We start from the raw sequence: 57671 nt of genomic DNA, 5'->3' as shown, positions 1-57671 counted from the left end.
GCAAATGAAGAGTGCTGGAGAAATGAAACGGCGTGCCCTCTCCCATTAAAGGAAAGGGCACGCGTCGATCAGCCAGCCCGGCGTAGCAGCCAGAGCCCGGCGATAGCGCAGATGCTCGCTGGGATCAGCACGGCCAGCAGCGGCGAGAAGCCGAATACCTGGCTCGACGGCCCCAGCAGATCCTGGGCGATGCGGAACACGAAGCCCACCAGCACACCAGTGAACACGCGCTGGCCGAGGGTGACCGAACGCAGCGGGCCGAAGATGAAGGAAATCGCCATCAGCACCAGTGCGGCAGTGACCAGCGGCTGCAACACCTTGGTCCAGAACGCCAGCCAATAATTGCTGTTGTTCAGCCCCTGCTCCTTCAGATAGTGGATATAGCTCCACAAACCGGTGATCGACAGTGCCTCGGGCTCCAGCACCACGGTGCCGAGCAGCTGCGGACTGAGCTGGATATCCCAGCGCTCGGTCGGCGCCTTGACGACCTCGGTGCGACGATCATGGAACAGCGTGGTCGTCACATCCTCCAGTTCCCAATAGCTGCCTCCGTAGGTGGCCCGACGCGCGAAGCTGGAGGCTTCTAGACGGCGCTCGTCATCGAAGCGATAACGGGTGACCCCGAACAGCACACCGCTTGGCTGCACGGCATTGATATGCACGAACTCCTGGCCCTGGCGGTGCCACATACCCCGCTTGGCGGTCTGCGCCTCGCCACCACCCTGAGCCATTGCACGGCTGGCCTGGGCCTGGTTTTCGGTCCAGGGCGCCACGTACTCGCCGATCAGAATGCCGACCAGCATCAGTGCCAGCATCGGCTTCATCACGCCCCAGACGATGCGGCCGATGGACACACCGGCCGCGCGCATGATGGTCAGCTCGCTGTTGCTGGCCAGGGTACCCAGACCGATCAGGCAGCCCACCAGAGCCGCCATCGGCAGCATGTCGTAGATCCGCCGCGGCGCGGTCAGGAATACGTACCACAGCGCATCACCGATACCATAGTTGCCTTCGATATCGCCCAGTTCGTCGATAAGCGCGAACAGCAGAGCCAGGCCGACGATGATGCCGAGCACAGCCAGAATGGCGAACAGCACCTGCACGCCAATGTAACGATCCAGCTTAGACACGCGCATTCTCCCGACGGCTAACCAACTTCAGACGCAGCGGCTCCCAATAAAGCAACGCCAGGCCAACCAGCAGGAACAGCAGGTGCACGCCCCACAGCCCGATGTAGGGCGAAATACGCCCCTTATCCAAGGCGCTGCGCGCGGCCACCAGCAGCCCAAGGTAAGTCATGTACAAGAGAATCGCCGGCAACAGCTTGAGGAAGCGACCCTGGCGCGGATTGACCCGCGACAGCGGCACGGCCATCAGGGTGACGATGAACACCAGCAGCGGAATGGACAGACGCCATTGCAGCTCGGACTGCATGCGCGGCTCGTCGCTGCCGAACAGCTGCGAGGTCGGAATCGCCTCACGCTCGCTGATGTCTGCCGCCACCGACGGTTTGGGCAGCAGCACGCCGTAGGTGTCGTACTGGATCACCCGATAATCGGCCTGGCCCGGATTGCCGTCATAACGGTAACCGTTCTCCAGAATCAGGTAGCGACTGCCATCGGGCTGCACTTCCTGGCGGCCACTCTCGGCGACCAGCACGCTGATGCCGCGATCCTTGTCGCCTTCGCGGGACACGCGCTTGTCGGAAATGAAGATACCGCCCAGCTCGGTGCGATCGTCCGACAGCTCACGGGTGTAGGTGACCCGTGAGCCATTGCGCATGGACTGGAAGCGCCCGGGCACCAGGGTATCGAACTCGGTCAAAGCGTCCTGCTGATTGAGGATCCTCGCCACCTGGGTCACGCCTTGAGGCGCCAGGCCCATGCTCAGCCATGCCACCAGCAGCGCCACCACGGTGGCCGGCGCCAGGCTGTAGAGAAACAGCCGCTGCTGGCTCATACCGGTGGCCGAAAGCACGGTCATCTCGCTGTCCAGGTACAGCCGTCCATACGCCAGCAAAAAGCCCAGAAACAGGCCCAGCGGCAGGATCAGCTGCAGGAAACCGGGCAAGCGAAAGCCCATGATCAGAAACAGCACGCTCGGATCGAGTACACCTTGGGCCGCCTGGGCCAGGTACTTGATGAAGCGGCCACTCATGATGATTACCAGCAGTACGGCGCTCACCGCACTCAGGGTAACCAGAACCTCTCGGGACAAATATCGGAAGACGATCAAACAGACACTCCAGGGTTGTCAGGCTCAGGCGGCTGTGCTCAAACTAGCCGAACTGCATGCTGGCGCGCACTTTCGAGCGAACCGGCCGAAAAATTTGTCGTCATTATCCTGAATTCGCGACTCGTTGTCTTGGGGACACCACGCATGGAATTTCTCGTCAAAAGCGCTCGCCCGGAAACACTGAAAACCGCCACTCTGATCATCCCTGTTGGTGAAGGCGGCAAACTCGCCGCTACCGCCAAGGCCGTGGACGCAGCCAGCGGCGGCGCTATTGCTGCCCTGCTCAAGCGCGGCGACCTGGCCGGCAAGCCTGGCCAGACCCTGCTGGTTCACGGTGTAGCCAACCTCAAGGCCGAGCGCGTACTGCTGGTCGGCACCGGTAAAGACGCCGAACTGTCTGACCGCCAACTGCGCAAATTGATCGCCTCTGTTTATGGCGTGCTGAAAACCCTGGGCGGCAGCGATGCGCTGCTGGCCCTGCAGGATGTGCAGGTAAAGGGTCGCGACGCTTACGGCAAAGCCCGCCTCATCGTCGAGAGCCTGGTCGATGCCGGCTATCAGTTCGACCGTTTCAAGAGCCAGAAGGCCACGCCCGGCGCTCTGAAGAAGATCACCCTGATCAACGACAAGGCCGACACCGCCGCCGTCGAGCGCGCCACCCGCGAAGCGCGTGCCATCGCCATCGGCATGGCGCTTACCAAGGATCTGGGCAACCTGCCGCCGAACATCTGCCACCCCAGCTACCTCGCCGAGCAGGCCAAGGAACTGGGCAAGGCGCACAAGAACCTCAAGGTCGAAATCCTCGACGAGAAGAAGCTGCAAACTCTCGGCGCTGGCGCCTTCCTGGCCGTGGGCCAGGGCAGCGAGCAGCCGCCGCGCATGATCGTCATGCAATACAACGGCGGCAAGAAAGGCGAGAAGCCCCACGCCCTCGTCGGTAAAGGCATCACCTTCGACACCGGCGGCATCAGCATCAAGCCGGCCGCCGGCATGGATGAAATGAAGTACGACATGGGCGGCGCTGCCAGCGTGTTCGGCACCCTGCGTGCCGTGCTCGAACTGCAACTGCCGATCAACTTGGTATGCCTGCTGGCCTGCGCCGAGAACATGCCAAGCGGCGGCGCCACCCGCCCGGGCGACATCGTCACCACCATGAGCGGCCAGACCGTGGAAATCCTCAACACCGACGCCGAAGGCCGCCTGGTGCTGTGCGACACCCTGACCTACGCCGAGCGCTTCAAGCCGCAATCGGTGATCGACATCGCCACTCTCACAGGCGCCTGCATCGTCGCCCTGGGCAGCAACGTCTCGGGCCTGATGGGCAACGACGACGAACTGATCAACCAGATCCTCGCCGCCGGCCGCCAGGCCGACGACCGCGCCTGGCAACTGCCGCTGTACGATGAATACCAGGAGCAACTGGACAGCCCGTTCGCCGACATCGCCAACATAGGCGGGCCGAAAGCCGGCACCATCACCGCCGGCTGCTTCCTGTCGCGCTTCACTAAGTCCTACAAGTGGGCGCACCTGGATATCGCCGGCACCGCCTGGATCAGCGGCGGCAAGGACAAGGGCGCCACTGGCCGCCCGGTGCCATTGCTGACTCAGTACCTGCTCGACCGCGTACAGGCCTGACCGGCAATGATGTGAGGGTGGCCGCCCTGGCTACCCTCACCGCCGAACACATGACGATGCTGCCCACCGCGCTTTTCGCTTGAAGCTTGCCGCTTGAAGCCCGACACTTGCCGCCATGCCCCGAATCGAATTCTACGTACTGTCGTCGGCCACTGCTGCCGAGCGCCTGCGCGCTGCCTGCCAACTGGCGGGTAAAGCCTGGCGAGCCGGCCTGCCGGTGTTTCTGCGCGGTCGCGACAGCGCGCAATGCCACGAACTCGACGAGCTGCTCTGGCGAGCCCGCCAGGAGAGCTTCATCCCCCACGGCCTGCATCAGGATGATCCGCACGGGCCGGTGGTAATCGGCCTGGACGAAGAGCCAGCGGCGCAGCAGGCGGTGCTGATCAACCTCAGCAGCACGCTCAGCCCGCACATCGACCGTTTCAGCCGGGTGATCGAGATCGTCAACCAGGAACCCGACCTGCTGACCGCCTGCCGGGAGAATTTCCGCAGCTACCGGCAGCGCGGCTATGATCCCAAACGTGTCGAACTGTAGACCCCTGCCATGGACAACCTGAACCCTCCCCACAAGCCTGCCGCTCTGCTCAGCGACCTCGAATCGATTCGCGAACTGCTCGACGACGACTTCGACCCGCCGCTGCTCACCGACACCTTCGACCCGGCCGACATCCCGGTGCTCTCCGACGTAGTGCGCGCCCCCGAACCGGTGCTCGCCGCGCAACCAGCCCTTGCGGTCAGCGCCGCCGGCATTGCTTCCGAGGACGAGCTGCGCCAGACCGTGCAGCGCGCCATCGGCCGCGACAACGAGATCAACCGCCTGGACACCGAGCTGCGCGCTGCAGCGCAACTGCTACTACAGGACGTGATCGACGATTTCGTGCCGCAGATCGAGGCCGAACTCAAGCGCCGCCTGCAGGCGCGCCTCAACCGCCTGCTGCCGCCACGTCGCTGACCCTCCCCCTGCCCTGACAGCGTTTTCCTCGCTCGACCGATAGCCGCGAGAGCGGAAGAAAACTGCGCGGCGGTTGGTTATACTGCTCGGCTTTTCCGATCAGACGCCAGAAGGGTCCCGCCGCGCATGGACAAGACCTACCAGCCCCACGCCATCGAAACCGCCCTGTACGAAAACTGGGAGGCGAAAGGCTACTTCGCTCCGCAGGGTTCGGGTGAGCCCTACACCATCATGATCCCGCCGCCGAACGTCACCGGCAGCCTGCACATGGGCCACGGCTTCAACAACGCGATCATGGATGCGCTGATCCGTTTCCGCCGCATGCAGGGCCGCAACACCCTGTGGCAGCCGGGTACCGACCACGCCGGTATCGCCACCCAGATGGTGGTGGAGCGTCAACTGGCCGCTCAAGGCATCGACCGCCACGATCTGGGCCGCGAGAAGTTCTTAGGCAAGGTCTGGGAATGGAAGAACGAGTCCGGTGGCACCATCACCCGGCAGATCCGCCGCCTGGGCAGCTCGGTGGACTGGTCGCGCGAGCGCTTCACCATGGATGACGGCCTGTCCGAAGCGGTCAAGGAAGCCTTCGTGCGTCTGCACGAGGACGGCCTGATCTACCGCGGCAAGCGCCTGGTCAACTGGGACACCAAGTTCCACACCGCGATCTCCGACCTCGAAGTGGAAAACCACGACGAGAAAGGCCACCTGTGGAACCTGCGCTACCCGTTGGCCGACGGCAACAAGACCGCCGAAGGCAACGATTACCTGATCGTCGCCACCACCCGCCCGGAAACCCTGCTCGGCGACGCCGCCGTGGCCGTGCACCCGGAAGACGAGCGCTACAAGGCGCTGATTGGCCAGTACGTCGAGCTGCCACTGGTGGGCCGCCGCATCCCGATCATCGCCGACGATTACTGCGACCCGGAGTTCGGTACCGGCTGCGTGAAGATCACCCCGGCCCACGACTTCAACGACTACGAAGTCGGCAAGCGCCACAACCTGCCGCTGATCAACATCTTCGACAAGGACGCCGCCGTCCTGCCGGGCGCGCAGATTTTCAACCTCGACGGCAGCGTCAACGCTCTGCTCGACGCCAGCCTGCCCGCTGCCTACGCCGGCCTGGATCGCTTCGAGGCACGCAAGCGCATCGTCGCCGACATCGACGCCCTGGGCCTCCTGGACAAGATCGACGACCACGCCCTGAAGGTGCCCAAGGGCGACCGCTCCGGTACTGTCATCGAGCCATGGCTGACCGATCAGTGGTACGTCTCCACCAAACCGTTGGCCGAAAAGGCCATCGCAGTGGTCGAGAGCGGCGAAATCCAGTTCGTGCCCAAGCAATACGAAAACATGTACTTCAGCTGGATGCGCGACATCCAGGACTGGTGCATCAGCCGTCAGCTGTGGTGGGGCCACCGCATTCCGGCCTGGTACGACGAAGCCGGCAACGTCTACGTGGGCCGCGACGAAGCCGAAGTCCGTGCCAAGCACAGCCTGGGCGACATCGCCCTGCGCCAGGACGATGACGTGCTGGACACCTGGTTCAGCTCCGGCTTGTGGACCTTCTCGACCCTCGGCTGGCCCGAGCAGACCGACTTCCTGAAGACTTTCCACCCCACCGACGTGCTGGTCACCGGTTTCGACATCATCTTCTTCTGGGTCGCCCGGATGATCATGATGTCCACCCACCTGACCGGGCAGATTCCGTTCAAGACCGTCTACGTACACGGCCTGGTGCGCGACGGCCAGGGCCAGAAGATGTCCAAGTCCAAGGGCAACGTGCTCGACCCGCTGGACATCGTCGACGGTATCGACCTGGAAACCCTGCTGGCCAAGCGCACCAGCGGCATGATGCAGCCCAAGCTCGCCGAGAAGATCGCCAAACAGACCAAGGCCGAATTCCCGGAAGGCATCGCCAGCTACGGCACCGACGCCCTGCGCTTCACCTTCTGCTCGCTGGCCACCACCGGCCGCGACGTGAAGTTCGACATGGGCCGCGTCGAAGGCTATCGCAACTTCTGCAACAAGCTTTGGAACGCCGCCAACTTCGTCATCGAAAACACCGATGGCCAGGATACCGGTGTGAATGGTGAACAGGTCGATCTGTCGCCGGTCGATCGCTGGATCATCTCCGCGCTGCAGCGTTGCGAGCAGGACGTGACCCGCCACCTCGACGCCTTCCGCTTCGACCTGGCCACCCAGGCACTCTACGAATTCGTCTGGGACGAGTACTGCGCCTGGTACCTGGAGTTGGTCAAGCCGGTGCTGTGGGACGAGAACGCACCCATCGAGCGCCAGCGCGGCACCCGCCGCACCCTGGTGCGCGTGCTGGAAGTGATCCTGCGCCTGGCGCACCCGTTCATGCCATTCATCACCGAAGAAATCTGGCAGCGCATCAAGGGCCAGGCTGGTGTGCAGGGCGATACGCTGATGCTGCAACCGTGGCCGGTGGCCAACGAGACGCGCATTGATGCGGCCGCCGAAGGCGATATCGAGTGGGTGAAGCAACTGATGCTCGGCGTACGGCAGATCCGTGGCGAGATGAAGATCTCCATGGCCAAGCGCATCGACGTCATCCTCGCCAACGCCAATACCGAAGATCTGCGCCGCCTCAACGACAACGCCCCGCTGCTCAACAAGCTGGCCAAGTTCGAGTCGGTGAAGGTGCTGGCTGCTGGCGAACAAGCGCCAATGTCCGCCACTGCACTGGTCGGCGACATGCAGGTGCTGGTGCCCATGGCTGGCCTGATCGACAAGGAAGCCGAACTGGCGCGCCTGGACAAGGAAATCCAGCGCCTGGAAGGCGAAGCCAAGAGGGTTGGCGGCAAGCTGGCCAATGAAGGCTTCGTCGCCAAGGCGCCGGCTGAAGTGCTGGAGAAGGAACGGGCCAAGCTGGCCGAGGCCGAACAGGCGCTGAGCAATCTGGTCGAGCAGCGCGGCAAGATCGCCGCACTCTAAGCGCCACGCGTGAAGAAAAGCCCGCCCCACAAGAGGCGGGCTTTTTTATGCCGGTGATTGATCGGCCAGCCCAGGCCGGCGCCGCGCGGCGTATCGATTACGCCGCTGCGACAATCGAGGGCTTCCCTTTTACAAGCTGTTTCAGGCATCTTCCTCCGCCTACCGACCTCAGCCCCGATAAGAAATAAAAGGCGGATTCTCCATGTATGCGTTGATGGCAGTCGTGTTCGTTCTGGGTTACCTGTGCATCGCGCTGGAGCATCCGCTAAAGGTCGACAAGGCCGCCTCAGCCCTGCTCACCGCCGTTATCGTCTGGACGCTCCTGGTGATGGGCGCCGATAGCATCCTGCCGATGATCGGCTCCGGTACGGCAGGCTCCAGCATCAACACTCATCACGCCATCGAGGAACTTCGCCACCACCTGGGCGAGATTTCCGAGATCCTGTTCTTTCTCATGGGCGCCATGACCATCGTCGAACTGATCGACGCCCATGAAGGCTTCAAGGTCATCACCGATCGCATCCGCACCCACAAGCGTGTGCATTTGCTGTGGCTGGTGGGCCTGATCACCTTCTTCCTGTCCGCCGCACTGGATAACCTGGCGACCACCATCGTGATGATCTCGCTGCTGCGTAAACTGATCGCCGACAAGCATGAGCGCTGGTTCTATGCCGGCATCGTGGTAATCGCCGCCAACGCCGGCGGCGCCTGGTCGCCCATCGGTGACGTGACCACCACCATGCTGTGGATCGGCGGCCAGGTTACCGCCAGCGGCATCGTCACCAGCCTGTTCCTGCCCAGCCTGGTCTGCCTGGTGGCGCCGCTGATCGTCATGAGCTTCGTCCTGCGTGGCGAGATCGATTCACCGCGCGTGAACGAGAGCGACGAGAGCCGGCGTGATCCGACCACGCCCTTCGAACGCAATCTGGTGTTCGCCCTCGGCCTCGGCGCGCTGATCTTCGTGCCGGTGTTCAAGACCATCACCCACTTGCCGCCTTACATGGGCATTCTGTTCGGCCTCGGCGTGCTCTGGGTGGTGACCGAAATCATCCATCGCAGCAAGAACAGCGAAGAGAAGGATCCGCTTTCGGTGGTCGGCGTGCTGCGCCGTATCGATATCACCAGCGTGCTGTTCTTCCTCGGCATCCTGCTGGCCGTGTCGGCATTGTCCAGCGCCGGGCATCTGATACAGGTCGCCACCCTGCTCAAGGACGGCCTCGGTAACGTTTACAGCATCGCCCTGTCCATCGGCATGCTCTCGGCGGTGGTGGACAACGTGCCGATGGTCGCCGGTGCGATGAAGATGTACCCGCTGATCACCCCGCAGGCACTCACTCTCGCCGCCAACACCAGCGAGCTGCCCTGGTTGAGCCACTTCGTGGTCAATGGCAGTTTCTGGGAAATGCTCGCTTACTGTGCCGGTACCGGCGGTAGCTGCCTGATCATCGGCTCGGCCGCCGGTGTGGCGGCCATGGGCATGGAGAAAATCAACTTCATCTGGTACCTCAAACGCATCAGCGGCCTGGCCCTGCTCGGCTACCTGGCCGGCGCCGGCACCTATATGCTGATCGCCAGCCTTTAAGCGGAGCAAGACATGGATGTGAGCAAAACCAAGACCAGCTTCTACCGCCGCCTCTACGTGGCCTGGCTGATCGATAGCGGCGGCGCCGATAGCGTGCCTGCCCTGATGGCCGCCACCGGCATGCCTCGGCGCACCGCCCAGGACACCCTGAGCGCCCTGGAGGAATTGGATATCCGCTGCGAATTCCAGCAGCAGGACGGCGAACGCAACAATGCCGGCCGTTACCTGATCCGCGACTGGGGCGCCATCGACAAGCGCTGGATTGCGAACAACCTGCGGCAGATCAAGGCGGTACTGGGTTACCCCTGAGATACTCCCCGGCAAGGAGCGCAAATGAACATCGATCTGCTAATGGTACTCGGTCTGCTGCTCACGGCCGTGGTGCTGTTCGTCCTCAACAAACCGCGCATGGACGTGGTTGCACTGATGATCCTCGTCGCCCTGCCGCTGACCGGCGTGCTGACCATCCAGGAAACCCTGGCTGGCTTCGCCGACCCCAGCGTGATCCTGATCGCCGCGCTGTTCGTGATCGGTGAAGGCCTGGTGCGTACCGGCACCGCCTATCGCCTTGGCGACTGGCTGGTGGCCAAGGCAGGCAGCAGCGAAACCCGCTTGCTGATCCTGCTGATGGTGGCCGTGGCCGGGCTGGGCTCGGTGATGAGTTCCACCGGTGTGGTGGCGATCTTCATTCCGGTCGTACTCGGCGTGGCGGCGCGGCTGAAGATCGCGCCGGGCCGATTGATGATGCCGCTGGCCTTCGCCGGCCTGATCAGCGGCATGCTGACCCTGGTAGCCACGCCGCCGAACATGGTGGTGCACAGTGAGCTGCTGCGTGCCGGGCTGCCGGGTTTCAGTTTCTTCAGCTTTACGCCGATTGGCCTCGCCGTGCTGATGCTTGGCGTGTTCTACATGCTCGCCACCCGCCGCTGGCTGCAGCGCGACGTCGATAGCGACGCCTCCGCGCCCCCACGCCTGACGCTCGCCGATCTGGCCGACAGTTATCGCCTCAACGAACGCGAGCGCCGCTTGCGGGTGCGTGCCGACTCGCCGCTGGCCAATCAGGCGCTGGACGAACTGCAACTGCGCTCGCATTACGGCATCAACGTGATCGCCATGGAGCGCCAGCGACAGTTCCGCACCCTGTTGCTGATGGCCACCGGCAACACCCAGTTGCTGCCCGGCGACGTCCTGCTGGTCGACCTGGCCAGCCCGAGCATTGCGGTGCTCGGCGCCTATCAGGAACTGGGCCTGGAGCCGCTGCCGCTGGGTAATTCCTACTACAGCGCACATTCTCACGAACTCGGCTTGGCCGAGGTAGCGTTGCCGCCGGAGTCGCACCTGCCGGGCAAGAGCATTCAGGAACTGGGGCTGCGCAGCCGTTACAAGCTCAACGTGGTCGGCCTGCGTCGCCACGGCCAGGCGCTGGAAGGCCTGCTGGTGGACGAAAAACTGACCCACGCCGACACCCTTCTGGTGGCCGGCAGCTGGAAGCAGATCCATCACCTGCAGAGCCTCAACCGTGATTTTCTGGTGCTCAGCCTGCCCGCCGAGGTCGACGAAGTGGCGCCTGCCGCACGCAAGGCGCCCTATGCGCTGTTGAGCCTTGCGGTGATGGTCGCGCTGATGATCAGCGGCCTGGTGCCCAACGTCATGGCCGCGCTGATCGGTTGCCTGCTGATGGGCGCCTTTCGCTGTATCGACATGCCCAGTGCCTACCGTTCCATCCACTGGCCGAGCCTGATCCTGATCGTCGGCATGCTGCCGTTCGCCCTCGCCCTGCAGAAAACCGGCGGCATCGACCTGGCGGTGAACGGCCTGGTCGGCGCCCTCGGCAACGTCGGGCCACGGGTGATCCTCGCCAGCCTGTTCGCGGTTACCGCACTGATCGGCCTGTTCATCTCCAACACCGCGACTGCGGTGCTGATGGCGCCCGTGGGCATCGCCACCGCCCAGGCATTGAGCGTGTCGCCACTGCCATTCGCCATGACCGTTGCCCTCGCCGCCTCGGCCGCCTTCATGACACCAATTTCCTCGCCGGTGAACACCCTGGTGCTGGGGCCTGGTCAGTATCGCTTCGGGGATTTCGTGCGTATCGGCGTGCCGTTCACCATTCTGGTGATGATCGTCAGCGTGGTGATGGTGCCGTGGATATTTCCGCTGTAACAGGCTACTGGCTCGGGCATTAGGCATAACCTGTGGGAGCGGGCGGGAACCCCCGAGTCCATGCCCGCGATTCGCGCGCATGGCGCGCTCCCACAAACGCAGCGAATCAATGTTTGCACCAACAACCACCAAGCACACCACCCACAGCTGTGGGAAAATGCCCGGCCCGCCACTTCTGCAATGATCAGCATGCCCAGCAAACGCCCGTCCAAACCGCCCGCCCAATTCGCCGATAAAGGCCAACTCCACCCCCGCAATCGACATCAGGGGCGCTACGACTTTCCGGCGCTGATCAAGGCGAGTCCTGAGCTGGCGGCGTTCGTGATCATCAATCCCTACGGCAACCAGAGCATCGACTTCGCCAACCCGGCAGCGGTGAAGGTGTTCAACCGTGCGCTGCTCAAGCAGTTCTACGGCATCAGTCACTGGGACATTCCGGCCGACTACCTGTGCCCGCCGATTCCGGGGCGCGCCGATTACCTGCACTACCTGGCCGATCTGCTGGCCGGCGAGAACGGCGGCGAGATCCCACATGGCCCGTCCGTACGTGCCCTGGATATCGGCGTGGGCGCCAATTGCATTTACCCGCTGCTGGGTAACCGCGAATACGGCTGGCGTTTTCTGGGCGCGGACATCGCGCCCGAGGCCATTGCCTCGGCAACGGCCATCGTGCAAGCGAACTCGGGCCTGAGCGATCAGATCGAGCTACGCCTGCAGGCGGATGCCGGGCACGTCTTCAGCAATCTGTTGCAGAGCGACGAACGTTTCGAGTTGACCCTATGCAACCCGCCCTTCCACGCCTCGGCAGCCGAAGCCAGCAGCGGCAGCAAGCGCAAATGGCGCAACCTCGGCAAGCTCGACCCCAAGCGCAAACTGCCGGTGCTCAACTTCGGCGGCCAGGCAGCCGAGCTGTGGTGCCCGGGTGGCGAAGCAGCGTTCGTGACGCGACTGATCGGCGAAAGCGCCGAGCATCGTGACCAGGTGCTGTGGTTCAGCACGCTGATCTCCAAGGCCGGCAACCTGCCGGGTGTATACGCCACGCTGAAGAAGGTCGGAGCCGTAGACACACGCACGGTAGAAATGAGCCAGGGCCAGAAGCAGAGCCGCTTCGTGGCCTGGACCTTCCATACGGCCGAGCGGCGTCAGCGCTGGATGAATAGCCGCGCCAGCTGATCGCGGCACCCGTCAGCCCGGGCGGCGTAGCAGCATCAGCGCCAGCGCAGCCACCCACAGCAGCGATACGCCGTAATTGATGCGCTGAAAGAGCCCAAAACCATGGCCGCTCTCCAGCGCGCCGGCCATCAGCGGCAAGGCACCAAGGGCGACCAGCGTACAGGCCAGCGAAAACCAGGAGAAGCCAGGCAAGGCGAGCACGCGGCGAGCCAACCAAACCCACAGCCCGCTGGCCAGCAAAAGGCTGAAGGCCATGATCAGCCCGGCGAGGTTGTGCAGGTTCTGGCTGGTCGACGGATTCGCCGGCGCACAGCCGGCGTCACAGGCGAAATAACCGGTGCCGAAACTGCCCAGGCCGTGCAGCATGATCAGCAAGCCACTCAGGCGCGCCCATAGATTGTCGAAGCGCCGCAGCACGCAGGCACCGAACAGCAAGAACAGCACGCCAATGGGAAGTTGTTGATCAGCGGCGAGATACTTTGCGTCGGCGCACCCTCAGCGCCCAACAGGCTCATGGCCTGATCGACATGGCTGTAGCCGGGATACAGCGCACCGGCGATGGCCACCCCCAGCGCCAGCCACAAAGGCGTGATCAATCCTGCGAAATACCCGGCTTTGAGCGTCCCGTTGCTGTACATGGTGCGTCCTTTTGGTGTCATGAGTGTCCGTTCAGTGACGTGATCCTCGAGCGACGCGACACATCCGATCGCCCCACTGCCCGTCGACTGTGAAACGCCAACTGCAGCCTGCCGGGCATTTTTCGTCCATAATCGCCGCCCTCGAAAAAGCTGCCGGGTTGCCTCCGGCCCTGAAAGGACGATCTCATGCTGCGCATCACCGAACTGAAACTGCCCCTCGATCACGCCGACGACGCCCTACGCCCTGCCCTGGTCGAGCGCCTGGGCATCGCCGACAACGAACTGCTCGAGCTCAGCGTATTCAAGCGCAGCTACGATGCCCGCAAGAAGTCCGGTGATATGCCGTTCATCTACACCCTGGACTTCAGCGTGCGCGACGAGGCCGCCCTGCTGGCGCGCCTGGCCAACGACCGCAATCTCGGCATCGCCCCGGACGTCAGCTACAAGCCACTGACCGTCAGCGCCGAACAGCACCCGGCGCAGCGCCCGCTGGTGATCGGCTTCGGCCCGTGCGGCATCTTCGCTGCGCTGATTCTGGCGCAGATGGGCCTCAAGCCCATCGTGCTGGAGCGCGGCAAGGAAGTACGTCAGCGCACCAAGGACACTTGGGGCCTGTGGCGCAAGAAGGTGCTCGATCCCGAGTCCAACGTGCAGTTCGGCGAGGGCGGCGCCGGCACCTTTTCCGACGGCAAACTGTACAGCCAGATCAAGGACCCGAACCATTACGGGCGCAAGGTACTGGAAGAGTTCGTCAAGGCCGGCGCGCCGGAGGAGATCCTCTACGTCAGCAAGCCGCATATCGGCACCTTCCGCCTGACCGGCGTGGTCGCCACTATGCGTGAAGAGATCAAGGCCCTCGGCGGCGAGGTGCGCTTCCAGCAGCGCGTCAGCGACGTATTGATCGAAAACGGTCAACTGGTCGGTGTCGAGCTGGAAAGCGGCGAACAGCTGCACAGCCGCCACGTCATCCTGGCCCTTGGTCACAGCTCGCGCGACACCTTCCGCGCCCTGCACAAGCGTGGCGTGTTCATGGAGGCCAAGCCCTTCTCCGTGGGCTTTCGCATCGAGCACCCGCAGTCGCTGATCGACCGTGCGCGTCTCGGCAAATATGCCGGCCACCCGAAACTCGGCGCAGCCGACTACAAGCTGGTGCACCACGCCAAGAACGGCCGCTCGGTTTACAGTTTCTGCATGTGCCCGGGCGGAACCGTGGTAGCGGCCACCAGCGAGCCGCACCGGGTGGTCACTAATGGCATGAGTCAGTACTCGCGTAACGAGCGCAACGCCAACTCGGGCATCGTGGTCGGCATCACCCCGGAGCAGGATTATCCCGGCGGCCCGCTGGCTGGCGTCGAACTGCAGGAGCGTCTGGAATCCCACGCCTACGTACTGGGCGGCAGCAACTACGAAGCGCCGGGCCAGTTGGTCGGCGACTTCATCGCCGGCAAGCCGAGCACCGCACTGGGCAGCGTCGAGCCTTCCTACAAGCCGGGCATCAAGCTCGGTGACCTGGCGCCCTCGCTGCCGGACTTCGCCATCGAGGCGATCCGCGAAGCGCTGCCGGCCTTCGCCAAGCAGATCAGGGGCTTCGACCTGCACGACGCGGTGCTGACCGGCATCGAAACGCGCACCTCATCGCCGCTGCGCATCACCCGTGGCGAAGACCTGCAAAGCCTCAACGTACGCGGTCTGTTCCCGGCCGGTGAAGGTGCGGGTTATGCGGGTGGCATCCTGTCAGCGGGTGTCGATGGCATTCGTGTCGCCGAAGGTGTGGCGCGGGCGATTCTGAACGAGCAGGCTGGCTAAGCGCCAGCCGGTGGCTGTGCTCAGGATTCCCACGGCCGACCACGGGTGCGTCGCACCAGTTTGACCTTGTCCTGCATGGCGGCCTTGGCCAGCATGTGGGCGCTGACCGGCGCAGTAATGAACAGGAACAGGGTGATCAGCAGCTCGTGAATGCTTAGCCCCTCGGACTGATTACCAAAGAAGATCATCGAGGCTACTACCATGGCGCCTACGCCCAGGGTGGTGGCCTTGGTAGGACCGTGCAGGCGGGTGAAGAAATCCGGCAAGCGGTACAGGCCGATCGCGCCGATCAGCGCGAAGGTACAGCCCACCAGCAAGAAGAAGGCGACCAGCGCTTCGATCCAGAATGGCATGTTGACGACCTCCGTTCAGTCGATGATTTCGCCGTGCATCATGTGCTTGCCAACGGCCACGGTGCCGACGAAGCCCATGATGGCGATCAGCAGAGCAGCCTCGAAGAACAGATCCGACTGCAGCCAGATGCCGAACAGCACGATCAGCGCCAGCGCGTTGATGTACAGCGTGTCGAGCGCCAGCACGCGGTCCGGCATCGAGGGTCCGCGCACCAGGCGCGCCAAGTTGAGCAGCATGGCGACGCCCATCAGCGCCATGCAGACGGGAATCACGATATCGAGCATTCGAAAATCTCCAGCAGCGGCGCTTCGTAGCGCGACTTGATCTGCGCGACGACGTCTTCGCCGTGCGACACGTCCAGCACATGCAGCAGCAACGTCTTGTGATCGGCACTGAGCCCGGAGGACACCGTACCCGGCGTCAGCGACAGGATGCACGCCAGCACCGCCAGCAGGAACTCGTTCTCGATGCGCATCGGCACTTCGACGAAAGCCGGCTTGAGCTTGCGCGTCGAGCCCAGCACCAGGCGCGCCACGTGGATGTTGGCGACCAGGATGTCCCACAGCACCATCAGGATGTAGCCGCACAGCTTCAGCGGCCGGCGCAGGCGTGGCACGTCGAACATGAAGTCGCGGCACAGAAGCATGATGCCCCAGCTGAGAAAGGCGCCGAGCAGCAGATGGCCGACCGTAGGCGTATTGACCAGAAACAGCCAGATCACCGTCAGCATCAGGGTGAACGTGGGATGGGGAAGCCAGCGTTTGAGACTCATGCGCCACCTCCGCGGACGAGTTGCAGGTAGGCGCCGACGTCCAGCAGTTGCTGCGCCGTGGCCTGGGTATAGGCGTACACCGGCTGCGCCGCGACCACCAGCAACGGGCTGCAGGCCAGCAGGCCAACGGCTGCCAGGGTACGCACGCGGTCGAGCCTGGCTTGCGAGGCTGGCTCATCCGCGGTACGCCAGAACAGCACGCTACCGGCACGCGACAGGGCGACCAGCATGCCCAGCCCACCGACCAGCACCACCGGCCAAAGCTCCAGCGCCTGCTGCCCGGCGCCAGCGGCGCGCAGCAGCATCATCTTGCCGAGAAAGCCTGGGAATGGCGGCAAGCCGGCCACCGACACCGCAGCGATAAAGAATATCGCCCCCAGCAACAACGGGTTGGTCAGCGGCGCACCGGTGCGCAGGCGCCCGCGCAGCTCACCGCGCTGACGCGCGACCAGATCGGCGAGCAGGAACAAGGCGCCGCAGATCCAGCTGCTGTGGATCAGGTAGAACAGTGCGCCGCTCAGGCTATCGGCCGTGGCCAGGGCGATACCGGCCAGCAAGGTGCCGACCGAGACGATGACTAGGTAACCGATCAGCCGTTCCAGGCTGCGCACCGCCAGCGCGCCGATCACGCCCGCCGCTAGAGTCAGCATCGCTATCGGCCAGAGCAGCTCGTCCACCAGATGGGCCAGCTCGCCGGCTTGATTGCCGAACAGCAGCGTGAACACCCTAATGATGGCGTACAGGCCCACCTTGGTCATGATCGCGAACAGCGCCGCTACCGGCGCAGTGGCGGCGGCATAGGCGCTGGGCAGCCAGAAGTACAGCGGCAGTACCGCAGCCTTGAGACCGAACACGATCAGCAGCAGGAAGCCGGCGGCGGCCAGCAGCGGCTGACGCTCGATCTCGGCCTGACCGATCTTGAGGGCCAGGTCAGCCATATTCAGGGTGCCGAGCAGGCCGTAGAGAATGCCAATGCCGATCAGGAACAGCGACGAAGCCACCAGGTTGAGCACCACGTAGTGCACACCGGTTTTCACCCGCGGTGCCCCGCCGCCATACACAAGCAGCGAGTAGGAGGCGATCAGCAGGATCTCGAAGAACACGAACAGGTTGAATAGATCGCCCGTCAGGAAGGCGCCGTTGATGCCCAACAGTTGGAACTGGAACAGGGCGTGGAAATTGGGCCCACGCTCGTCGTCGCCACGCACCGCGTAGAGCATGGCGAAACCGGCCAGCACGGCCGTGACCACCAGCATCAGGGCGGCCAGGCGGTCGAGCATCAGCACGATGCCGAACGGCGCCTGCCAGTTGCCCAGGGCATACAACTGCAGCTCGCCACTGTTAGCCTGCATCAGCAGCCAGACGCTGATCGGCAACAACGCCCAGGTGACGAGCAAGGACAGCACGCGTTTGGCACGCAGTGAGAGATAGGAACGCACCAGCAGCAGGCTGCCGGCGAACATCGGCAGCAGGATTGGCAGGATCAGCCCATGATTCATCAACGTGGCTCCTCGCCATCCACATGGTCGGTACGCAGCTCACCCAGGGCGCGCAGCGAAAGCACCACCACGAAGGCCGTCATTGCAAAGCCAATGACGATGGCGGTGAGCACCAGTGCCTGGGGCAACGGATCGCCATACTCGGCGCTTTTGCCGATCACTGCCGGAACGCCGGTGCCCAGACGCCCCATGGCGAACAGGAAAAGGTTGACGGCATAGGAGATCAGGGTGAGCCCCATCACCACCGGATAGACCCGCGCGCGCATCAGAAGATACACGCCCGTTGCGGTCAGCACGCCAAGGGTCAGGGCGTAGAGCGCTTCCATCAGTGAACCTCCTTGCTGGATTCGTCCTGGCTGACATGGCCAATGTTGGAAAGGATCAGCAGCGTCGCGCCCACCACGGTGAGGTACACGCCAAGGTCGAAGAGCAGCGCCGTGGCCAACTCGAACTCACCGATCAGCGGCAGGTGGAAATGATCGAACGCAGAGGTCAGGAATGGCGAGTCGAAGGCCAGGCTGCCCAGACCGGTCAGCGCCGCAATGAGAATGCCGAGGCCGGCAATGGAGTGGAAACTCCAGCGCAGGCGCTGCTGGGTCCACTCTACCCCGTGGGCGACGTATTGCAGGATCAGCGCGATGGCAGTGATCAGACCGGCGATGAAACCGCCGCCCGGCAGGTTGTGGCCGCGCAGGAAGATGAACGCCGACACCAGCAACGCCATGGGCATCATCAAGCGGGCGATCACATCGAGAATCATCGGGTGGCTATCGGTTGACCACAGTTTGCCGTTGCGATCGGTATCCGGGTGCGGCAGGTGCAGCCCGGCCAGCAGGCCGTAGATGCCCACCGCGGCGATGGCCAGCACGGCGATTTCCCCCAGCGTATCGAAGCCGCGGAAATCCACGAGGATCACGTTGACGACGTTGGTACCGCCGCCGCCACTGACACTGTTTTCCAGGAAGAACGAAGAGATGCTGTCGTAAGGACGGGTCATCACCGCGTAGGTCAGCAGCGCCACGGCGATGCCGGCACTGCCGGCCAGGGCGAAATCGCGCAGGCCTCGCAGGCTGCTGGACTCCTGAGGCGTGCGGTCAGGCATGAAAAACAGCGCCAGTACCAGGAGAATGATGGTCACTACCTCGACCGACAGCTGGGTGAGCGCCAGATCCGGCGCCGAATAACGGGCGAAGGCCAGCGCTACCATAAGCCCGGCACAACTGAGCGTCATCAGGGCAGTAAGCCGGCTGCGGTGGAACACCACGGTCAGCACCGCCATCACGCAGAGAATCAGCATTCCCAGGGCGGTAATGCCATCCACCGGCGACAGCGGCACCTCGCCGCCCAGCTTCTTGAGCTCGGACAGCGCCATCACCAGTAGTGCCAAGGCACTGAGCAATAGCACTGCGATATAGCGCTGCAACGAGCCGCTCTCAAGCATATGGGTCAGCCTGCGGGTACCTTTGACCAGGCTGTAGATCACCCGCTCGAAGACATCCTTGGCGTCTACTGTCGGCATGCCGTTGTACCAGCGGAACAGCGGCTCGCGGCAGGCGTAGACCAGCACCCCACCGGCTAGTGCCACCACACTCATGGCCAGCGGCAGGTTGAAGCCGTGCCAGATCGCCAGGCTGTATTCAGGCACTTCACCGCCCAGGCTGGCGGAGACCGCGGCGGTCAGCAGCGGCGCGACGGTGTAAGCCGGCAGCATGCCCACCAGCAGGCAGAGGAACACCAGAACCTCCACCGGAATCTTCATGTAGCGCGGCGGCTCATGGGGCGGATATTTGGGCAGATCCTTCGGCTCGCCGTTAAAGAACACGTCGTGGATGAAGCGCAGCGAGTAGGCCACCGAGAACACCCCGGCCAGAGTCGCCGCCACTGGAATCATCCAGTTGAAGATGCCCAGCAGGTCCTGGTTTAGCGTCTCGCTGAAGAACATTTCCTTGCTCAGGAAGCCATTGAGCAGCGGCACGCCGGCCATCGCCGAGGCCGCCACCATAGCCAGTACCGCGGTGTGCGGCATGTACTTCCACAGTCCGTTTATGCGTCGCATGTCGCGGCTGCCGGTTTCGTGGTCGATGATACCGGCGGCCATGAATAACGAGGCCTTGAAAGTGGCGTGATTGATGATGTGGAACAGCGCCGCCACGGTCGCCAGCTCGGTATCCAGGCCGAACAGCAAGGTGATCAGGCCCAGATGGCTGATGGTCGAGTACGCCAGCAGGCCCTTGAGGTCGTGCTGGAACAGCGCCATGCAGGCCCCGAACAGCAACGTGACCATGCCGGTCATGCTGACCATGTAGAACCACCAGTCCGTGCCCGCCAGCACCGGATACAGGCGCGCCAGCAGAAAGACGCCCGCCTTAACCATGGTGGCCGAGTGCAGATAGGCCGAGACCGGCGTGGGCGCGGCCATCGCCTGGGGCAGCCAGAAATGGAAGGGAAACTGCGCGGACTTGGTGAACACGCCGAGCAGAATCAGCGTCAGCGCCACCGGATAGAGCGAGTGGGCGCGCACGATATCGCCGGCCTCAAGCACCACGCTCAGCTCAAAACTGCCTGCCATGTGGCCCAGCAGCAGAATACCGGCCAGCAGTGCCAGGCCGCCGCCGCCAGTGACAGTCAATGCCATACGCGCGCCACGACGAGCGTCGCTGCTGCCGCTCCAGAACCCCACCAGCAGGAATGAAGAAAGGCTGGTCAGCTCCCAGAACATCAGCATCAGCAGCAGGTTCTCGGACAGCACCACGCCCAGCATGGCGCCCATGAACAGCAGCAGATAGGCGAAGAAGCGCCCCATGGGCTCCTGCTTGGACAGGTAATAGCGGGCGTAGAGGATGACCAGCAAACCGATGCCAAGAATCAGTAGCGCGAAAAGGAAGGACAGGCCGTCGAGGCGAAAGCTCAGGTCCAGCCCCAGCTCGGTCAGCCAGGGGTAGCGGACCACATGGCCGTGCCCTTCGAAGGTGCCCGGCCGTTCCGCCCACAGCAGAACCATTGCTGCGGCTGGCGCCAAAGCCGCAGCCAACGCACAGAGCGAACGCCCCTTGCGGTCAGCCAGCAGCGGAAGAAGGATGCCTAGAAATGGTAAGGCGACGACCAGCGCAAGCGCCATACACTAAAACCTCTCGTACCAGCGCGCCTGTAACCTGGCGGCCCATTTATGTGTGCCCAAGCCGGCCGACTGCAGCCAGGCCGATCTTGCAAGTGTAAGCGCGATACCGAATCAGCAGAGGCGAATGACGGTCGTCAATTTTGCCCACGTTCAGAGCCGGCCAAGCCCGATTGATGACCGGCGACCGCCTATAACTGACTGATAATCCGTGCGTTATGTTCGATCTGTTTTGGTCTGGGCAGCTGATTCGAGGCGCAGGACAATTATGCTTAGCTATCAATCCGAGGTCATGGATAGAACTATTACTAAACGCTATCAAGGATGTTTGACTACTCACTTACAGCATAAGCAAAAGGGCCGGAACAGCTAACTGTTCCGGCCCTCGATTCACTCCGGCGGCTGCCAGCGTACTCAGTGAGTGACGCGGCTGGTGCCGTTGACGGTCATGATGCGTACGCGGTCGCCGACGCGGAAAATCTGGTTTTCCTCGACGGCCTGCACGTAGGCGCGCATGCTGCCATCGTCTTCGCGCACGGTGATCTCCACACCCTGGGTACGGGTGATGCCTTCTTCGGCAGCAGCGCCCAGCAGGCCGCCGGCTACGGCACCGATCACCGCGGCCACCGCCGAACCGCGACCGCCGCCGACACCGCTGCCGGCCACACCGCCGATCACCGCACCAGCACCGCCACCGATAGGCGTCTTGGTACCCTCGATCTTCACCGGACGCAGCGACTCGATGGTGCCCATGCGTACGGTCTGCACGGCACGCGCTTCGTCACGCGAATAACTGTCGCCGGTCAGGCTGGAGGCGCAACCGCCGAGAGTGAGCGTCGCGGCAGCGAACAGGGCGGCGAAAAAACCAGGTTTAAGCATGACGATTCTCCAGGCTGGACTGATAACCTTACGACAACTTGGCCGTCAGGACGGTCACTGTAATTGCCGACAAATTGCTTCATCCGTTCAGCGTCGGTACAGGGTCGGCGTCTGATCACCCCGACAAGTATACAGACAGCCGTACTGGCCAATCGTCACCGCGACCTCGCCCTTCTCAGCGTCGGGCCGCCTGGGCGACGCGCCAGAACCTTGCCAGATCGGCAGCACGCGCTTCGAGCTCGGACCCGGCCTGGGCACAGGCATGCTCCAGGGTAATCGGCCCGGGCGCCAGGCTGAAGCAGGCCTCGATACCGGCTTCGCGTACCTGCTGGTAGCCCTCGCCCAGGCTGCCCGCCAGGGCGATCACCGGAACGCCCTGGGCCTGTGCGACCCGTGCCACGCCAACCGGGGTCTTGCCGTGCAGGCTCTGGGCATCCAGCCGGCCCTCCCCGGTGATCACCAGATCGGCACCGCGCACCGCGTCAGCCAGCCCACCCAGCTCGGCAACCAGCTCGATACCGGGGCGAAAACGCGCATCGAGGAAGGCCTTAGCCGCAAAGCCCAGCCCGCCCGCAGCACCGACCCCAGGAAAGGTGCTGAAATCTTCGCCCAGCGCCTCGCCCATCACTTCGGCCAGGCGCGCCAGGGCAGCGTCGAGCTCGCGAACCTGCTCCGGGCTTGCCCCCTTCTGCGGGCCAAAGACTGCCGACGCGCCCTTGGGACCGCACAGCGGGTTATCCACGTCTGCAGCCACCTCAACCTGTACATTCTGCAAACGCGAGTCGAGCCCACTCAGGTCGACGCGCTGCAACGAGGCCAGGGCCGCGCCACCGGCACGCAGCTCATTGCCGCCTGCATCCAGAAAGCGCACGCCCAAAGCTCGCAGCAAGCCGCTGCCTCCATCGTTGGTGGCGCTACCGCCAAGGCCAAGGATGATGCGCGTGGCCCCGGCATCCAGAGCCGCCAGGATCAATTCACCAGTGCCGTAGCTGCAGGTCACCCGGGCGTCGCGCTGGCCGCTGGGCACCCAATGCAGGCCGCTGGCGGCCGCCATTTCGATCACCGCGGTGCCGTCGCCCAGCCAGCCCCAGTGAGCATTCACCGGCGCGTTCAGCGGGCCTCTAACGGTCAATTCGCGGCGCTCGCCGCCGGTTGCCGCCAGCACGGCATCGACCGTGCCCTCGCCCCCATCGGCCATGGGGCACAAGGCGATCTCGGCATCCGGGTACACGGCCGACCAGCCGCGTGCGATGGCCTGGGCCACTTCGGGTGCACTCAGGCTCTCCTTGAATGAATCAGGAGCAATGACGATTTTCATGCAAAAACCTCGAAAACGGCGGGACGCCCGCAGGCGTCCCGAGGGAATCGACTTACAGCAGCACCAGGCTGAGCAGCCATACGGTGAGCATGCCGACCAGGCCCTGGATGAGCGTGGCCACGGTCTGGGCGCGGTAGGCGACCGCCACCGGCATACGGCTGAACTGGGTAACCACCCAGAAGAAGCTGTCGTTGGCGTGAGACACGGTCATGGCGCCCGCACCGATGGCCATGACGGTGAGCACGCGCCCCATTTCGCTGTCCAGACCTAGTTGAGCCAGCAACGGCGCGACCATCGCCGAGGTAGTCACCAAGGCCACGGTGCTCGAGCCTTGGGCGGTCTTCAGCGCAGCGGCAACCAGGAACGGCATGAACAGCCCGACGCCCAGCGCCGACAGCGTAGCACCAAGGTAGCCGCCCAGCGGCGAGGCGCTCAACACCGCACCGAAGGCGCCGCCAGCACCGGTAATCAGCAGGATGGGCGCAGCGGAAACGATGCCCTCGCTGACGCGGTCATGCAGGTTCTGGCGCTTGCCGTTGCCCTTGAGCAGCGTGCAGGCCAGCAGCAGACCTATTAGCAGAGCCACTACCGGCTGACCGCAGAAACGCAGTACCGCCAGGATCTCGCCCTCGCCGAACGGCTTGCTGGGGAACACCGCGATGGAGCCCAGGCAGATCAAGAGGATAGGCACGAAAATCGGCGCAAAAGCCTGGGTGGCACTCGGCAGCTTGCCGTACTTGCTGCGCAGCTCGGCGAACTCTTCGGCGCTGGGCAGCGGCGTGCCGTCGTCCACCAGGGCGATGTCCTTGCCGACGAAACGATTGGCCCACCACATGCCGGCCAGAGCGGTGATCATGGCGACGAACAGGCCAACGGCGATCACCAGGCCCAGACTGGATTCCAACCCGAGGTTGCCGGCAGCGGCAATCGGGCCGGGCGTTGGCGGCACGAAGGTGTGGGTGGCGTAGAGGCCGGTTGCCAGCGCCACGCTCATGGCCACGATCGAGACCTTCATGCGCGCCGCCAGGGCGTTCTTCAGGGAGTTGAGGATCACGTAACCCGAATCGCAGAACACCGGAATCGAAACCAGGTAGCCGATGATCGACATGGTCAGGGTCGGGAAACGCTCACCGAGCAGCTTGATCACCGTCTCGGCCATGGTGATCGCCGCGCCGCTGCGCTCGAGAATCACCCCGATGATGGTGCCGAGCACGATCACGATGCCGATATTGCCGAGGATGCCGCCGAAACCGGTGGCAATGGTCTTGATGATGTCCTGATGAGGCAGTTGATAAGCGAAACCGGCGATCAGGGCAGCCGCCAGTAAGGCCAGAAAGGGGTGCAGCTTGAGACGGGTGGTCGACAGCACGATAAACGCGATCAGTGCGACCAGGATCAGAACCAGAGCCATGCCGGTGTCCTCGTTGTTGTTATGGGATGCCACTGACACACATTGTCACTCAGCGGTGGGCGCTCGCACCCTGTTCCAACGCACAACAAGAAAAGCACCACGAGCACCATTTACTGTGCACGCGCACCACGAGAATCAGCGGTCCGGCTCGATCAGGCCCAGCCCGAGGGAAAGCTGCAAGCGGCGGTCCAGCCGCGTCAGCTCGACGCCACTGAGTTCGGCGATGCGCTCCAGGCGATAGCGCAGCGTATTGCGGTGAATGCCCAGCGCCGCCGCACAGCTCTGCACCTGGCCGTCATGCCGACACCAGGCTTCCAGGGTTTCGCGCAGCACACCGTTGCTGTCGTGGGCCAGCACCTGCTTCAGTGGCGCCAGCCAACCCTGCAGCAGCCAGCTGTTGCGCTGGGCATGCAGCAAGGTTGGCAGGCGATGTTCTTCCAGTGCCACCAGACGCAAGGCCGGGTGACGCGCACGGGCGAAGGCCTGCAGATCACGCAGCGCCAGAGCTGCCTGACGCAGCTGAGCGAGCGACTGCACCGCATCGCTGACCAACAGGCGAGCCACGCCCCAGCCACGTTCATCGGCGCCCTCCAGCCAATGACCATCCTCCTGGCTGGCAGCTACCGGCCGGCACCAGAGCAGTTCACGCATGCCCAAAGGCGCCCAGAGGTGCTCTTTCTTGCCGGCCACGGCACTCAGCAGTCGTGCTTGCTGCGCCAGCGGCTCGCTCTGCTCGTGCAATTCCAGCAGGCATACCTGACGCGGCCAGTTGAACGTCAGGCCCTGACGCGCGGCTTCGGCGCTCAGGGTGGCGATGGCAACCGACGGATCGAACAGCTGACGCACCCAGGCGTCGAGCTGATGCCGCTGCCAGTGGCGCTCGGCCTGCACCTGACGCTGCTCGACCAGCATCTCGGCGGCCATGCGCACCAGCTCGGCGTAAGGGCGCACCACTTCGGGATCGCCGGTGATGCCCAGCACACCAATCAGCTCGTCGGCATGCAGCAGCGGCAGATTCACACCTGGGCGAACGCCACGCAGACAGGCCGCAGCCTGCTCGTCGATCTCCACCACCCGGCGATTGGCGAGTACCAGTTGCGCGCCTTCATGACGGGTATGCAAACGCGCCGGATCGCCACTGCCGATGATCATGCCCTGGGCGTCCATCACGTTGATGTTGTGCGGCAGGATGGCCATGGCGCGGTCGACGATGTGCTGGGCCAGGGTGGAATCGAGTTCAAGCATGGCGGAGCCTGCGCATGGGCGGCCGCCCTGCGGAAACGATTTGAGGAATTGGCGGCATGCCTGTTGGCGCGTCAGGGCGCCAGGCGCTGGCGCAGCCAGGCTTCGCCGTTGAGCCGATAGTCGAGACGGTCGTGCAGACGGCTGGCACGGCCCTGCCAGAACTCGATGCGCTCGGGCAGCAGGCGGTAGCCGCCCCAATGCGGCGGGCATTCAGGCGCCTGGTCAGCGAAGCGGCGTTCGGTTTGTGCCAGCAGGCCTTCCAGCTCACCGCGATCATGAATCACCCGGCTCTGCGGAGAGGCCCAGGCGCCGAGGCGGCTGCCCAGCGGGCGCACCTGGAAATAGGCGTCGGACTCGGCAGGTGTGACCTTTTCGACCCGCCCTTCGATGCGCACCTGGCGCTCCAGGGTCGGCCAGAAAAAGGTCAATGCGGCAAAGGGATTGGCCTGCAGCTGCTCGCCCTTGGCGCTCTGGTAATTGCTGAAGAAGGTGAACCCTTGCTCGTCCAGGCCCTTGAGCAGCAGCACACGGCAGTGCGGACGACCTTCGGCATCGACGGTCGCCAGGGTCATGGCGTTGGGTTCCACGGGAGGCTGCTCGGTTTTCACCGCATCGGCGAACCAGCTTCTGAACAGCGCGAGAGGCTCAAGCGGCGCCTGATCCTCGCTCAACCCGTCACGGGTGTAGTCACGGCGCATGTCGGCCAGGGTCTGAGTCATGAGAAAGCTCTCGAAAGCGGCAAAGACCCTAGCTTAACGGTACGGACCTTATTTGGCTTGATCTGCGGCAACCACTTTCTTGGCATCGGCCAGCTTGGTGGTGCTCTTGTCGGCCGATTTGTCAGCGGTTTTCGCCACGGCCTTGGCCGCTGGTTTCGCTGCTGGCTTGGCCGCTGCCTTGGGTTTGGCCTTTGCAGGCGCCTTGGCTACGGCTTTGGCTGCCGGCTTGGCAGTAGCTTTGGCAGCCGGTTTCTCGGCTGGCTTGTCCGCCGGCTTTTCGGTAGCAGCCACAGCGGTGGCGGCAGCAGGCGCCGGATCTGGCGTGCTGTACTTGGCTATCAGCGCCTGTAGGGTGTCCTGACGGGTCAGGAGGATTTCCACCCGGCGGTTCAGTTCACGGCCATTGGCGCTATCGTTGGCAGCACGCGGCATGTCCGGGCCCATGCCCTTGACCATCAGGCGGTCCTGTTTGAGGCCGCTTAGGCGGAAGATGGCGGTGAAGGCACGAGCGCGCTCAAGGCTAAGGGAGCGATTGGTATCCAGCGCGCCGCTGCTGTCAGCGTGGCCGAGTACCAGCACACCGACCTTGCTGTCTTTCTCCATTACCTTGGCCACCCGGGTGATCGGGCCCAGGGTGACCGGCAGCAGCATGCCAGGGCGATCCGGGTTGAAGTTGCCCTTGACCGGCGCGGTGACCACCAGCAGGTTCTCGCGACGCTCCATCTCGAAGTTGCTGTCCTTGATCGCTTCGCGCACCAGCGGCTCGTATTCATCCAGCCAGGCCTGGGTAACTTCCGGCGGTGGCATGGGGACCGGCTTGGGATCTTCCTTCTTCTCGAACAGGGAGCAACCTGTCAGCAGTACGCAAAGCGCCAGTGCGCAAGTCTTGTAGGAAAGCATCGGTTCATCCACTAAGTAATCGGTCGTAGTCACCCGGGCAACCCGGAGTCAGCAGCTAAAAGCGTTATTGCGCAGGCGGTTATGCGCGGTTCCTAGAAACACTCGCATAAGATACCCGCAAGTTTCTGTGCCCGCGGATCCATTAAGACGAACGGCCCCAGGTTATTCGTAACAAACCCCACAGCCACGTCCCGTTCCGGATCGGCGAAACCTGTGGTGCCGCCCGCGCCAGGGTGGCCGAAGGCACCCTTGCCCATTCCGTAGGTAGCATTGCCGACGGTGGACTGGTCGAGCATGCAGCCCAGACCGAAACGCGTCGGGGTCAGCAACGTTCTGTCCTCACCGACACTGTGTTCGCGGGTGAGTTCAGCCAGCAGCTCGCTATCGAGCAGGCTGCCATCGAGCAGACCGCTGTAGAAACCGGCCAGGCTACGGGCGTTGCCATGGCCATTGGCCGCTGGCTGCTGCATGCGTCGCCACTCCGGTTTGTTGGTGCTGGTCATGATCGACGGCGGATTGGTGAACGCCCGGGTGGTCATGGCCTGGGCATCGGTCATCATGGTCTTGAGCATGCGCTGGGCTGCCGCATCGCCCATATTGCCCTTGCCACGGCTGATGGTGGCGACGCGGTGAAATTCCTCGTCGGCCAAACCAACGTGAAAATCCAGGCCTAGCGGTTTGGCGGTACGGGCGACGATCGACACACCCGGGCCGCGACCCTCGACGCGGCGCAGCAGCTCGCCGATCAGCCAGCCGAAGGTGATCGGCGCATAACCGTGCCCCTCGCCCAGCGGCCACCAGGGCGCCTCGGCGGCCAGTGCGTCGGTCATGGTCTGCCAGTCGTAGAGAGCTTCGGCAGGCAGATTCGCGCGAATCGCCGGCAACCCGGCCTGATGGCAAAGCAGGTGGCGCACGGTAATGCGCTCCTTGCCGGCGGCGGCGAATTCGGGCCAGTAGCGAGCCACTGGAACGTCGAGCTCCAGTTTGCCTTCGGCTACCAGTTGCAGCGCGGTGACCGCAGCGAAAGGCTTGGTGCAGGAGAACAGATTGAGGATGGTATCGCTGTGCCAGGCCTCTTGGCCGTCCTTGTCGGCGACCCCGGCCCAGATGTCCACCACGGTTTCTCCGCCCACCTGCACGCACAGCGCGGCGCCGCGCTCCTGCGGGTCATCGAACAGCGCTGCGAAGGCCTCCTTTACCGCTTCGAATTTGAGGTCGAAGTAACCCTGAATCTGCACTGACGGCTCCTGCTTCAAATAAAAGCGCCAGCAGGGCTGGCGCGTACGGATTAAGGCTTGGCTTCAGCTGCCGGGGCGTCGCCCTCGGCAGCCGGCACGGCCTCGGGCGCCGCCTCTTGCGAAGGTGCGGCGTCCTCTTTGGACGACTCCTGAGCAGGCGCGGCACCCGTTTTGGGCGCGGGCTCCTTGGCGGCCTGCTCGAGTACCAGCGGTGGCACGGTCAGGTTGGCCTTGCGCACGGCGCTGACAAAGCCGTCCCACGGCCGGTCGGTGATCGCCACCAGGCCCAGGTGACCGTTCTCGCCATCGAGCAGGCGCCCGGTAACTGGCTGATCTAGATACTGGAACCAGTGCACGCCAACGATCTGTGGCTCTTCCAACGCCTTCTTCAGGAAGTTGGCATAAGCCGGGCCACGCTCCTCTTCCTTGTACACCTCGGAGACGCCACCCCAGAACGGGCCGCGGTCGCGGGAGCCGAAGTGGAACTCGGTGACCAGCAGCGGCTTGTCGAGCTTGCGCAGGGCTTCGAAGTCGTAACCCTGCTGCGGCTCGCGGGTATAGAAGTTGAAGCTCAGCACGTCGCAGTACTGGGCGCAGGCCTCCACAGCCTCGGGAATGCTCGCCGAGAAACGGCCACCGAGCAGCAGGTGGTTCGGCGTATGCCATTCCAGCGAATCGTCGATGGTCTTGAAGTAGGTATCAGCGAACAGACGCAGGAAGCGCTGCATGTCGGCTTCGATGGCCGGGTACTCAGGATTGATCGGTGGCGCCTGGAAGCCCGGATCCTCCATCAGCTCCCACGCTTTGAGGTCGATACCCCAGGCCTTGGACAAGCCTTCCTGGTTGCGGTACTTGTCGCGCAGCTGCTTGAGGAAGGCGCGCTTGGCCGGTACGTCGGTGGTCAGGCGCAGCGTGGCGTAGGCCAAGGCGTAGCGCGACAGCGGATCATCAGCCGGGCCGGCCCAGGCAAGCTCGTTGTCGGCGTAGTAACCGATCACCCAGGGATCGTCGCGATGGCCACGGGTGGCGATGGCGATGGCACGTTCGGCGGCCATGGCGAAACGTGGATCGAAGGGGTCAGGCATGCCGCCCCACCAGTCCACGCCAGTGCTGATGGTGGCGTAGTCACCATGGATCGACAGCGGAATGCTGTACGGCATGCGTTTGTCTTCGGCGAACTCGTTGTCGCTCCAGTTACCCAGGGTATTGAAGCCCCAGGCCTGCAGGCGATTCTGCGCGCGCTCGCGCCACGCCTTGGCATCCTGAGCGCCATAGGTGCGCTGCAGGTTGGCGGCGTAGAAGTCGTACCAGCGGCCCTTGTCGAAGTCGCGGCCGCGGTTGGCGCCAGTATCGGACTCGTTACTGGCACTGCCGTAGAACGCGGCGAGCGGCTCGCCCTCGGCCGGCAACGCGCTGAACATGATCTCGCGGCCTTCGACGTAGGTCTGGCTTTGCGAGCCGGTCACGGTGTTCACACCCAGCGAGTAGAAGGGGTTGCCCTCCGGCGTGACCAGGAACCATCGGTCACCGCGCTTCTCGGTACGGAAGAAACCGGTGGCCTCGAACGACGGGCCGCCGATCCAGCCGCCGTACATGTCCTGCTTGGGACGGCCGGCCTGCCAGGCTTGCAGCTGCTTGTCTTCTTGGGCCATGCCCTGGCGCAGCTGCTCGTCGTTCTTGATCTTGCCCGGCCAGTCGCGTCGGGTGTACTGGCCGTAGCCATCGACGATACCGCGGTAGGCCTGCTCCAGATCGCCGCTGCCGCGCACACCGAAGCGGCCCAGCAGGATGTTTTGCGCGGCCTGGGGGTTGGGGATCGACAGGGTGACGGCGGAGACGTTCTTGACGTCGATCTCGCCATTGACGGTTTCCGCCAGCAGCAGCAGGCGGCCGTCGTAACGCCAGGGCATCGGCGCACCGGCGCGCATGCCTTGGGCACGCGGCGAGGTGGCGCCCAGCGGGATCAGCAATGTCTGCGCCGGGCCGGCCGGCAGGGCGATCTGAGTGGTCAGGCGCTTGCCGTCGGCGCTTTCGATGGTGACGTCCAGGGTCAGCGCCCAGTCCATGGCGTTCTGCACGCGCAGGCTCATGGCGCTGGCCTGGGACCAGTCCCAACTGCCGTTTTGCGGAGTCAGGCGCAGGGTCGGGCGCTCGCCCGGATTGAAGGTCACACGGCGCAGGATCTCGCCCTGGGCGGCGCTTTCCGCGGTCACGCTGGGCAGGTAGGCGTTGTCGCCGGAGACCTGAACCGCGTCCATGGGACGTACGAAGTTGAACAGCTCCTGGCGATCGGCAGCAACGCCCAGCGTCGGCAGGCCGAGCAGCGTAACCAGCGCCAGGCGCCTCATCGCCAATGGATGTCGAGGACGGGCTGCAGCGATGCACAGTGACAGAACTTTGGTGACCAGACCGGCGGGTGCGTGCGCGTCGCACTGCCCCGAACGATCGGCCGACAGCAGCCAGGTGTTGACCTTCAAGACCCCTTCTCCCCGCAACTCGACGACGAATGTGAGTGCCCGCGACAGTCCCGTCACAAGCCTTTTGCTGCGTCTTAAACGCGCAGGCGCAATAGTGCGACAGATGGGGGCTTTACCGCAAAGCCCGCATGTCCGATGACTGACTTGCGGAGCGATTTTTTTCGTCGAGAGGGGCGCGGCGGGAGCCTAGCTGATTTCCCGCCGGAACGGCGGAAGCGCATTAAGAATCGCCTTGCCATAGCGCTGGGTCACCACGCGGCGATCCAGCAGCGTAATAGTGCCGCGGTCCGACTCGGTACGCAGCAGGCGCCCGCAGGCCTGCACCAGGCGCAGCGAAGCATCGGGCACGGCGATTTCCATGAACGGGTTGCCACCACGCGCTTCGATCCATTCGGCCAGCGCGGCCTCGACCGGGTCGTCCGGCACGGCAAAGGGAATCTTGGCGATCACCACGTGCTCGCAGTATGCGCCCGGCAGGTCGACGCCCTCGGCGAAACTGGCCAGGCCGAACAACACGCTCTCCTCGCCGCTGTCGACCCGCGCCTTGTGCTTGTTGAGGGTTTCCTGCTTGGACAGGTTGCCCTGGAGGAATACGCGCTTGCGCCAGTCGCGCTCCAGGCCGTCGAACACGCCCTGCATCTGCCGGCGCGAGGAGAACAGCACCAGCGTGCCGCGCGAGCCCTGCACCAGATCGGGCAGCTCGCGGATGATTGCCGCGGTGTGCTCGGCGGCGTTGCGCGGATCGGCCTTAAGATCCGGCACCCGCAGCACCCCGGCGTCAGCGTGGTGGAACGGGCTTGGCACCACTGCAGTGGCCGCTACCTTGGGCAGGCCGGCGCGCATGCGGTAACGGTCGAAGGTGCCCAGTGCGGTAAGCGTGGCCGAGGTGACCAGCGCGCCGTAGGCGACGCTCCACAGGTTGCGGCGCAGGGTTTCGGCGGCGAGGATCGGGCTGGCGTTGACTTCGATGTCGAACAGCGCGCCGCTCTCGGCCAGGGTCAGCCAGCGCGCCATGGGCGGGCTGTCTTCGGGATCTTCGCTGGTGAACGCCAGCCACAGCTCCCAGGTGCCTTGGGCCCGTGCCAGCAGACTGCCGAACAGCGGGTACCACTCCTCGGCCTGATGGCTGGCGATGCCGATGCTGGTCTCGCCGTCCATGGCCTCTTTGAGCTTCTCGGTCACCCCGGTAAACAGATCGTTGAGCTTGGAAAAGCCCTTCTTCAATTCCAGGCCCAGCTCGATCAGATGCTCGGGCACCACGCCGCCGACGAAACGGTGACGCGGGCGCTCACGCCCTTCCATATCCTCGCCAGGCTTGAAGTCGGCCACCTGCTCGCAAGCGCTGAACATGAATTGCTGATGGGTCTTGAGCTCGCGGGCCAGCTCCGGCACCTGCTCGATCAGCCGCCCGAGATCACCGGGCAGCGGGTGTTGGGCCAGGAGCTTGGTGAGGTTCTTGGCGATCTGCTCCAGCCAATCGGCCGTGGAACGCAGCCGGGTGAAGTGGGCGAAGTGGCCGATGGCTTTGTCCGGCAGGTGATGGCCTTCGTCGAAAACGTACAGGGTGTCGCGCGGGTCAGGCAGCACCGCGCCGCCACCCAGGGCGAGATCGGCCAGCACCATATCGTGGTTGGTGACGATCACGTCGACCTTGCCCATGCCTTCGCGGGCTTTGTAGAAAGTGCATTGCCCGAAATTCGGGCAGTGGCGGCCGGTGCACTGGCTATGATCGGTGGTCAATTGCGCCCAACGGCTGTCTTCCAGTTCCTGAGGCCAGCTGTCGCGGTCGCCGTCCCATTTGTTGCCGGCAAGCTTCTCGATCATGCTGGTGAACAGCTTCTGGCCTTCCTCATCGACATCGATGCGAAAGCCTTCTTCCTCGAACAACTGCGCCGTGGAGCTCTGCGCCTGGCCTTCCTGCAGCAACACGTCGAGCTTGGACAGGCACAGATAGCGGCCTCGGCCCTTGGCCAGGGCGAAGCTGAAATTCAGGCCGCTGTTGCGCATCAGGTCGGGCAGATCCTTGTGCACGATCTGCTCCTGCAGCGCCACGGTGGCGGTGGCCAGCACCAGGCGTTTGCCCGCCGCTTTAGCGGTGGGGATGGCAGCCATGCAGTAGGCCACGGTCTTGCCGGTACCGGTGCCGGCCTCGACGGCCACCACGGCCGGGTCACCGAGGCGACGCCCTTCATCGTCGGTCTTGATGGTGCCCAGCACCTTGGCCACCTCGGCGATCATCAGGCGCTGCCCATAGCGAGGCTTGAGGCCCTTGGCTTCGAGAAAACGGGTGTAGGCGCCCTGGATCTGGGCCTTGAGTTCGGTGCTGAGCATTAAGGATCTTGACTACGAAAAGGCTGGATATATTTTCAGTATTCGAAAACGGCCGCTATCATAACGCGCCTATCGCCTGCGTGCTGACTCGCTTGCCTGCTCCCGATGAAGCGCACGACTTGCAAGCCGCCGGGCCCGACTTCTGAAATCGATCACCGTGAGGCGCAGCCGAGCCTTGAACAACCTGGATGGCCAAACGGCGTCCCGAGGTGATCAGTTGAAATACCGGAGTGCCTGAATGCCACCTTATTCCCCTCTGTACACCTTGCACCTGCTGGCGGCGCTGATCTGGGTCGGCGGCATGTTCTTCGCGTGGATGGTGCTGCGCCCGGCCGCTGGCACCCTGCAGGTGCCGGAGCGTCTTACCTTGTGGCTTGAGGTGTTTCGCCGCTTCTTCGTGTGGGTGTGGATCGCCGTCGTGGCGCTGCCGATCACCGGCGTGGGCATGCTGCACATGGGCTTCAGCGGTTTCGATGGTGCGCCGCGTTACGTTCACGTAATGATCGGCCTGTACCTGGCGATGCTGGCGCTGTTCCTACGCATTCAGGCGTTGCAACTGCCGGCCATGCGCCGCGCGGTGGAAGCGCAGGACTGGCCGGCAGCCGGTGCGGGGCTGGGCCGTATTCGCCGGCTGGTCGCCTTCAATCTGCTGCTTGGTCTAAGCGTGGTATCGCTCGCAGCAGCGCGCCCCAGCCTCTGACGGCAGCTTGAAGCACTAATAAAGAAGGGCCTCTACAGGCCCTTCTTCATTCAGAAGCGTACGATGTCCAGCCGCCCCGCCTGACCGGCCTCGCCAGGCCGGCCGGGTGCACCAGAACGGCCATCGAGGCCGGCGCTAGTGCTGTAGATCCAGCAGCCCTTGCTCGCACCGCCGCTGCCGGCATTGCCTGCCGTGCCGGCAAGCCCGCCTGCTCCGCCATCCAGGCGCGCCTGTAGATGCTCGACCGGAAAGTCGCTGGGTACTTCCAGACGAATCTGGCCACCGGACGCCCCTGGATGACCATCGCTGCCATCCTGACCGTCATAGCCCCCGCTGGCCTGACCCCAGGCGCAGCCGCCAGGCTTGCCATCGGCGCCATCCAGGCCAGCGTAACCCGCGGCACCACGACCACCACGAGCGTCGAGAACCCAGGGCTCGGTGGTTACCGATTTCATGCGGATGACCAGCGTGCGCCCAGGCAGCGCGGCCCGTTGCGCAGTACCAGGCGCACCCGGTGCATTGATCTGTGCACCGGCGGCGATGTCGCCGGTGCCGATATCCAGCAGCAGACGTTCGGTTGAAGGCGCGACAGCGATCTGCGCATCGTGGCCCAGATGCAGCTCACCGATATGCAACTCGCTGACCCCGGCGGGAATCAGCAGCGTACCGCGCTCGGCAATGGCCACGCGGTCGAGCTGTAGCACGCTGCCATGGGCAGGCAGACGGGTCATGTGATTGGAATCGACCTCGATGACGGCCGCAGCCATTGCAGTCAGCGGGCAGCACAAGGCGGCCGCCAGGATCAGTTTGCGCATGGGACGGCCTCCTCGACACTCGCCGACGCTGGAGTCGCCATTGTCTCCGGCGCGGACTCAGGCTCAGCCTTGACCTCAGCCACAGCGCTTGGCAGCGACCAGATATGAAAGATGCCGAAGGCCAGAACCTTGGCTCGCTCGATGATCAGCTGCGGCTGCGTAACGAGCTCGGCCTTGAACAGTGCCAGTTCGGCCAGATGCAGGCCCAGCATGGCCATGCCGGCTACGTTCAGCAGCTGCGCGAAGGGTTGCGCGAACGGGGAGATTAGATTGGCCAGCACGACGCACCAGAACAGTGTCGCCAGCAGTTTGCCCAGCCTCGTGATAGTTTTCATTGCCCGCCCCACCCCACTCGTTATGTGCGGCACATTACTGCGTTTACGGGCTGGGAAATAGAGGGTCAAACCAAAAACGGTGTCCATTGCGTAACACCGTACTCCTGACCGACCCGAGGGCCGGCCAGGATGCTCACGAAGATCGAGTCAGGCTTATGGCCGGGCTTCGACTTCCGCTTCCACACGACGGTTGATCGCACGGCCTTCTTCGGTAGCGTTGTCGGCAACCGGACGGCTTTCACCGTAGCCGACTGCGTTCACGCGGGTACCGCCCACACCGTACTGGTTGACCAGCACTTCACGCACGGCATTAGCACGGCGCTCGGACAGTTTCTGGTTGTAGGCGTCGGTACCAACGGAGTCGGTATGGCCTTCAACCACGGTGGTGGTTTGCGGGTATTGCTTCATGAAATCAGCCAGGCTCTGGATGTCGCCCATGCTTTCCGACTTGACCTGGGCCTTGTCGAAGTCGAACTTGACGTCCAGCTCGACACGTACGGCTTCGGCAACCGGCTCGGGAGCGACGGTTTCTTCGACCATGACGGTTTCTTCTACCACTGCCACTTGCTGATCGTCAGCACCATGGACCCAGCAATAAGCTGCTGCCATGCCGGCGCCGACAACGGCACCACCACCCGCCCAGGCCGAGCTTTCGATAGCACCCAGAGCCGCGCCACCCACGCCGCCCACGGCAGCACAGGTCGGCCAGTCGGATTTCTGGACGCCAGCGCAGCCCGTCAGAAAGGTGGACGCAATGATCAGGGGTACCGCTTTCCTTGTAATACTCATATGCAAGTCTCCTAATGGGAATCGGCGCAAAAACCGACACTCTGGATTAAAGACGCCCGCTTTTAAATCTGCCAGACAGCACTACGACATCACTGTCGGCCGAACAGTTCTAGTTGAATGTGAGCATGCGCGGTAGTCTTTCGTGATCGCTTCGAGGTTTCTGATGACTCAGATCACATCCCCCCGTACCCCCCAACAATCGTTGGCCGCTCTACTACAACGCTATGCGCCCGCCAGACTGCTTTTGGTGAGTGCCAGCGAACAACCCGCAATAAATGCTTTTCAGCAGGCGCATCCGCACACTTTTGTCGCTCACGCAGCCCCCGGCAATCTTGATAGTGACCTGGCAGGCCAGCGTTTCGACCTAGCGGTAGTAGTGGACTGCCTGGAACACCTGCCGCGCAGGGACGGCCTGCAATTGCTCGGTGGTATCCGCAACCTCAATGCCAGCCGCATGGCGGTGCTGGTCGACCTATCGGCCTGCCGCTGGCAGGACACCGACTTCTACGCGCTGGCGCTGCAGGTCAGTGAACGCTTCGCACGCGACGAGCAGGTACTGAGCCTGTTCACCTATGACCTGCTTGAGTACAAACAGGCGCCCGACTGGCTAAACGCCAAGTTTTGGGCCAACCCGGAAAACTTTGGCAAGTACTGGTGGTAAGCATGAAACCCGACGCGACTTCAAGCGGCTGCCCGTGCGGTAGCGGCGACTCGCTCGCCGCTTGCTGCGGGCGTTATCACGAGGGCGCCGCTGCGCCTTGTGCGCAAAGCCTGATGCGCTCTCGTTACAGCGCCTACGTGATGGGCAATGTGGATTATCTGGTGGCGACCTCGCTGCCGGCGCAACAGGCGAAGCTGGACGTGGACGGCATTCGCGCCTGGAGCCTGCAGAGCACCTGGCTGGGCCTGGAGGTCGAGCACTCGGAATTGCTCGGCGGCCAGCCCGAACATGCGCGAGTGACCTTCGTGGCACGCTGGCACGATGCCGATGGCGAACACAGCCATCGCGAGCGCTCGGCCTTCGTGCAGAACGGTGGCCGCTGGTACTTCATCGACCCGACCGTAGGTTTGCAGGCCGGCCGCAACGATCCATGCCCCTGCGCCAGCGGCCAGAAATTCAAGAAGTGCTGCGCGACCTATCTGTAGCGGCGAATCTCACAGTAGCTTGAGGTGCGAGGTATCCGGCGCAGGCGCGGCCGGTGCCGACTTGGCCTGGCCCATGTCGCTGCCTACCGGCGCCAGGCTGAATGCGGAGAGATCCAGATTCGGCGCTGCCACCTCGGCCTTGCCATCCTGCAGATCGGCGCCTAGGGCGGCCACACCGAAATCCGGTGCGTCCACGTCCGCAAACGCGGCCATGTACTCATCCCGCGGCGCGACGACCAGGCGGCCAGTGGGTTGCGCCGGGGTCTGGCTGACCGGAGCAGCCGGCGGTGGCGGCGCCAGCTCGATTTCCTCGATGACCTGCGCTTCGGTATCGACCACCTCGACCCGAGCGCCAGCACGCTCCAGCGTGCTGCGGTACTTTTCCGCGGAGGCTTCGTCCAGATTGTTTTTGATCACCACGCGGCGCCCGGAAAACAGTTGGGCGATTCGCTGGGCGTCGGCCTGGAACAGCTTTGCCAAGTTCGCCTGAACCGCCTCCAGCTGAGCGCCGGGCACCAGTTCACCGGAAAATGCGATTTCGTATCGCGCCATCATCCCTTCCTTCTTGTCGGCTCGCCGCGCCATTTCGGCCACGGCAATAAAACCTAAATGCATGCAGGCCAGTATGACGCAGCTTTTTGCGCACACACGAGTGACAGTCGGCATTTTCCTCACGGCCAATCACGCGCGACAGCATTAGGGCAGTAACGCCGTCTCTTGTTACACTGAGGCCTCGAACGGAGTATGAAATGTTTTCTCGGGCGCAAATGATAAGAATTCTTAGCCTAATGGTATTCCTGGGTATGGGCGCGGCACTCAGCGGCTGCTCGACCTGGTTCTCGGACAGCTTCAAGGATCCGGACGTACGCCTCGTCGACGTCAATGTGGTCAAGGCCAAGCTGCTCGAACAGCGCTTCATGCTGCGCTTTCGCATCGACAATCCCAATGACGTCAGCCTTCCGGTACGTGGCCTCGAATACGTGGTGCACCTGAACGACGTGCTGCTCGCCGATGGCGAATCGGAGGTCTGGTTCACCGTACCGGCCAATGGTCATCTGGAGTTCGACGTGCCAGTGCGCACCAACCTGTGGCGCCACGTACGCCAAGTGGTCAAGCTGCTGGAGAACCCCGATGAGCCGATTCGCTACCGCCTGCAAGGCCAGGTGAAAACTGGATTATTCTTCGGCCGCCGCGTGCACATGGCGCGCAATGGCGAGATAATTCCCGGCGATTATCTTCCGGAGTGACCCGCATGACCCAGCAACCCCACGTCCATGGCCCTGACTGCAACCACGATCACGACCATGATCATGGCCACCACGGCCACGTGCACGGCCCGCACTGCAACCACGCGCCTCAGGAGCCAGTGCGCAACTCCCTGAAGGACGTAGGCCGCAATGATCCTTGCCCATGCGGCAGCGATAAGAAATTCAAGAAGTGCCATGGGGCCTGATCGCCTCTTGATTCTGCTTGCGGTACTGATCGTCGGCGCACTCGCCTTGTACGCGGCTCACCTCTGGCGCCAGGTCTGGGCCAGGCAGCATCAGCAGGCGCAAGTGCGCCTCGCGCAACGCCAGCGCCTTCATGATGATCTTCGTGTGCTGGCGAGCTCTCTGCTCGACGGCCAGCTGCCGCTGATCGAAGGCGCCATCCGCATCAAGGTGCTGCTCGACAATTACGACAGCCAGCTGAGCCTCACGCCCCAGGCCCAGGTATTCCAGCGCCTGTACGACGCCACCGCCCACGTGCCGACCCACGCCGATTGGCAGGCCCTGAGCCGCGCCGAACGTCGCCAGCACGAGGCGCTTTTTTCCGAGCTGACCGAGGCCAACCAGCAGCAGGCTCACGAGGCGGCACGCTGGCTGCTCGATACGGGACTAGCCGCCCGGCCATAACCCCACGTCGCATCGCCTCTCGCGCCACTTGCCAGGCGCCATGGGGCTCTCTACCTTTAGCGCCTTCGCGCCCGGGCGCCCGCCCACCACCCTCTCTATCCTTCAGGAGTCCGCCGCATGTTGCCGCGCGCTTTCCGCCCTCTCGCCACCCTGAGCCTGGCCGGCCTCGTCACCGGTATGGTCGCGCTGAGTGGTTGCCAATCCCTGCTCGACAGCCGTTACCGCAGCAGCGTGGCGCCGGATCAGGGCTCCTTTCGCGTTCAGGGCCTGGCGCAGACCGCATCGGTACGCCGCAACCCGCTCGGCATGCCACTGATCGAGACCCACACCTTCCACGACGCCCTGTTCACCCTGGGCTACGTGCATGCCAGCGATCGCCTCAGCCAGATGGTCAGCCTGCGCCTGATGGCCGAGGGTCGCCTGGCGGAGATGACCGGCCCCGGCGCGCTGGAAATGGACCGTTTCATGCGCGCGGTGAACCTCAAGAAGAGCGCCGAGGTGCTCTACAAGAATGCCTCGCCACGCATGAAGGCGTTTTTCGAGGTCTACGCCCGCGGCGTCAACGCCTACCTGTTCCGCTATCGCGACAAGCTGCCGATGGATTTGGCCGAAGCCGGCTATCGCCCGCCGTACTGGAAGCCGGAAGACTCGGTGCTGGTGTTCTGCCTGCTCAACTTCGGTCTGTCGGTGAACCTGCAGGAAGAAATCGCCGCTCTGAGCCTGACCCAGAAGGTCGGCGCCGACAAACTCGCCTGGCTGCTGCCCACCTACCCGGACGAGCCGCTGCCATTCGAGGAGGCCGACAAGCTCAAGGGCCTGAACCTTGGCGGTAGCATCCCCGGCCTGCAGGCGTTGAAGAGCGCCGCCGCCCAGGTGTCCGAACAGCACATGCTCGGCGTGGCCGCCTCGAACAACTGGGCCATCGGCCCGTCGCGCAGCCGCAGCGGCAAGAGCCTCTTGGCCAACGACATGCATCTGCCGATCGAGCTGCCTTCGGTGTGGAGCTTCGTGCAGATCCGCGCGCCGAAATTCCAGGCCTCCGGGGTCACGGTCGCGGGTATTCCTGCGGTGGTCGCTGGCTTCAACGGCAAGCTCGCCTGGGGCATGACCATGGTCATGGGCGACAACCAGGATCTGTTTCTCGAGCAGGTCAAGCGCGAAGGCAACCGCCTGCTGTATCTGGCTGATGGCAAGTGGCAGCCAGCCGTGCAGCGCCAGGAAACCTTCTTCATCAAGGGCCAGAAACCAATCCGCGAAGCGATCTACGAGACCCGCCACGGCCCGCTGCTCAACAGCGTGCTGGGCGAGCGCAAGCACCCCATGCAACCGCTGCAGATCCAGAGCGGCTATGGCCTGGCGCTGCAGACCGCGCAGTTCGAGAACGACGCCAGCCTGGACGCCTTCTTCGATCTGTCCCGCGCGCAGTCGGTCGAGCAGGCCTTCGAGGCGACCCGGGAAATCCGCGCCATGCCGCTGAACTTGGTATTCGCCGATGCCGAACATATCGGCTGGCAGGTCACCGGGCGCTTCCCCAACCGCCGCGAAGGTCAGGGCCTGGTGCCCTCGCCGGGTTGGGACAGCCGCTACGAATGGGACGGTTTCGCCGACCCGATGCTCCACCCTTACGATCAGGACCCGCAGCAGGGTTGGCTTGGGAGCGCCAACCAGCGCAGCGTGCCGCGCGGCTACGGCATGCAGCTGTCCAATTCCTGGTACGGGCCGGAGCGCTATGAGCGCATCGCCCAGCTCGCCGGCAGCGGCCGTCATGACACGCAAAGCATGATCGCCATGCAGTACGACCAGACCTCGCCTTTCATGGCCAAGCTGCAGGGCATGTTCGAAGCCCCGCACATGGCCGGCCCGCTGCGCCAGGCCATCGACCGCTTGCCCGAGCCACAGCGCGGCAAGGCCCGCGAAGCCTTTAGCCGGCTGATGGCCTTCGACGGCAAGCTCTCGGCCACCTCGGCCGATGCCGCCATCTACGGCGCCTTCCTGCAGCAGAGCGCCCGGGAGATCTTCCTCGACGAACTGGGCCCGGACACCTCGCCGGCCTGGCAGGCACTGATCAACACCGCCAACCTGTCCTACTCGGCCCAAGCCGACCACCTGCTCGGCCGCGACGACAGCCCGTTCTGGGATGACGTGCGTACCGCGCAGAAGGAAGACAAACCGGCGATCCTGGCGCGCAGCCTGGCGGCCAGCATAGAGCTACTCGAACAGCGCCTGGGCGCCGACCGCAGCGCCTGGCAGTGGGGCAAGCTACACACCTACGAGTGGCGCAGCGGCAGCACGCAGATGGCGCCGTACCTGAGCGCCGGCCAGCGCGCCAGCATCGCCTCGCTCAAGGGCTATCTGGATCGCGGCCCCTACCCTGCCGGTGGCGACCACAGCACCCTGAACGTCTCGGCCTACAACTGGGGCCAGGATTTCGATACCTGGCTGATCCCGAGCATGCGCATGATCGTCGATTTCGGACGCGAGGAGCCGATGATCGGCGTCAACAGCTCCGGGCAGTCGGGCAACCCGGCCAGCCCGCACTATGCCGACGGCATCGACGCCTGGCGTCGCGCCCAGTACGTCAGCTTCCCGATGCTGCAGCAGAACCTGGAGAAGACCTACGGCCGCAAACGCCTGCTGCTGACGCCCTGACGCACAGCAGCGGTGCGCCGCGCACCAATAAAAGTCAACAGGTGCTGCTTTGATTAGGGCAGCGCTTCACGAATGGCCCGTTCCGGCGGGCTCTGACGAGTTGGCACAGTCTCTGCTCTTGACCTTCCAGACATAGCGCGTGCCGGCCATCGGTACACGCCCCGAAACGAATCGGGACCGGACAAAGGCGTCCTTGCACTCACGGTGCAGGACGCCTTTTTTTCGGCCCCACGTTGGCCCGGGTCAGCTCAACGGAGGTCGCGGATGAAACGCTTGAAACTGGTGATGATCGGCAACGGTATGGCCGGCGTGCGCACGCTCGAAGAGCTGCTGAAGATCGCCCCCGACCTCTACGACATCACCGTTTTCGGCGCCGAGCCGCACCCCAACTACAACCGCATCCTGCTCTCGCCGGTACTGGCCGGTGAGCAGACCTTCGACGACATTGTGCTCAACGACCTCGCCTGGTACGCCGAACACGGCATCGAGCTGCGCCTGGGTCGCATGGTGGTGGAGATCGACCGCGTCCGCCGCCAGGTGATCGCCGATGACGGCAGCTGCGCCGCGTACGACCGCCTGCTGATCGCCACCGGTTCGCGGCCGTTCATGCTGCCGATCCCCGGCAATACGCTGGACGGCGTAATCGGCTACCGCGACATCGCCGACACACGTCTCATGCTCGACAGCGCCAACCGACACCGCCGCGCGGTGGTGATCGGCGGAGGCCTGCTGGGCCTGGAAGCGGCCCACGGCCTCAAGCTGCGTGGCATGGACGTCAGCGTGGTGCATAACGGCGCGACCCTGCTGGAGCGCCAACTCGACGAGCGCGCCGGACGCCTGCTGCAGGCTGCGCTGGAGCGCCGCGGCCTGCATTTCGCCCTCGGCAAGCAGACCAGCGAACTCATCGGCAATGCTGCCGACCGGGTCAGCGCCGTGCACTTCAGCGATGGCGAGAGCCTGCCGGCCGACCTGGTGGTAATGGCCGCCGGTATCCGCCCCAATATCGAACTGGCCCAGCGCGCCGGCCTGCCATGCGCACGCGGCATCCTGGTCGACGACACCCTGCAGAGCTTCGACCCACGCGTCTACGCGGTGGGCGAATGCGTCAGCCACCGCGGCGTCGCCTACGGCCTGGTGGCGCCGCTGTTCGAGCAAGCCCGCGTGTGCGCCAGCCACCTGGCCATGCAGGGCTATCGTCGCTACCTCGGCTCACTGACCTCTACCAAGCTCAAGGTCACCGGCATCGAGCTGTTTTCCGCCGGTGATTTCGCCGGTGGCCCGGGCACCCGGAGCATCACCCTGGACGACTCGACTACCGGCAGCTACCGCAAGCTGGTGCTGAAGAACGACGTGCTGGTCGGTGCCTGCCTGTACGGCGATACCGCTGATGGCGCCTGGTATCTGCAACTGATCCGCGAAGGCCGCAATGTGGCTGCCATCCGCGACCTGCTGATGTTCGGCGAAGCGGCCGTGGCCAGCCAGGCGCCCGCCGTGCCTGCCGAACCGCTGCTCTTGCAGGGAGCGGCCTGATGAATCCGCGCGCCACACAAGTCACCGCCTCGACCTGCTGCTACTGCGGTGTCGGCTGCGGCGTGCTGATCGAGCACGACGGCGAGCGCATTCTCGGCGTTGCCGGCGACCCGGCGCACCCGGCCAACTTCGGCAAGCTGTGCAGCAAGGGCGCTTCGCTGCACCTGACCGGCGACCTCGCCGCCCGCGCCCTGTACCCCGAGCTGCGCCTCGGCAAAGGCCTGGGCCGCACTCCCACGGACTGGGACAGCGCTCTGGATCACGCCGCCGAGCGCTTCGCCGAAACCATCCGCGAGCACGGCCCGGATAGCGTCGCCTTCTATATTTCCGGGCAGTTGCTGACCGAGGACTACTACGCCTTCAACAAGCTGGCCCGTGCCCTGGTCGGCACCAACAACATCGACAGCAACTCGCGCCTGTGCATGTCCTCGGCGGTGGTCGGCTACAAGCGCAGCCTGGGCGCCGACGCGCCGCCCTGCTCCTACGAAGACATCGAAGAAGCCGACACCCTGCTGATCATCGGCAGCAACATGGCCTATGCCCACCCGATCCTGTTTCGTCGTCTGGAAGCCGCCAAGGCCGGCAACCCGCAGATGAAGGTCATCGTCGTCGACCCGCGGCGCACCGACACCTGCGAGCTGGCCGACCTGCACCTGGCCATCGCCCCCGGCAGCGATGTGGCACTGCTGCACGGCGTGCTGCACCTGCTGCTGGAACAGGGGCGCATCGACCACGCCTTCATCGAAGCGCATACCGAAGGCTTCGACGCGCTGCAAAGCCTGGTTGCCGAATACGAACCCGCGCGCGTCACCGAGTTGTGCGCGATCAGCGAGGCGCAACTGCGCCGCTGCGCCGACTGGATCGGCCGCTCGCCGCGCTTTCTGTCGCTGTGGTGCATGGGCGTCAACCAATCCACCTCCGGCACCGCGAAGAACGCCGCGATCATCAACCTGCATCTGGCCACCGGGCAGATCGGCAAGGTCGGCAGCGGCCCCTTCTCGCTGACCGGCCAACCCAATGCCATGGGCGGGCGGGAGACCGGCAGCCTGTCCAACCTGCTGCCCGGCCACCGCGAGGTCGCCAACTCCGAGCACCGCGCCGAGGTCGCGGCCTACTGGGGCGTCGACCAGTTGCCGGAAGCGCCGGGGCTCAGCGCCATTGAGCTGTTCGAGGCCGTCGGCAGCGGCAGGATCAAGGCGCTGTGGATCGCCTGCACCAACCCGGCCCAGTCGATGCCCGACCAGCACAAGATTCATCAGGCCCTGCGCGACTGCCCGTTCGTGGTGGTGCAGGAGGCCTTCGCTAGCACCGAAACCTGCCGCTTCGCCGACCTGCTGCTGCCCGCTGCCAGCTGGGGCGAGAAAGAAGGCACGGTGACCAACTCCGAGCGCCGCATCAGCCGCGTGCGCCGTGCGGTGTCGGCACCTGGCGAAGCGCGGGCGGATTGGTCGATCACCTGCGACTTCGCCCGGCGCCTGGAAGCCAGGCTGCCTGGCGTAGCGCCCGGCCACTTCGCATTCCACACCGCCGAGCAATTGTTCGAGGAATACAAGGTGCTCACCCGCCGGCGCGACCTGGACCTCAGCGGGCTCGGCTATGGCCTGCTGGAAGCCCGTGGCCCGCAGCAATGGCCGTTTCCCCAGGGCTCCGAGCACGGCACGCCGCGCCTCTACGGCGACGGCCGATTCCCGAATGCCAATGGCCGTGCACGCTTTATCGCCGAGGCCTATCAACCTCCCAGGGAACGACGCGACGAGCGCTATCCACTGACGCTCAATACCGGTCGGCTGCGTGATCAGTGGCACAGCATGAGCCGCACCGGCACTGCAGCGCGGCTGTTTGCCCATGTCGAGGAACCGCTCCTGGGCCTGCATCCCCAAGACATGGCACAGCGGCAGTTGCAGGACGGCGCACTGGTCGAGGTACGCAGCCGCCGTGGCACGCTGGTCGTGCGGGTGCAGGCCGATGCCAGCCTGCAACCAGGCCAGGCATTCCTGCCCATGCATTGGGGCGACCGTTTTCTCAAGGGCCTGGGCATCAACGCCCTGACCTTGCAGGCATTCGATGCGCTATCCAAACAACCCGAGCTCAAGCACGCCGGCATCGAGGTGCAGGCCATTGACCTGCCCTGGACCCTCGAGGCGCTGATCGAAGGTGACGTACAGCAGCGCCTGGAGGCCCTGCGCCCGCTGTGCGACAGCTTCGCCCATGCCAGCTTCGGCCTGGTCGGCCGCGAGACGCCGGCGCTGGTGTTGCGCGCCGCCCATCATCAGGTTCCCGCGGCGGACCTGCTCGACCAGTTGCACGAGTGCCTGGGCCTGAGCGATGGCCCGGTGATGCGCTACGACGACCCACGCGATGAAAGGGGCTGCATTCCCATTCACAAACGGGTACGCCTCGAAGAAGGCCGCCTGACCGGCTATTGCCTGAGCGGCGAAACCCGCGCGCGCAACTGGCTGCGTGAACTGTGGCAGAACCAGACCTCGCTGGACGATGACACCGGCCGCGCCCTGCGGCGCTGGCTGCTGGCACCGCTGGAGTCGCCGCCCGGGCAGACCACGACCCGCACCGGCAAAACCCTGTGCACCTGCATGAACGTCAGCGAGGCAGCCATCCGCGAAGGCATCGAACGCGGCTGCGACCTCAACGCACTGAAACAGAATCTTGGCTGCGGCACGCAGTGCGGCTCCTGCGTCCCGGAAATCAAACGCCTGCTGGCGCTACAGACCCTCGAAGCCTAGAGAAAACCGCGAAATACGAGAACCCTGCTCAAGTCTCGCGAGCTAGAGCAATGCAAGGCAAAAACAGGCAAGGACGCGGAGTTTACGAGTTGTAAATGAGCAGTCCGAGCCTGTTTTTAACGCCGCAGGGCCGACGCGCAGCAGACTTTAGCTGGTTCTAAAGAGAGGAATACCGTGATGAACCCAAGCGTATGGCTGATCGGCGCCGGCCCTGGCGACCCGGAACTGCTCACCCTCAAGGCGGTGCGCGCCCTCGGTCTGGCCGACGTGGTGCTGATCGACGACCTGGTCAATCCGCAGGTCCTGGAGCACTGCCCCGGCGCCCGGGTGATTCGCGTCGGCAAGCGCGGCGGCTGCCGCTCGACGCCCCAGGCCTTCATCCACCGCCTGATGCTGCGCTATGCCCGCCAGGGCAAGGTGGTGGCACGCCTCAAGGGCGGCGACCCGTGCATCTTCGGCCGTGGCGGCGAAGAGGCCGATTGGCTGGCCGCGCGCGGCGTGCAGTGCGAAATCGTCAATGGCATCACCGCCGGCCTCGCCGCCGCGACGCGTTGCGGCATCTCCCTGACCCTGCGCGGCGTGGCCCGCGGGGTGACGCTGGTCACCGCCCACACCCAGGACGGCAGCTCGCCCAACTGGCAGGCGCTGGCCCACAGTGGCACGACATTGGTGGTGTACATGGGCATCGCCACCCTGGCCGACACCCGCCAGCACCTGCTGGATGCCGGCATGGCCGCGCACACCGCCGTGGCGATGATCGAAAACGCTTCGCTGCCCGACCAACGCGAATGCCGCAGCACCTTGCTGGCGATGGCCGACGACGCCCAGGCCTTCGAGCTGAAAAGCCCGGCCATCCTGGTGATCGGCGACGTAGTCGGCGCCGCCACCATCCTGGCCGCCGAACAATTGCAGGTGCACAGCGCCTGAAATCAATACAGCGATAAGCACGGCTGCATCCTCGAGGCGCCCCAGGGGCCGTTGTAGTGCATCGCGGCCTGCCCGCCTGGCTGCACCGCGCCAGAACTGGACTGTTATTTGCACCGTTGTGGTTCAACACTGCGACCAACAAGACGTTTCCATGCCTGATCACAAGATGCCCCCCACCCTGCGTTTCATGCTGGCCGCCCGCCGCTGCGAGCTGCACGGCCTGGAAAGCCTGTCCGTCACCTGCGAGCTGGTCACCCGGATCAGCCAACTGGTGCACCAGTTGCAGAAGGAGCGCGGCTACTCGAACGTTTACTTGGGCAACCGGACGGATCACTACCTGCACCAACTCGATGCGCACAGTGCAGGCTCTGCCGCAGTGGAGCGCGAGGTGCACGACTGTTTTCTGTCCATGGACACCGCCCAGGCCAATGCCGCCGACCGCGCCCGCCTGTTCAACCGCATCGCCTACGTGCTCCATGGCCTTGAAGAGTTACCCGGGCTGCGTCGGCGCATCCGCGAGCGGCAGTTGTCCCCAAGGCAGGCGACCCAGGCCTTCACCCGCCTGATCGGCGGGCTGCTGGCGGTGGTTTTCGAAGCGGCCGACACCGCTGCCGACCCCGGCATTACCCGCGTGCTGGTGGCGCTGTTCAACTTTATGCAGGGCAAGGAACTCGCCGGCCAGGAGCGCGCGGCCGGCGTCGAAGGGTTTTCCCGTGGGCATTTCGACGATGAATTGCAGGCTCGCCTGCTGCACCTGCAGGAAGGCCAGGAGCGCTGCTTCGACATCTTCGGCGAGTTCGCCGACGCCGAGGCCAATGCCCTGTGGCAGCAACTTCTCGACACCGACACGGTTGCCCAGGTGATCAGCCTGCGCGGGGTCGCCAAGCGTACCTCGGCCATCGCCGAGGTGGATCCGGGTTTGTGCGAGCTGTGGTTCGACCTCAACACCAGGCGCATCGACGCCATGAAACAGGTGGAAAGCCAACTGACCCAGTGCCTGCTCGAACGCTGCCGCCGCAGCATCGCCGAGGCCCATGCCGACCTGGACAACCATCGCGCCCTGCTCGGCCGCGTGGCGCAGATGGATGCCGGCAGCGACCAGGCGCTGCTGTTCAGCGTGCACAGCAGCACCCTCGACGCCCCACCCCAGGACGCCGTGGGCAACCACCTGGCCCGCTCGGTACTGGATCTGTTGCACGAGCAGAATCAGCGCCTGCAGCAGGTCAGCGACGAATTGCAGGAAACCCGCGAAACCCTCAACGAGCGCAAGCTGATCGAGCGCGCCAAGAAGCTGTTGATGACCGACTACGGCTTGAGCGAAGACGCAGCCTACGCGCGCCTGCGTCAATCGGCCATGGAGCGCAGCATGCGCCTGGTCGACGTCGCCCAGAGCTTGCTCAGTTTTGCGGCGCGCAAGGCCCAGGAAACCCCGCGAACGGACAAGGGCCAGCGCGGCTGAGCGAGCGGCGGCTATCGGCTGAACATCGCTCGCCAGCCCCGCGTGGAATCTGTTCGCCATGTTTGGCGCAATGCCGTGGGCAATGCCTGCAACGTGGCGTTAACAGCGGGTGAACGGAGTACTTGTAGGAGGGGCTTTAGCCCCGAGCTCTTTGTTTGCCTTGATAAAAAGCTCGGGGCTAAAGCCCCTCCTACGCGCTACGCGAACAGCTGCTTCTGCCTTACTGCTGCCGTCGATTCATCTGATAAGAGTTCCTTGCGGGCATCGCTGCGCTCAACCATGCCACCAGCGCCTAAGCACGACCTTGACATGCACCTGCGCCGCGCACTGAAGAGACACCGCGCCCCGCTGCTGTGCGATCACAACGATCGTTCCCATGCTGCGTGACCGTGCGTGACGTAATCAAAACGATCCGAAAAGCCTTCCCGCTCAATCAGTTAACACGGCGGCGCACGCTGTTCTGCGGCCACTAACTGGCGTCGATTCAGGCGACGCAGTGGCTGGCATGCAACCTGCTATATCCCAAGCGAGAGGGCAGGCTCTGCCCCTCCACAATCCGAATTCCTGGACAACGGCGTCCACACTCACGCAGCCCCAGCGCTGCCATGAGCGTGACGCCGTTTTTTTATGCGTGCCTTTTGGGGAGAACGAGATGGACGACACGCCACGCGCCGCCGACGAAAAAACCGGCCTGCCACGCCGCACCTTCCTCAAGCAGTCCATGGGGCTGCTCGGCGGCGGCGCCTTGATGAGCATGCTGCCGGCGGGCCTGAGCAGCGCTGTCTGGGCTGCCGGTACCGACGGTCTGGAAACCACCAAGGCCAAGCTCGGCTTCATCGCGCTCACCGATGCCGCACCGCTGTTCGTCGCCGAGGAACTCGGGCTGTTCGCCAAGCACGGTATGACCGACATCGAGGTGCTCAAGCAATCTTCCTGGGGCACCACCCGCGACAACCTGGTACTCGGTGCCGGCAGTGGCGGTATCGACGGCGCCCATATCCTCACGCCAATGCCTTACCTGATGGCCGCCGGCAAGATCACCACCAACAATACGCCGCTGCCGATGGTCCTGCTGGCGCGCCTGAACCTCAACGGCCAGGGCATCTCGATCAGCAAGGAATACCAGGACCTCAAGCTCGGTACCGACGCCAGCGCCTTCAAACAGGCGGTCGGCGCCAAGCAGGCCAAGGGCCAGAAGATCGCCGCGGCAATGACCTTCCCCGGCGGCACCCACGACCTGTGGCTGCGCTACTGGATGGCCGCCGGCGGCATCGAGCCGAACAAGGACTTGCCGACCGTGGTCATTCCGCCACCGCAGATGGTCGCCAACATGAAGGTCGGCAGCATGGACGCCTTCTGCGTCGGCGAGCCATGGAACGCCCAGTTGATCAACCAGAACATCGGCTACAGCGCGGTGACCACCGGCGAGCTGTGGGCCAACCACCCGGAAAAGGCCCTGTCGCTGCGCGCCGACTACGTGAACGCCAACCCCAACGCGACCCGCGCCCTGCTCAAGGCGGTGATGGAAGCGCAGATGTTCTGCGAAGCTGCGGCGAACAAGGAACAGGTCGCGGAAATCTGCGCCAAGCGCCGCTGGATCGGCGCGCCGGCCAAGGACCTGCTGGCGCGCCTGCGGGGCAACTTCGATTACGGCAACGGCCGCGTGGTGGAAAACAGCCCGCATCTGATGCGCTTCTGGAGCGAGTTCGCCTCCTATCCGTTCCAGAGCCACGACCTGTGGTTCCTCACCGAAAACAAGCGTTGGGGCTACCTGCCGAAGGATTTCGACAGCCAGGCGCTGATCGACCAGGTCAACCGCGAGGACATCTGGCGTCAGGCAGCGGCCGAGCTGGGCGTGCCCGCCGAGCAGATTCCTCAAGGCAAATCCCGCGGCGTCGAGACCTTCTTCGACGGCAAGACCTTCGACCCACAGAACCCGCAAGCCTATCTCGACAGCCTGACCCTCAAGGCCTAACCGGAGAAACGCCATGAATGCGCCTGTCAAATCCCTGGCCCTGCCGGCCGGCGTCGTCGCCCCCAGTTGGTTCAAACGCCTGTCGAAAACCCTGATGCAGTCGGTGCTGCCGCCGCTGGTGATCACCGCTGCACTGATGCTCATCTGGCAACTCTTGTGCAGCGGCGCCAATGCCGCCTTGCCGCCGCCGAGCCAGGTCATCGAAGACACCTGGGAGCTGATCGTCAATCCGTTCTACGACAACGGCGGCACCGATGTCGGCATGGCCTGGCAACTGCTCGCCAGCCTGGAGCGCGTGGCCTACGGCTATGCCCTGGCGGTGGTGGTCGGCGTAGCGCTCGGCGTGCTGGTCGGCCAGTCGACCTGGGCGATGCGCGGCCTCGACCCGCTGTTCCAGATCCTGCGTACCGTGCCGCCACTGGCCTGGCTGCCACTGTCGCTGGCCGGCTTCAAGGACAGCCACCCTTCGGCGCTGTTCGTGATCTTCATCACCGCCATCTGGCCGATCATCATCAATACCTCGGTGGGCATCCGCAACATTCCCGAGGACTACCGCAACGTCGCCAAGGTGCTGCGCCTCAACGGCGTGGAGTACTTCCACAAGATCATGCTGCCAGCCGCTGCGCCGTACATCTTCTCCGGGCTGCGCATCGGTGTGGGCCTGTCGTGGCTGGCGATCATCGCCGCCGAGATGCTGATCGGCGGCGTGGGTATCGGCTTCTTCATCTGGGATGCGTGGAACGCCTCGCGCATCAGCGACATCATTCTCGCCCTGATCTACGTCGGCGTGGTCGGCTTCGTGCTCGACCGCCTGGTGCTGTTCGTCGGCAATCGCATCACCCGCGGCACATCGGCCTGAGGAGACAGACATGAGCAAGCACTACCTGAGCATCGAGCATGTGGAAAAGTACTTCGAGCGTGACGGCGTCACCTCCCACGTGCTGAACCAGATCAACCTCAACGTCGCGCGCGGAGAATACATCTCCATCATCGGTCACTCGGGCTGCGGCAAGTCGACGGTGCTCAACATCGTCGCCGGGCTGACCGACTCCAGCAGCGGTGCGGTGATTCTCGATGGGCGTGAGGTACGTGGCCCTGGCCCGGATCGCAGCCTGGTGTTCCAGAACCATTCATTGCTGCCCTGGCTGACCGTGCAGGAAAACGTCGCCCTGGCCGTCGACAAGGTGTTCAAGCGCACCAAGAGCAAGGCCGAACGCCGTGACTGGACGCTGCATCATCTGGAGCTGGTGAGCATGGGCCACGCGCTGAACAAGCGGCCCAACGAGATTTCCGGGGGCATGAAGCAGCGCGTCGGCATTGCCCGCGCGCTGGCCATGGAACCCAAGGTGCTGCTGCTCGACGAGCCCTTCGGTGCGCTGGACGCCCTGACCCGCGCGCACCTGCAGGACGAAGTGATGCGCATCCAGAGCGAACTGCACAACACAGTGATGATGATCACCCATGACGTCGACGAAGCCGTACTGCTCTCCGACCGCATCGTGATGATGACCAACGGCCCGTCGGCGACCATCGGCGAGATTCTGACCATCGACCTGCCGCGGCCCCGCGACCGCATCGCCCTGGCCGATGACCCGCGCTACAACGCCTATCGCCACGCGGTGTTGAGCTTCCTGCATGAAAAGCAGCGTAAGGTCGAACCGCTGCAACGGCGTAGCGCTGCGGCGCCGGCCGACCCGCAGCGCGCCCGGGCGTGAGGAGGTAAAAAATCAGTCCTTGGCGATACCGGTGATGGTGATGCCATAGCGCTCTTCGAGGCGCACTGCTGGCGTCTGCTCCTCGTGGGGCTGTTCCTTCGGTTCGAGAGCTTCGAGATTTTCTTGCGCCCATTCGAGCACCCAGGTCACCGCCTGTTCCAGGCTGGGTTTTTCTTTGGATTTGACCTTGAGGACTTCGGCAGCTTCGTCTCGGCTATAGGTAATGATCCATTGGCTCATGGCGAGTCTCCAGCAGGTGGCGGCACGCCGGCGCGTGCCCTGATAGAGATGTAGACCTGTCGTCCGTAAACAGTTCGCCCTATAAATATCGGGGAACTTCACCCGCCATGACCACTCAGAAATTACGCATCGATTGATTTCTCCGGGCGCATGAGGCGCCCATTTTTTTGCCTGCGATTTGCCGCTGCGTCCAGCAACGATGCGTTTTCAGGGCAAAAAACAGGCATAAAAAAACCGGGCCGAGCCCGGTTCCTTTCACGCTGCAGCGACCATCAGGCCTTGGGCAGCGTCACGCCCGTCTGGCCCTGGTACTTGCCGCCGCGGTCCTTGTACGACACCTCACAGGCCTCGTCCGACTGTAGGAACAGCATCTGCGCTACGCCTTCGTTGGCGTAAATCTTCGCCGGCAGGTTGGTGGTGTTGGAGAACTCCAGGGTCACGTGGCCTTCCCATTCCGGCTCCAGCGGCGTGACGTTGACGATGATGCCGCAGCGCGCGTAGGTGCTCTTCCCCAAGCAGATGGTCAGCACGTCACGGGGAATGCGAAAGAACTCCACGGTGCGCGCCAGGGCGAAGGAGTTCGGTGGAATGATGCACACGTCGCTCTTGATGTCGACGAAGCTCTTGGCGTCGAAATTCTTCGGGTCGACAATCGCCGAGTGGATATTGGTGAACACTTTGAATTCGTCCGCGCAACGCACATCGTAGCCGTAGCTGGACACCCCGTAGGAGATCACTCGGCTGTCGTCCGCGCCGCGCACCTGACGCTCGACGTAGGGCTCGATCATGCCGTGTTCCTGGGCCATGCGGCGAATCCACTTGTCCGATTTGATGCTCATGGCGGGGCCGTCCTAAAGGTTTATGCGGTGAAAAGTGCACGCATCTTACCGGGCTGCAGGGCTGGGTTCAAAGGCTGTTGACGGCCCCTCACAGCGCGCTCGCGTTGCTGCCGATGCAAGTAAATCGCAGAAAGACTGATAGACCATTCGCACTTCGCGAAAAAAGCGGGTATGGTGATCCCACTGTGCTGCATGTGTCACCGCGAATCGCTACATGATGCCTAGATTTCGATCCAAACATCGTCCGACTCCTAGTACTCGTTGCACTCAGTCCCGGCCTGGTTCTATCCAGGGCTGTTAATTATTTAGTTCTTAGGAGACATCACATGTCCAATCGTCAGACTGGCACCGTTAAGTGGTTCAACGATGAAAAAGGCTACGGCTTCATCACCCCGCAATCCGGTGACGACCTGTTCGTACACTTCAAAGCTATCCAGAGCGATGGCTTCAAGAGCCTGAAAGAAGGCCAGCAAGTTTCCTTCGTGGCCACCCGTGGTCAGAAAGGCATGCAAGCTGAGGAAGTTCAGGTTATCTAACCTGCGCTTTCTGTAAAAAGAACCCCGCCTAGGCGGGGTTTTTTTATACCTGTAATTCATGCAGCAGGCGCACCGTGGCGCGCCTGTGCTCCCCCTTAGTCGTCGGCAATAACGATATTCGGCATGCCCTGCGCGCTGCTGGCGCTGGTGGCGATACGCGCCCCGACCATACGGGCGATCTGCTGGTAGAGCATGGCGATCTGACTTTCCGGATCGGCGATAGCGGTAGGTTTACCACCATCGGCCTGCAGGCGGATGGCTATCGACAGCGGCATCGAGGCCAGCAGTTCGACACCGAATTGCGCCGCCAGCTTCTCGCCACCGCCTTCGCCGAACAGATGCTCGGCATGGCCGCAGTTCGAGCAGATGTGCACGGCCATGTTCTCCACCACACCGAGCACGGGAATGTTCACCTTGCGGAACATCTCCACGCCCTTTCTGGCATCGAGCAGCGCCAGATCCTGCGGCGTGGTGACGATCACAGCGCCCGCCACTGGCACCTTCTGGGCCAGGGTCAGGTGAATGTCACCGGTGCCCGGCGGCATGTCGATGATCAGGTAATCGAGATCATTCCAGGCCGTCTGGGTAACCAACTGGATCAGCGCTCCGGAAACCATCGGGCCGCGCCACACCACCGGGGTATTGTCGTCGGTCAGAAAGGCCATCGACATCACCTGTACGCCATGGGCTTCCAGCGGCACGAACCATTTCTGTTCGCGCACCTGGGGTCGCGTGCCTTCGGCGATACCGAACATGATGCCCTGGCTGGGGCCGTAGATATCGGCATCGAGAATGCCCACCCGCGCGCCCTCACGGGCCAACGCCAACGCCAGGTTGGCCGCGGTGGTGGACTTGCCCACGCCACCCTTGCCGGACGCCACGGCGATCACGTTCTTGACGTTGGCCAGCGCCGGCAGCTGGGCCTGCGCCTTATGGGCGGCGATCACGCAGCTCACCTCGACGCGAGCGCTATGCACACCTTCGATGTTCTCGATGGCCAGCTGCAGCATCTGCGCCCAGCCCTGCTTGAATTGCGCTGCGGCGTAACCCAGTTCGAGCTGCACGCTGACCTGCCCGTCCTGCACGTCGATGCCACGCACGCAGCCGGCGCTGAGCGGATCCTGGTCGAGATGGGGGTCGGTGTACTGACGCAATACGGCTTCGACCGCAGCGCGGATATCAGCGCTCATGCTTGGCTCCGGAGATGGCAGAAAAGACGCCTATGCTACCCGAGCCGCACGCGCGATGCAGGCTGGCGACCGGCAGGCCGCCAGCTAACGAAGGTCACTGCACGGGCTGGCCCGGCAGCGGCTTGAGGTTTACTTCGACGCGGCGGTTCTGCGCGCGGCCTTCGGCGGACGCGTTGTCGGCGATCGGATTGTCCGGACCTGCGCCGCGACTGGACAGGCGCGAGCCATCGATGCCCTGGGCAGTGAGATAGCTCGTCACGCTCTGCGCACGGCGCTGGGAAAGCGCCATGTTGTGCTGACGCGAACCGGTGCTGTCGGTGTAGCCGACGATCTCGATGCTGTTGTTCTGGAACTGCTTGAACGAGGTGGCCAGATTGTTCAGCGGCGCGTAGAAGCTCGGCGCGATGTCCGCCGAGTCGGTAGCGAAGGTGATATTGCCCGGCATGATCAGCTTGATGTCATCGCCCTGACGCTGCACCTCAACGCCGGTGCCTTCCATGCTGCGGCGCAGCTCGGCTTCCTGGCGGTCGGCGTAATAGCCATAGCCGGCACCAGCCGCCCCGGCCAGCACGGCACCGATGGCCGCGCCCTTGCCACGGTCGTTATGGCTGATCGCTGCGCCGACAGCCGCGCCGGCAAGCGCTGCCAGGCCGCCGTAGGTCGCGGTACGGTGACCACTGCCGCCGGGCGCCCCACCGCCGACATTGTCATACGGATTGCTGGAGGCGCAGCCAACCAGCAGAGCCAGCGCCGTGGCGCAGGCGAGCGGACGTAGGATTGCACGCATGAGGTCATCTCCTGAGGTGCGGCGGGAAGTACCTGTTGGAACCCGCCCATGCCCGTAAATTCAAGCCCATCACCGCGAAATTTGCCCGCTGGCCGGAACGCGCCCGCTTACTTTATAGTGACCGACCACCTTCCAACCGATGACTGCCTGACAATGTCCCAAGCTCGCCAGATTCTCGTTACCAGCGCCCTTCCCTATGCCAACGGTTCGATCCACCTCGGCCATATGCTCGAGTACATTCAGACCGACATGTGGGTGCGTTTCCAGAAGCTGCGCGGCAACCAGGCCATCTACGTGTGCGCCGACGACGCCCACGGCTCGGCGATCATGCTGCGTGCGGAAAAGGAAGGCATCACGCCGGAGCAGCTGATCGACGGCGTCAAGGCCGAGCACAGCAGCGACTTCGCCGACTTCCTGGTGGACTTCGACAATTTCCATTCCACCCACTCGCCGGAAAACCGCGAGCTGTCGGAGTCGATCTACAAGGCGCTGCGCGACAACGGCCACATCGCTACGCGCTCGGTGACCCAGTATTTCGATCCGGAAAAAGGCATGTTCCTGGCCGACCGTTTCATCAAGGGCACCTGCCCGAAATGCGCGACGCCGGACCAGTACGGCGACAACTGCGAGAAATGTGGCGCCACCTACGAGCCCACCGAACTGAAAGATCCGCGTTCGGCGATCTCCGGCGCGGTGCCGGTGCTCAAGGACTCCAAGCACTTCTTCTTCAAGCTGCCGCAATTCCAAGACATGCTCCAGCAGTGGACGCGCAGCGGCACCCTGCAGGAGTCGGTGGCCAACAAGCTCGCCGAGTGGCTGGACGGTGGTCTGCACGAGTGGGACATCAGCCGTGATGCGCCCTACTTCGGTTTCGAGATTCCCGACGAGCCGGGCAAATATTTCTACGTCTGGCTGGATGCCCCGATCGGCTACATGGCCAGCTTCAAGAACCTCTGCGCGCGTCGTCCGGAACTGGATTTCGACGCGTTCTGGAACAAGGATTCCAGCGCCGAGGTGTACCACTTCATCGGCAAGGACATCGTCAACTTCCACGCCCTGTTCTGGCCAGCCATGCTCGAAGGCGCCGGCTACCGTAAGCCGACCGCCATCAACGTACATGGCTACCTGACGGTCAATGGCCAGAAGATGTCCAAGTCACGCGGCACCTTCATCAAGGCGCGCACCTATCTGGATCATCTGAATCCCGAATACCTGCGTTACTACTACGCTGCCAAGCTCGGCCGCGGCGTCGATGACCTGGACCTGAACCTCGAGGACTTCATCCAGAAGGTCAACTCGGACCTGGTCGGCAAGGTGGTCAACATCGCCAGCCGCTGCGCCGGCTTCATCCACAAGGGCAACGCCGGCGTGCTGGTCGCTGCCAATCCGGAGCCGGAGTTGTGGAACGCTTTCCAGAGCGCCGCGCCAGGCATCGCCGAAGCCTACGAGAGCCGCGACTTCGCCCGCGCCATGCGCGAGATCATGGCCCTGGCCGACCGCGCCAACGCCTGGATTGCCGACAAGGCGCCCTGGTCGCTGGCCAAGCAGGACGGCAAAGCCGATGAGGTGCAGGCGATCTGCGCCCTGGGCGTCAACCTGTTCCGCCAGCTGGTGATCTTCCTCAAGCCGGTGCTGCCGAACCTGGCGCGCGATGCCGAGGCGTTCCTCAACGTCGCACCGCTGACCTGGGCCGACCTGGCCACGCCACTGGCCGATCACCCGCTCAATCCCTTCACCCCACTGCTCGCGCGCATCGAGCCGGCCAAGGTCGAGGCCATGGTCGAAGCGTCCAAGGAAGACCTGGCAGCCGCCGAAGCCCCCACAGGTAACGGTGAGCTGAAGAAAGACCCGCTGGCCGCTGAAATCGCCTTCGACGCCTTTGCGGCCGTCGACCTGCGCATCGCGCTGATCGAGAAATGCGAGTTCGTCGAAGGCGCCGACAAGCTGCTGCGCCTGACCCTGGATATCGGCGATGAGAAACGCAACGTGTTCAGCGGCATCAA

At 64.0% G+C, this 57671-nt stretch carries 50 protein-coding genes and 2 pseudogenes (2 of these 52 cut by a window edge); 26 read left to right on the top strand and 26 right to left on the bottom strand.

Features of this window, described 5'->3' with window-relative positions; all coding sequences use genetic code 11:
* Positions 1 to 8, top strand: the 3' portion of a protein-coding gene (locus tag PVA39_RS06480; RefSeq protein WP_274123334.1) for an RDD family protein. The gene continues 487 nt to the left of window position 1, outside the view; the window shows 8 of its 495 coding nt (coding positions 488–495); its start codon lies off the left edge, out of view; its stop codon occupies positions 6 to 8.
* A 60-nt stretch (positions 9 to 68) separates the two neighbouring features.
* On the opposite strand, the gene lptG is transcribed toward PVA39_RS06480, so the two are convergent.
* Entirely contained in the window at positions 69 to 1130 is a 1062-nt protein-coding gene (gene lptG, locus PVA39_RS06475; RefSeq protein ID WP_274123333.1) for an LPS export ABC transporter permease LptG, read from the bottom strand.
* Positions 1123 to 2235 carry an LPS export ABC transporter permease LptF gene (lptF, locus tag PVA39_RS06470; RefSeq protein WP_147174995.1) on the bottom strand — a complete coding sequence of 371 codons (1113 nt, stop codon included), beginning with the start codon at positions 2233 to 2235 and terminating at the stop codon, positions 1123 to 1125. The genes lptG and lptF overlap by 8 nt, the downstream gene beginning before the upstream one ends.
* A 144-nt stretch (positions 2236 to 2379) precedes the next feature.
* Here lptF and PVA39_RS06465 point away from each other — a divergent pair, with 144 nt between their 5' ends.
* From PVA39_RS06465 to rlmF, 8 genes are all read left to right on the top strand, one after another.
* Complete coding sequence (locus PVA39_RS06465; RefSeq protein WP_274123332.1) at positions 2380 to 3870, top strand: leucyl aminopeptidase; 1491 nt, start codon at positions 2380 to 2382, stop codon at positions 3868 to 3870.
* Between the two features lie 115 nt (positions 3871 to 3985).
* Positions 3986 to 4405 carry a DNA polymerase III subunit chi gene (locus tag PVA39_RS06460; protein ID WP_274123331.1) on the top strand — a complete coding sequence of 140 codons (420 nt, stop codon included), beginning with the start codon at positions 3986 to 3988 and terminating at the stop codon, positions 4403 to 4405.
* Between the two features lie 9 nt (positions 4406 to 4414).
* Positions 4415 to 4822, top strand: coding sequence for a DNA polymerase III subunit chi (locus PVA39_RS06455; protein ID WP_274123330.1), 408 nt, complete (start codon positions 4415 to 4417; stop codon positions 4820 to 4822).
* A 126-nt stretch (positions 4823 to 4948) separates the two neighbouring features.
* Positions 4949 to 7780, top strand: coding sequence for a valine--tRNA ligase (locus PVA39_RS06450; RefSeq protein WP_274123329.1), 2832 nt, complete (start codon positions 4949 to 4951; stop codon positions 7778 to 7780).
* A gap of 202 nt (positions 7781 to 7982) precedes the next feature.
* On the top strand, positions 7983 to 9362 hold the full coding sequence (nhaD, locus tag PVA39_RS06445; RefSeq protein WP_274123328.1) for a sodium:proton antiporter NhaD: 1380 nt from the start codon (positions 7983 to 7985) through the stop codon (positions 9360 to 9362).
* A 12-nt stretch (positions 9363 to 9374) separates the two neighbouring features.
* Positions 9375 to 9671 carry a winged helix-turn-helix domain-containing protein gene (locus tag PVA39_RS06440; protein ID WP_274123326.1) on the top strand — a complete coding sequence of 99 codons (297 nt, stop codon included), beginning with the start codon at positions 9375 to 9377 and terminating at the stop codon, positions 9669 to 9671.
* Between the two features lie 24 nt (positions 9672 to 9695).
* On the top strand, positions 9696 to 11525 hold the full coding sequence (locus PVA39_RS06435; RefSeq protein ID WP_274123324.1) for an SLC13 family permease: 1830 nt from the start codon (positions 9696 to 9698) through the stop codon (positions 11523 to 11525).
* A gap of 180 nt (positions 11526 to 11705) precedes the next feature.
* Positions 11706 to 12698, top strand: a complete 993-nt coding sequence (rlmF, locus tag PVA39_RS06430) for a 23S rRNA (adenine(1618)-N(6))-methyltransferase RlmF (protein WP_274123322.1) — start codon at positions 11706 to 11708, stop codon at positions 12696 to 12698.
* Positions 12699 to 12710: 12 nt separating this feature from the next.
* On the opposite strand, the pseudogene PVA39_RS06425 reads toward rlmF, so the two are convergent.
* Positions 12711 to 13336, bottom strand: a pseudogene (locus PVA39_RS06425) (DUF998 domain-containing protein).
* A 186-nt stretch (positions 13337 to 13522) separates the two neighbouring features.
* On the opposite strand from PVA39_RS06425, the gene PVA39_RS06420 reads away from it, so the two are divergent.
* Positions 13523 to 15142, top strand: coding sequence for an NAD(P)/FAD-dependent oxidoreductase (locus PVA39_RS06420; protein ID WP_274123320.1), 1620 nt, complete (start codon positions 13523 to 13525; stop codon positions 15140 to 15142).
* Positions 15143 to 15162: 20 nt separating this feature from the next.
* On the opposite strand, the gene PVA39_RS06415 is transcribed toward PVA39_RS06420, so the two are convergent.
* From PVA39_RS06415 to dinG, 15 genes are all read right to left on the bottom strand, one after another.
* Positions 15163 to 15495 carry a Na+/H+ antiporter subunit G gene (locus PVA39_RS06415; RefSeq protein WP_274123318.1) on the bottom strand — a complete coding sequence of 111 codons (333 nt, stop codon included), beginning with the start codon at positions 15493 to 15495 and terminating at the stop codon, positions 15163 to 15165.
* Positions 15496 to 15510: 15 nt separating this feature from the next.
* Positions 15511 to 15780: a K+/H+ antiporter subunit F gene (locus PVA39_RS06410; RefSeq protein WP_274123316.1), complete on the bottom strand. Its 270-nt coding sequence runs from the start codon at positions 15778 to 15780 to the stop codon at positions 15511 to 15513.
* Entirely contained in the window at positions 15765 to 16268 is a 504-nt protein-coding gene (locus PVA39_RS06405; RefSeq protein ID WP_274123314.1) for a Na+/H+ antiporter subunit E, read from the bottom strand. Before PVA39_RS06405 ends, PVA39_RS06410 begins: the two co-directional genes overlap by 16 nt.
* Entirely contained in the window at positions 16265 to 17767 is a 1503-nt protein-coding gene (locus PVA39_RS06400) for a monovalent cation/H+ antiporter subunit D (RefSeq protein ID WP_274123313.1), read from the bottom strand. The genes PVA39_RS06405 and PVA39_RS06400 overlap by 4 nt, the downstream gene beginning before the upstream one ends.
* Positions 17767 to 18093 carry a Na+/H+ antiporter subunit C gene (locus PVA39_RS06395; RefSeq protein ID WP_274123312.1) on the bottom strand — a complete coding sequence of 109 codons (327 nt, stop codon included), beginning with the start codon at positions 18091 to 18093 and terminating at the stop codon, positions 17767 to 17769. Before PVA39_RS06395 ends, PVA39_RS06400 begins: the two co-directional genes overlap by 1 nt.
* Entirely contained in the window at positions 18093 to 20885 is a 2793-nt protein-coding gene (locus tag PVA39_RS06390; RefSeq protein ID WP_274123311.1) for a monovalent cation/H+ antiporter subunit A, read from the bottom strand. The genes PVA39_RS06395 and PVA39_RS06390 overlap by 1 nt, the downstream gene beginning before the upstream one ends.
* Positions 20886 to 21296: 411 nt before the next feature.
* On the bottom strand, positions 21297 to 21761 hold the full coding sequence (locus PVA39_RS06385) for a membrane protein (RefSeq protein ID WP_013792420.1): 465 nt from the start codon (positions 21759 to 21761) through the stop codon (positions 21297 to 21299).
* Between the two features lie 175 nt (positions 21762 to 21936).
* Positions 21937 to 23079 (bottom strand): glycerate kinase, encoded by a 1143-nt coding sequence (locus PVA39_RS06380; protein WP_274123310.1) that lies wholly within the window; start codon positions 23077 to 23079, stop codon positions 21937 to 21939.
* A 52-nt stretch (positions 23080 to 23131) separates the two neighbouring features.
* Positions 23132 to 24490, bottom strand: coding sequence for a GntP family permease (locus tag PVA39_RS06375; RefSeq protein ID WP_274123309.1), 1359 nt, complete (start codon positions 24488 to 24490; stop codon positions 23132 to 23134).
* Between the two features lie 135 nt (positions 24491 to 24625).
* Positions 24626 to 25735, bottom strand: a complete 1110-nt coding sequence (locus tag PVA39_RS06370) for a sugar diacid recognition domain-containing protein (RefSeq protein ID WP_274123308.1) — start codon at positions 25733 to 25735, stop codon at positions 24626 to 24628.
* A 71-nt stretch (positions 25736 to 25806) separates the two neighbouring features.
* Complete coding sequence (gene pdxH / locus PVA39_RS06365) at positions 25807 to 26454, bottom strand: pyridoxamine 5'-phosphate oxidase (RefSeq protein ID WP_013792424.1); 648 nt, start codon at positions 26452 to 26454, stop codon at positions 25807 to 25809.
* Positions 26455 to 26502: 48 nt separating this feature from the next.
* A complete protein-coding gene (locus tag PVA39_RS06360; RefSeq protein WP_274123307.1) occupies positions 26503 to 27354 on the bottom strand; it encodes an OmpA family protein in 852 nt (283 codons plus the stop codon).
* A 92-nt stretch (positions 27355 to 27446) separates the two neighbouring features.
* Entirely contained in the window at positions 27447 to 28592 is a 1146-nt protein-coding gene (locus PVA39_RS06355; protein WP_274123306.1) for a serine hydrolase domain-containing protein, read from the bottom strand.
* 50 nt (positions 28593 to 28642) lie between these two features.
* Positions 28643 to 30940 (bottom strand): beta-agarase, encoded by a 2298-nt coding sequence (locus tag PVA39_RS06350; RefSeq protein ID WP_274123439.1) that lies wholly within the window; start codon positions 30938 to 30940, stop codon positions 28643 to 28645.
* A 315-nt stretch (positions 30941 to 31255) separates the two neighbouring features.
* On the bottom strand, positions 31256 to 33400 hold the full coding sequence (gene dinG, locus PVA39_RS06345) for an ATP-dependent DNA helicase DinG (protein ID WP_274123305.1): 2145 nt from the start codon (positions 33398 to 33400) through the stop codon (positions 31256 to 31258).
* A gap of 238 nt (positions 33401 to 33638) precedes the next feature.
* On the opposite strand from dinG, the gene PVA39_RS06340 reads away from it, so the two are divergent.
* Entirely contained in the window at positions 33639 to 34100 is a 462-nt protein-coding gene (locus tag PVA39_RS06340; RefSeq protein ID WP_093503664.1) for a CopD family protein, read from the top strand.
* Positions 34101 to 34150: 50 nt separating this feature from the next.
* On the opposite strand, the gene PVA39_RS06335 is transcribed toward PVA39_RS06340, so the two are convergent.
* The 3 genes and pseudogenes from PVA39_RS06335 to PVA39_RS06325 all read right to left on the bottom strand — a co-directional run.
* Positions 34151 to 34915, bottom strand: a complete 765-nt coding sequence (locus PVA39_RS06335; protein ID WP_274123304.1) for a collagen-like protein — start codon at positions 34913 to 34915, stop codon at positions 34151 to 34153.
* On the bottom strand, positions 34903 to 35337 hold the full coding sequence (locus PVA39_RS06330; RefSeq protein WP_274123303.1) for a DUF1145 domain-containing protein: 435 nt from the start codon (positions 35335 to 35337) through the stop codon (positions 34903 to 34905). The genes PVA39_RS06335 and PVA39_RS06330 overlap by 13 nt, the downstream gene beginning before the upstream one ends.
* A 66-nt stretch (positions 35338 to 35403) precedes the next feature.
* Positions 35404 to 35760, bottom strand: a pseudogene (locus PVA39_RS06325) (OmpA family protein); the annotation flags it as partial.
* 442 nt (positions 35761 to 36202) lie between these two features.
* Here PVA39_RS06325 and PVA39_RS06320 point away from each other — a divergent pair.
* Both PVA39_RS06320 and PVA39_RS06315 read left to right on the top strand, forming a co-directional pair.
* On the top strand, positions 36203 to 36700 hold the full coding sequence (locus PVA39_RS06320; RefSeq protein ID WP_274123302.1) for a DUF6231 family protein: 498 nt from the start codon (positions 36203 to 36205) through the stop codon (positions 36698 to 36700).
* Positions 36701 to 36702: 2 nt separating this feature from the next.
* Positions 36703 to 37185, top strand: coding sequence for a YchJ family protein (locus PVA39_RS06315; RefSeq protein WP_274123301.1), 483 nt, complete (start codon positions 36703 to 36705; stop codon positions 37183 to 37185).
* Positions 37186 to 37194: 9 nt separating this feature from the next.
* Here PVA39_RS06315 and PVA39_RS06310 read toward each other — a convergent pair whose 3' ends face one another.
* Positions 37195 to 37737 (bottom strand): hypothetical protein, encoded by a 543-nt coding sequence (locus tag PVA39_RS06310; protein ID WP_274123300.1) that lies wholly within the window; start codon positions 37735 to 37737, stop codon positions 37195 to 37197.
* A 197-nt stretch (positions 37738 to 37934) separates the two neighbouring features.
* Between PVA39_RS06310 and PVA39_RS06305 the strand changes: the two genes are divergently transcribed.
* The 11 genes from PVA39_RS06305 (at position 37935) to PVA39_RS06255 (ending at position 52076) form a co-directional block, all read left to right on the top strand.
* Positions 37935 to 38432: an LEA type 2 family protein gene (locus PVA39_RS06305; protein ID WP_147174980.1), complete on the top strand. Its 498-nt coding sequence runs from the start codon at positions 37935 to 37937 to the stop codon at positions 38430 to 38432.
* A 5-nt stretch (positions 38433 to 38437) separates the two neighbouring features.
* Positions 38438 to 38638 carry an SEC-C metal-binding domain-containing protein gene (locus PVA39_RS06300; RefSeq protein ID WP_274123297.1) on the top strand — a complete coding sequence of 67 codons (201 nt, stop codon included), beginning with the start codon at positions 38438 to 38440 and terminating at the stop codon, positions 38636 to 38638.
* On the top strand, positions 38628 to 39080 hold the full coding sequence (locus PVA39_RS06295; protein ID WP_274123295.1) for a DUF2489 domain-containing protein: 453 nt from the start codon (positions 38628 to 38630) through the stop codon (positions 39078 to 39080). Before PVA39_RS06300 ends, PVA39_RS06295 begins: the two co-directional genes overlap by 11 nt.
* A gap of 177 nt (positions 39081 to 39257) precedes the next feature.
* Positions 39258 to 41729 (top strand): penicillin acylase family protein, encoded by a 2472-nt coding sequence (locus PVA39_RS06290; protein ID WP_443200944.1) that lies wholly within the window; start codon positions 39258 to 39260, stop codon positions 41727 to 41729.
* Between the two features lie 264 nt (positions 41730 to 41993).
* The gene (locus PVA39_RS06285; RefSeq protein ID WP_274123293.1) at positions 41994 to 43259 is read left to right on the top strand and encodes an NAD(P)/FAD-dependent oxidoreductase; all 1266 of its coding nucleotides are present in this window, start codon (positions 41994 to 41996) and stop codon (positions 43257 to 43259) included.
* Positions 43259 to 46000 (top strand): nitrate reductase, encoded by a 2742-nt coding sequence (locus PVA39_RS06280; protein WP_274123291.1) that lies wholly within the window; start codon positions 43259 to 43261, stop codon positions 45998 to 46000. Before PVA39_RS06285 ends, PVA39_RS06280 begins: the two co-directional genes overlap by 1 nt.
* Before the next feature lie 177 nt (positions 46001 to 46177).
* Entirely contained in the window at positions 46178 to 46927 is a 750-nt protein-coding gene (gene cobA / locus PVA39_RS06275) for a uroporphyrinogen-III C-methyltransferase (RefSeq protein WP_274123290.1), read from the top strand.
* A gap of 151 nt (positions 46928 to 47078) precedes the next feature.
* Complete coding sequence (locus PVA39_RS06270; RefSeq protein WP_274123289.1) at positions 47079 to 48386, top strand: nitrate regulatory protein; 1308 nt, start codon at positions 47079 to 47081, stop codon at positions 48384 to 48386.
* Between the two features lie 652 nt (positions 48387 to 49038).
* Positions 49039 to 50361: a CmpA/NrtA family ABC transporter substrate-binding protein gene (locus tag PVA39_RS06265; protein ID WP_274123287.1), complete on the top strand. Its 1323-nt coding sequence runs from the start codon at positions 49039 to 49041 to the stop codon at positions 50359 to 50361.
* Positions 50362 to 50374: 13 nt separating this feature from the next.
* Complete coding sequence (gene ntrB, locus PVA39_RS06260; protein ID WP_274123285.1) at positions 50375 to 51220, top strand: nitrate ABC transporter permease; 846 nt, start codon at positions 50375 to 50377, stop codon at positions 51218 to 51220.
* Between the two features lie 10 nt (positions 51221 to 51230).
* On the top strand, positions 51231 to 52076 hold the full coding sequence (locus tag PVA39_RS06255) for an ABC transporter ATP-binding protein (protein ID WP_274123283.1): 846 nt from the start codon (positions 51231 to 51233) through the stop codon (positions 52074 to 52076).
* A gap of 12 nt (positions 52077 to 52088) precedes the next feature.
* Here the strand turns inward: PVA39_RS06255 and PVA39_RS06250 are convergent, their stop codons facing one another.
* Together PVA39_RS06250 and dcd are read right to left on the bottom strand one after the other, a co-directional pair.
* Positions 52089 to 52316 carry a hypothetical protein gene (locus tag PVA39_RS06250; protein WP_274123281.1) on the bottom strand — a complete coding sequence of 76 codons (228 nt, stop codon included), beginning with the start codon at positions 52314 to 52316 and terminating at the stop codon, positions 52089 to 52091.
* A 272-nt stretch (positions 52317 to 52588) separates the two neighbouring features.
* A complete protein-coding gene (dcd, locus tag PVA39_RS06245; RefSeq protein ID WP_013792448.1) occupies positions 52589 to 53155 on the bottom strand; it encodes a dCTP deaminase in 567 nt (188 codons plus the stop codon).
* Between the two features lie 326 nt (positions 53156 to 53481).
* Here dcd and PVA39_RS06240 point away from each other — a divergent pair, with 326 nt between their 5' ends.
* Positions 53482 to 53691, top strand: coding sequence for a cold-shock protein (locus PVA39_RS06240; protein ID WP_003245585.1), 210 nt, complete (start codon positions 53482 to 53484; stop codon positions 53689 to 53691).
* A gap of 95 nt (positions 53692 to 53786) precedes the next feature.
* Here PVA39_RS06240 and apbC read toward each other — a convergent pair whose 3' ends face one another.
* Both apbC and PVA39_RS06230 read right to left on the bottom strand, forming a co-directional pair.
* Entirely contained in the window at positions 53787 to 54881 is a 1095-nt protein-coding gene (gene apbC / locus PVA39_RS06235) for an iron-sulfur cluster carrier protein ApbC (protein WP_274123278.1), read from the bottom strand.
* A gap of 94 nt (positions 54882 to 54975) precedes the next feature.
* Positions 54976 to 55668, bottom strand: coding sequence for an OmpA family protein (locus PVA39_RS06230; protein ID WP_274123276.1), 693 nt, complete (start codon positions 55666 to 55668; stop codon positions 54976 to 54978).
* Positions 55669 to 55821: 153 nt separating this feature from the next.
* Between PVA39_RS06230 and metG the strand changes: the two genes are divergently transcribed.
* Positions 55822 to 57671 carry the 5' portion of a methionine--tRNA ligase gene (gene metG, locus PVA39_RS06225; RefSeq protein ID WP_274123274.1) on the top strand. 184 nt of this gene lie beyond the right edge of the window, so the window shows 1850 of its 2034 coding nt (coding positions 1–1850); it begins with the start codon at positions 55822 to 55824; its stop codon lies off the right edge, out of view.

The sequence above is a fragment of the Pseudomonas sp. CNPSo 3701 genome, assembly GCF_028674975.1.
GTDB lineage: Bacteria > Pseudomonadota > Gammaproteobacteria > Pseudomonadales > Pseudomonadaceae > Aquipseudomonas > Aquipseudomonas straminea.
The sequence above is the reverse complement of the archived record's forward strand: the minus strand, read 5'-3'. Positions and strand labels throughout refer to the sequence as shown.

Excerpts from the sequence above, each read along its gene's own strand:
- PVA39_RS06300 (WP_274123297.1), top strand. The coding sequence starts at position 38,438 with ATGACCCAGCAACCCCACGTCCATGGCCCTGACTGCAACCACGATCAC.
- PVA39_RS06280 (WP_274123291.1), top strand. The coding sequence starts at position 43,259 with ATGAATCCGCGCGCCACACAAGTCACCGCCTCGACCTGCTGCTACTGC.
- rlmF (WP_274123322.1), top strand. The coding sequence starts at position 11,706 with ATGATCAGCATGCCCAGCAAACGCCCGTCCAAACCGCCCGCCCAATTC.
- PVA39_RS06420 (WP_274123320.1), top strand. The coding sequence starts at position 13,523 with ATGCTGCGCATCACCGAACTGAAACTGCCCCTCGATCACGCCGACGAC.
- PVA39_RS06315 (WP_274123301.1), top strand. The coding sequence starts at position 36,703 with ATGAAACCCGACGCGACTTCAAGCGGCTGCCCGTGCGGTAGCGGCGAC.
- PVA39_RS06285 (WP_274123293.1), top strand. The coding sequence starts at position 41,994 with ATGAAACGCTTGAAACTGGTGATGATCGGCAACGGTATGGCCGGCGTG.
- PVA39_RS06395 (WP_274123312.1), bottom strand. The coding sequence starts at position 18,093 with ATGGAAGCGCTCTACGCCCTGACCCTTGGCGTGCTGACCGCAACGGGC.
- cobA (WP_274123290.1), top strand. The coding sequence starts at position 46,178 with ATGAACCCAAGCGTATGGCTGATCGGCGCCGGCCCTGGCGACCCGGAA.
- PVA39_RS06305 (WP_147174980.1), top strand. The coding sequence starts at position 37,935 with ATGTTTTCTCGGGCGCAAATGATAAGAATTCTTAGCCTAATGGTATTC.
- PVA39_RS06340 (WP_093503664.1), top strand. The coding sequence starts at position 33,639 with ATGCCACCTTATTCCCCTCTGTACACCTTGCACCTGCTGGCGGCGCTG.
- nhaD (WP_274123328.1), top strand. The coding sequence starts at position 7,983 with ATGTATGCGTTGATGGCAGTCGTGTTCGTTCTGGGTTACCTGTGCATC.
- PVA39_RS06440 (WP_274123326.1), top strand. The coding sequence starts at position 9,375 with ATGGATGTGAGCAAAACCAAGACCAGCTTCTACCGCCGCCTCTACGTG.
- PVA39_RS06435 (WP_274123324.1), top strand. The coding sequence starts at position 9,696 with ATGAACATCGATCTGCTAATGGTACTCGGTCTGCTGCTCACGGCCGTG.
- PVA39_RS06295 (WP_274123295.1), top strand. The coding sequence starts at position 38,628 with ATGGGGCCTGATCGCCTCTTGATTCTGCTTGCGGTACTGATCGTCGGC.
- dinG (WP_274123305.1), bottom strand. The coding sequence starts at position 33,400 with ATGCTCAGCACCGAACTCAAGGCCCAGATCCAGGGCGCCTACACCCGT.
- PVA39_RS06390 (WP_274123311.1), bottom strand. The coding sequence starts at position 20,885 with ATGGCGCTTGCGCTGGTCGTCGCCTTACCATTTCTAGGCATCCTTCTT.
- PVA39_RS06310 (WP_274123300.1), bottom strand. The coding sequence starts at position 37,737 with ATGGCGCGATACGAAATCGCATTTTCCGGTGAACTGGTGCCCGGCGCT.
- PVA39_RS06460 (WP_274123331.1), top strand. The coding sequence starts at position 3,986 with ATGCCCCGAATCGAATTCTACGTACTGTCGTCGGCCACTGCTGCCGAG.
- PVA39_RS06400 (WP_274123313.1), bottom strand. The coding sequence starts at position 17,767 with ATGAATCATGGGCTGATCCTGCCAATCCTGCTGCCGATGTTCGCCGGC.
- PVA39_RS06380 (WP_274123310.1), bottom strand. The coding sequence starts at position 23,079 with ATGAAAATCGTCATTGCTCCTGATTCATTCAAGGAGAGCCTGAGTGCA.
- apbC (WP_274123278.1), bottom strand. The coding sequence starts at position 54,881 with ATGAGCGCTGATATCCGCGCTGCGGTCGAAGCCGTATTGCGTCAGTAC.
- PVA39_RS06265 (WP_274123287.1), top strand. The coding sequence starts at position 49,039 with ATGGACGACACGCCACGCGCCGCCGACGAAAAAACCGGCCTGCCACGC.
- PVA39_RS06375 (WP_274123309.1), bottom strand. The coding sequence starts at position 24,490 with ATGGCTCTGGTTCTGATCCTGGTCGCACTGATCGCGTTTATCGTGCTG.
- PVA39_RS06230 (WP_274123276.1), bottom strand. The coding sequence starts at position 55,668 with ATGCGTGCAATCCTACGTCCGCTCGCCTGCGCCACGGCGCTGGCTCTG.
- PVA39_RS06255 (WP_274123283.1), top strand. The coding sequence starts at position 51,231 with ATGAGCAAGCACTACCTGAGCATCGAGCATGTGGAAAAGTACTTCGAG.
- PVA39_RS06240 (WP_003245585.1), top strand. The coding sequence starts at position 53,482 with ATGTCCAATCGTCAGACTGGCACCGTTAAGTGGTTCAACGATGAAAAA.
- pdxH (WP_013792424.1), bottom strand. The coding sequence starts at position 26,454 with ATGACTCAGACCCTGGCCGACATGCGCCGTGACTACACCCGTGACGGG.
- PVA39_RS06360 (WP_274123307.1), bottom strand. The coding sequence starts at position 27,354 with ATGCTTTCCTACAAGACTTGCGCACTGGCGCTTTGCGTACTGCTGACA.
- ntrB (WP_274123285.1), top strand. The coding sequence starts at position 50,375 with ATGAATGCGCCTGTCAAATCCCTGGCCCTGCCGGCCGGCGTCGTCGCC.
- PVA39_RS06290 (WP_443200944.1), top strand. The coding sequence starts at position 39,258 with ATGGTCGCGCTGAGTGGTTGCCAATCCCTGCTCGACAGCCGTTACCGC.
- PVA39_RS06405 (WP_274123314.1), bottom strand. The coding sequence starts at position 16,268 with ATGAGTCTCAAACGCTGGCTTCCCCATCCCACGTTCACCCTGATGCTG.
- PVA39_RS06465 (WP_274123332.1), top strand. The coding sequence starts at position 2,380 with ATGGAATTTCTCGTCAAAAGCGCTCGCCCGGAAACACTGAAAACCGCC.
- PVA39_RS06370 (WP_274123308.1), bottom strand. The coding sequence starts at position 25,735 with ATGCTTGAACTCGATTCCACCCTGGCCCAGCACATCGTCGACCGCGCC.
- PVA39_RS06270 (WP_274123289.1), top strand. The coding sequence starts at position 47,079 with ATGCCTGATCACAAGATGCCCCCCACCCTGCGTTTCATGCTGGCCGCC.
- PVA39_RS06350 (WP_274123439.1), bottom strand. The coding sequence starts at position 30,940 with ATGAGGCGCCTGGCGCTGGTTACGCTGCTCGGCCTGCCGACGCTGGGC.
- dcd (WP_013792448.1), bottom strand. The coding sequence starts at position 53,155 with ATGAGCATCAAATCGGACAAGTGGATTCGCCGCATGGCCCAGGAACAC.
- PVA39_RS06455 (WP_274123330.1), top strand. The coding sequence starts at position 4,415 with ATGGACAACCTGAACCCTCCCCACAAGCCTGCCGCTCTGCTCAGCGAC.
- PVA39_RS06415 (WP_274123318.1), bottom strand. The coding sequence starts at position 15,495 with ATGCCATTCTGGATCGAAGCGCTGGTCGCCTTCTTCTTGCTGGTGGGC.
- PVA39_RS06410 (WP_274123316.1), bottom strand. The coding sequence starts at position 15,780 with ATGCTCGATATCGTGATTCCCGTCTGCATGGCGCTGATGGGCGTCGCC.
- PVA39_RS06335 (WP_274123304.1), bottom strand. The coding sequence starts at position 34,915 with ATGCGCAAACTGATCCTGGCGGCCGCCTTGTGCTGCCCGCTGACTGCA.
- PVA39_RS06385 (WP_013792420.1), bottom strand. The coding sequence starts at position 21,761 with ATGCTTAAACCTGGTTTTTTCGCCGCCCTGTTCGCTGCCGCGACGCTC.
- PVA39_RS06320 (WP_274123302.1), top strand. The coding sequence starts at position 36,203 with ATGACTCAGATCACATCCCCCCGTACCCCCCAACAATCGTTGGCCGCT.
- PVA39_RS06250 (WP_274123281.1), bottom strand. The coding sequence starts at position 52,316 with ATGAGCCAATGGATCATTACCTATAGCCGAGACGAAGCTGCCGAAGTC.
- PVA39_RS06450 (WP_274123329.1), top strand. The coding sequence starts at position 4,949 with ATGGACAAGACCTACCAGCCCCACGCCATCGAAACCGCCCTGTACGAA.
- PVA39_RS06330 (WP_274123303.1), bottom strand. The coding sequence starts at position 35,337 with ATGGACACCGTTTTTGGTTTGACCCTCTATTTCCCAGCCCGTAAACGC.